The sequence below is a fragment of the Bradyrhizobium sp. LHD-71 genome (assembly GCF_031157255.1).
GTDB lineage: Bacteria > Pseudomonadota > Alphaproteobacteria > Rhizobiales > Xanthobacteraceae > P52-10.
The window spans coordinates 115344-173014 of record NZ_JAVIFX010000005.1; the positions used below are offsets into that span (position 1 = coordinate 115344).

A 57671-nucleotide genomic window follows, 5' to 3' on the forward strand; every position below is an offset into this window, starting at 1 on the left:
CCGTGGGCCTTCTTGTAAGCCGCGACGAATGAAACGTTCTCTGGAATGGTCGCAAACGGCGGCAGGTTCCAGAAGTAGATGTCTGCGGACACTACGCCGTTGTTCGCGTCGCCGGCGATCTTGAACACCGTCGGCAGCATGATGCCGACTGCGCCGACGAACGGCGCCTTGATATCGGCCTGGCGATACTGCTCGATGGTCGCGGGCAGACCGGACGAGTTCGACGCGCTGGTGACGATCACCGCATCGGGATTGGCCGCCTTGATGTTGGTGAGCTGCACGCGAAAATCCGTATCGCGGAACGCAAACTTCTCGGTCAGAACCACCTCACCCGCGAAGTTGAGCTTCTTGAACTCGGCCTCGACGGTGGACTGGAAGCCGTTGCCGTAGGCATCGTTCTGGGTCAGGAACGCAACCTTCTTCGCCTTCAGCGTTTCGGCGACATATTTCGCGATGACAGCGGCGTCGAAGCCGTTCGAGGAGTTGATACGGATCGCCAGCGGGTTGCTCTGGCCGGCGAGGATCAGGTCCGCCTTCGACACCGCGGTGATATCGAGGACGCCGGCGCGCGCCAGGATCGGCTGCATGGCGAGCGTGACCGGCGAATTCCAGCCCTCGATCGCAACGTCCACCTTCTCGGCGATCAGCTCGTTGGCACGGCTGACGCCGACCGCGGGCGTGCTCTCATCATCCTTGGAAATCAGCACGAGCTTGCGGCCGAGCAACCCGCCCGCCTCGTTGATCTGCTCGAGCGCGAGCTTGACGCCGTTGGTGACCGACTGACCGTCGGGGCCTGCCCCGCCGCTCAAGGGAAAGATCGTACCGACCTTGATCGGCGCCCGCTGCGCGAACGCAGGCGCCGACGCCGCCAGAACGGCGGCAAAACCGACGGCCAAAATATTAATCATTGTACTTCCTCCATGTATGATCGTTTGTTCTCACGGCCGTTCGTACGCGTCTTCCGCAGCCAGCGCTGTCGCATGTGGTCGACCAGACCCATGAGCCCAGCCGGCCAGAAGATCAGCACCGCAGCCAGGACGAAACCGAGAATGACCTTGTTCCAGTCGCCGCCCAGCGACAGCAGGTTCTGCTGGATGATCAGAACCGCCGTTCCGAGCAATGGCCCGAGCAGAATCCTGCGGCCGACGAGCACCACGGCCGTTAGCATCATGACGAGAAAGTACGCCTCGAACATGTCAGGGCCGACATAGGCCCGCTGGTAGGCATAAAGCCAACCGGCCAGCGCGGTGATCGGCGCCGAGATCACGAACACCGCCAGGCGGACCCTGCGCTGATCGACGCCGAGACTGGTCGCAAGGGCGGGGTTCATGTGCACCATTAGCGCCGTCGTGCCGAGCCGCGAGCGGCGGAAGCGCGCCACGAAGAACAACGTCAGCAGCAACAGAGCGAAGGCGATCGGCCAGAGCTCTTCCTGTGTTCCACCGACATAGGTGAAAAACCCGAGCGGAAGCTTCAGTGCGGGAATGCCGACCGTGCCATCCGATCCGCCGACCGCGTCCCAGTTGAAGGCGATCTCATGCGTCACGACTGCGGCCGCGTACGTGACAAGCGAAAAGACGAATTCGCGCGTACGCAGCGTTACCAGGCCAAGAAACGTCGCGGCGGCGACCGACAAGCCGATCGTCGCCAACGCCGTCACCCAACCGTTCACGCCGAGGTGCACCGACATCAAGGCCGCAACATAGCCGCCGATCGCCCAGAACACCGTATGTCCAAGGCTGACCTCGCCGAGATAGGATAGTACGACATCGACGCCGTAGCACATGACCGCGAAGAGCGCGATGGTCGTCAGCGTCGAATAGGCGACCGACGAACCGCCGAATAGTTGCGGCAGGAAGAATGCCACGCCGATCAGCGCTGCGACCACAACCGCGCGCAGCATAGACAACGGTCTGTGCGGCAGGGAATCGGTCATTTTGTCGCCAATCCGACAGGGCGAACCACCAGCAGCAGCAACAGCATGCCGAAGGCCGCCGCGGTGGTATAGGCCGGCGCGACGAACGCGCCGAAGAATGCGATAAACATGCCGAGGCCGAGGCCCGCGAGCAGTGCGCCGCCGATCGAGCCGATGCCACCGAGTACGACGACGACGAAGGTCATGATGACCTCGTTGAAGCCCATGCTGGTCAGGATCGGCGCCCGCGGCGCAACCAGCGCCGCCGCAAGCGCAACGGCCGCGCATTCGAAGACAAAGACGCCGAGATACACGAGTTTTGCATTGATACCGAAGAGCTGCGCAAGCCGCGGGTCCTCCGCCACCGCGCGGATGACCGAGCCGAAACGCGTGCGATTCACGAACAGCCAGACTGCGGCGTAGAGAACGAACGTCATGGCGAGGACCAGCACATCCTGCCATGTGAACCACAGGGCGCCGGCGTCGACCTTGGTGCGCGCGAGCACGCTCGACAAGGTCTGCGGGTTGCCGCCGAAGATGAGCGCTCCGCCACCTTGAATGACGTAGCCAAGCCCCAGCGTGACGATCATCAGGCTGGTGAGGTTCTGCTCTATTACGAGGCGCGTCATCGCGAGCTGCATCAGCGCGCCGAGCAGCGAGAGCACGACGATGGCGATGACGATTGCGGCCCAGTACGGCGCCCCTGCCCGCGTCATCGCGTACCACGTGACGAACGCACTCAGCATGTAGAGCTGCCCGTGGGCGAAATTCACCAGCCGCGCCACACCGAGCAGGATGGTCCAGCCAAGCGCGATGCACGCGTAACCGGAGCCGAGCACGAGGCCATTGACGATCTGCTGACTGAGATTCATGCTCTGTCGACCGCGAGGGTGCCAAGATAGGCCTCGACGATGCGTGCGTCCGATTTCATCACCGTCGTCGGTCCTCCAGCGATGATCCTGCCGCGCTCCAGCAGGTAGAGATGATCGACCACCTTCAGCGCGGCCTTCACGTTCTGCTCGACCAAGAGCACCGGGAGCCCGCGATCCACGAGGCTTCTGATCCGCTCGAGCAGATCGAGGATCAGGCGCGGCGCAAGACCCGCGGACGGCTCGTCGAGGATCAGGACACGAGGGGCGGCGAGCAGCGCGCGACCGACGGCCAGCATCTGCCGTTCACCTCCGGAAAGCGAGCCGCCCTTGTAGGTGCGCCGCTCGGTCAGCCGCGGGAACAGGTTGAACACATCAGCGATCGAGAAGACGTGGCGGCCGGCGACATCGCGGGGCGCGCGGACCAGGCCGAGATTTTCGTCGACCGTGAGTTCAGCGAAGATGTTCTTGCCTTCGGGCACCAGCAGCAATCCGTGCTGGGCTCGCGCGTGTGCGGCGAGCGCACTGATGTCCGCGCCGTCAAGCGTGACGCTGCCCGACACAGCCGGACGACCGCGCGACCAGCCAGCCACGGCATTCACCAGCGTCGACTTGCCCGCACCGTTGGCGCCGACCAACCCGATCATCTGTCCGGAGCCGACGCTGAGGCTCACGCCATTCAGCGCAACATTGCCGTCATAGCTGACGGTGAGATGGCTACAGGCTAGCGCGGCGGTCATTCGTCGCGCCCCAGATAGGCTTCGCTCACGGCGGCGTTGCGCTGGATCTCTGCAGGCGTTCCGGTCGCGAGCGTGATGCCCTGATCGATCATGACGATGCGGTTCGCGATCGACATGATCAGATCCATGTGGTGCTCGATCACGACGAGCGCGATGCGACGACGACGCAGATCAACCAGCAGGTCAGCGAGCCGCTGCATGTCGCCACCGCCGATGCCGGCGGCGGGCTCATCGAGCAACAGCACCTTGCAGCCATCGCCATAGGCCAGCGCCACCGCCAACATCCGTTGGATGCCATAGGGAATGTCGCCCGGACGGCGCGAGTGATAGGTCCGCTCGATGCCGAACGAGGTGAGCAGCTGCGCGGCCCGGATCTCCGTAGCCTCGCGGGTCGCGCGTTCACGCCAGGGCAGCAGCAGCGACACCGGCAGGCTGGTGGCGTGCTGGCGCACGATCGCCGCCATGGCGTTCTGCAGAACGGTGAGCTCGCCAAAAAAGGAATTCTGCTGAAACGTACGTCTGAGCCCGCGCGCGGCGAGGTCATGGGTCCTGACTGAGGACACGTCCTCGCCTGCGAGGAAGGTTTGGGCGGAATGCGCGACGGAATTGGTGACAGCAGCGAAGCAACTGCTCTTTCCGGCGCCGTTAGGACCGATGATACCGAGAATCTCGCCGCCGCGGACCGACCAACTCATGTCGCGTAGCGCCACGAGCGATCCATAGCGGACTGTCAGATTCTCGACCCGCAACGCGGCCGAGGCATCCGCCACTTCAAGCCCGTCCGCGCCAGCGAGGCCGACTTCCATCCCTTGCATCTTCAGATTCTTCTTATTGTCGGCGCGATAACAACCCAAACACACCGGAATAACAAGCCCGGCCATGGCGCCACAGCTCGGAGAGCTGATCGACCTTTTTGTGGCGCTGTCGCGGTTGCGTCAGCGCCGCCGAGAGCGAGCGGTGGCCGGTGCACACATCCCCCAACGGCGCCCGCTTGACCGCCCGGCTGTTCTGATGATGTGCTTAGATTCGCTCGTCCGCCGCAGGGGTCTATGCCATGACCGGCAAGCACATATTGATCGCCGGGGCCTCGGGGCTGGTCGGGTACGCTGTACTCAAGCATTTCGCAGGGCAGCCGGGGGTGCGGTTGACGGGCGTTTCGCGCCGCTCGCCGTTCGGGCTCGACGATCTCGGGCTCCGTTTCATCTCCGCCGACCTTCATGACCAAGTGCAGTGCGAAGCCCTGTTCGGCTCCATGCATGATGTAACGCACGTGGTCTACGCCGCTCTGCATGAGCAGCCCGCCCTCGTGGCCGGCTGGCGGGAGGAGGAGCAGATCGCTACCAATGATCGAATGCTGCGACATCTCCTGGGGCCTCTCGCGCGCGCCGCTCGCGGGCTGCGCCACGTGACGCTTCTGCAGGGCACCAAAGCGTATGGCGCGCACGTGCGCCGCTTCGATCTGCCAGCCCGCGAGGGGCGCTCCGAGGCGAGAGATGTGCCGAATTTCTACTGGAACCAGGAAGATTACCTGAAGGAGCGCCAGCGCGGCGCCGACTGGGCCTGGACCATCTTCCGGCCGCAGATCATCTTCGGTCAGTCGTTCGGAAGCGCGATGAACCCGATCCCGGCCATTGGCGTGTATGCCGCCCTGCTGCGCGAACGAAACGAGCCGCTGTATTATCCCGGCGGGCCATCCAATGTGCTTGAAGCGGTGGATGCCGACCTGCTGGCCCGCGCCATTGCGTGGGCGGGAGAGGCTGACGCGGCTCGCAACGAGATCTTCAACGTTACCAACGGCGACGTCTTCCAATGGAGCGGCGTGTGGCCCGCCATCGCCGACGCGCTAGGCATGGAGGTGGGCCCGCCCAGGCCGCGACGACTTGCGCAAACCGTGCCGGCCGAAGCGTCGGATTGGGAGCTCATCCGGCAGCGCTACAGCCTCGTGGCGCCGCCGATGGCCGACTACCTCGGGGCCTCGCTGCAGTACCTCGATTACCTCATGGCCTATGGCGCGAGGACAGGCGAGAAGATCTCTGTCGTCTCCACGGTGAAGATTCGACAGGCGGGCTTCGGCGAGGTCATGGATACCGAAGCCATGTTCCGAAAGTGGTTCAAGCTGTTCGAGGAGCAGAAGCTTCTGCCACCCGGCAGACGTTGACCACGAGGACGTTGGATCGAGTAGATTTCCTCGGCGGGTGTCGATTCAAGATAAGAGCCGAACTCCTTTCTCGCAGACCTAGTGCGTGATGAAATCAGGTTGGCTCAGTCGTAACTGCCGGCGGCGGCCTCGCGAAAGCAGGCACCCATATTCAAGAGCGTCCGAAGGCAAACCGCTGTCGCTTTGGAACTCGCCGTTTTTTGTGCGCTGGCGCGGAGTGGAATTTCAGCAGCGGCAGCGCCTCACGATAGCGGCTCAAGGCTTCGCCGGCTTTGTTCGCTCGTGCTGCTCGGGGGCTCAGCGACCTGAACTCCGCGCAGACGTGGCGTTGGTAGGTGCGATGCCAATCGCCTTGGTGAACGAGTCGTCGCGGCGGAGAAACACCAGGTTCTGAACCAGATCTGACAGTGTTCTGGACGGCAGGCCATCTGAACACACGTCGCTGGTCGGCTTAAAGTTTACCGATCCGAGGTTCCCCAACCACGCTTCGACAGGCTCTCGTCAGGCCGCAGAAGGATGATGGATGGACCCAAAGGGCATCGCCCACGGAGGGGCCAGACATCGTCATTGCGGCAGACTGGGGAGCATCCCATGGTTGACGGCATTAGTGGTTTGAGTTCGACGAACACAATCTCGCTTCCACCAATCGACGTCACTCCCTTCGAGCTTCCTGAGATCGTGGTCACCCCTGACGATCCACTGCCGGGCGACGGCTCTTTCGGCGATCCGATCGCGGGATTCCAGGCCACCAATGCGCAGATAAGCGCTGCCGTGAACGGGCTGTCGCAGCAAATCGATGCGACCGCCGAGCAAATGCGGTCGCAGAGCGAGGCAACGCTGGCACAGGTCGCCTCGACCGGAGCATCCTTGTCGGCTCAGATTGCCGCCGCCAACGCTCCAGCCCCTATAGCACTACCGACACCGGAGATCATCGTCCCACCGGCCGAACCGGCGGCGCCTCCTGCACCGTCGGTACCCTCCGCCGCGTCGACCGTCACGCAGTCCGATCAGATCACAAGCCCGATCGACGAGCGCGGAGAACAGGTTGCCGATACACCCCTCGCGGACGCTGTCAAAACGGCTGCCGCCGGTGCAGTCGGCTATCGCGCGGGAATGTACGGGGAGGTGGGCGTTGGCCGATTCACAGCAAATGTCGCAAACGAGCAGCGATTTGGTCGCTTCACGCAAGGATCGACGCTCGCGAGGCCAAGGTTTACAGGCAACGGGATCGACAGTTTCGCGCGTCGGGACAGCTTAGCGCAAAGGACCTTGATCAGCTCTCAGGCGACCTATGACTATGCGCGCCAGCAGGCTGCTGCACTCGGGATCGAGTCGCGAGACGTCAGGTTTGAAACCCAAAGGCGAGCCCTCAGCCCCGACCGCACTTACGATGTCCAGATCGGTCGCGGCAGCGCTCCTGTGACCGAAGTCAAGGCTGGACGCTCCATCAATCCGGGCCAAGTGACGAAGGACATCGCGGCGGCAAGGAATGGCCTTCGGATCGATTATCGATTTGCCGGCAACCCGCTGACCGGGAACCACGGCCCCAATCCCGCAGCCGCGTCACGCTTGAACGCGGCCGCCGCAGCGACCAACAACAATTTGACCCATGCCACCACGGACGTGGCGCCGAGCCGCGCCGGAATCCGGACCGTCGAGACGACGGCAGAGATCAGCCGGGCTGCACGCGCGCTCGGGCGCGTTGCCGCACCGATCGGGGTGGCAGCGGACGCTTTTGCCATCGGCTCCGGCGTCCGGGCAGACGGCGGAAGATTCGGCCAGAATGCGACAGTTGCCGCGGCCGGTGCGGCGGGCGGTTGGGCCGGCGCTGCAGCGGGTGGCTGGGGAGGTGTCCAAGCTGGTACACTCGTGGGCGGAGCGATCGGTGGTCCGGTCGGCGCGCCCATCGGTGCGGTCGTCGGCGGTCTCATCGGCGCCATTGGTGGTGGTCTGCTCGGCGGATGGGGTGGAGAGCGTGCCGCGCGTGCAGCGACAAATTAAGAGGTAAGCCCACGAGGTGTCATCGCTGACTCGTTTGCTTCACCAAGTCCTGCCGGCTTCACTGGTATCGGGCTTCAAGTACAGTCATATCGCGCGCGAGCAAGGCGCGTATCGGAATGCCTTGCCCGGATACACGCCTTATCTCGGCGCACACGAACCACCGAACCGAACGTTGACGAGCCGTCGTGCACACATCGTCTACGACCTCGTCATGGCGGTGAAGACCACGCGCGTCGCGGACATATCCGCGTTGTTGCGCCGAACGGGGCTGGAGCCCGCCGCCACCCCGGAGGCCTGGGATAAGATCGGCCGCTGGATCGGCGAGACCGTCGAAGGCAGCCGTGAGCCCGGGTCTGATCGATACGGGCCTTATCTTCCTTACTACCCGGGTGTGCCCCCGCGGCAAATCAAGGGCGAAAGCACAAGCGTTCTCCGGCCGTTGTGGCAATCGGTCGTGCTCGATCTCGCATTGCTGCTCGGCGGCCACATGATTGCTCGGGCGCCGAGCGCGCGTTGGAGCTGCGATGGCGAGTGGCGCGAAGGGAGTTGCTCGGGAGAGCCGCTTGTTGCAATTCCGGGGCAGGATATCCCAACGGGCCACCTTCCTACCCTTCATGGCCCGTTCGATGCCATCGAGTCGGTGGCGTGGCAGGGCCTTCATCGCCGCCAGCAGCTGACGGACCCGCCTCCGATCAGCCTGGGAGAAATCCTGCACAATGCGATTGAGCGGCCGCCAAGTTCGCGCGATCCACGTCAGGAGTTAATCAAGAGTCTCGAGGATTATCTCAACGAGCATGGCGACTTGCCGGAAAACGAAGAGATCGTCGATTGGATGATCGACGAGGGCCTGCTTGAAATGCCCGAGCTTCCGAGCCGTTTAGTATCGATCCTCGACGAACGTGACGAGCGTGCCGGTCGCGCCGGCACCAAGGACGCATGGCGCTAAGATAGCAAGCGCTAGAGCGGGATGCGCTTAGCTTGAATCGATTTGGGATTCGTGTCACAGGGCCAACCTTCAGCCCAAAACCACGCAATATCCCGCGGATACTCAATTCCACTTCGATAAATCGCCCAAGAAGCTGCTTGCGCGCAACCAGCAGCGCTCGAATCTCTTGAGCCCCTATCGACTTCGCGTGCACCGAGCTGAACCTCCCATCCCGATCAACTGGGCGATCCCGCGCGCATCCTTGCGATCTGTCTTGACTGTCATCGCAGATAATGTGGCGTCTACATGCCGCGTTTCCAGCAGAACCATTTGGAAGCCCGCTCTTTTTAGCCCCGCATACAGCCATTGTGACAACGGCCCAGCCTCCAGCCCGATCCGCAGGCCTCGCTAAGCTCTGCGGCGCCATCGTCTGCGAACGTTAGAACCAGCGACAGGCCAAGCCTCGTGGAGCGATTTCGGCATTCTCCCACCAATACGGCGGATGCTGTCGCCCTTCCCGACTTGCTCCTGCCCAGACGACGACCGTTTGTAGAGCTCCGCATTTCGGGCGACGATTTGGCCGCTCTGCAGAAGCCGCCTCAAATCGTTCAGGGAGTCAGCACGCTCAGCACGCTCCACCGCCTCATGAAGCAGGATCCACATAGGTTACTGAAGGCCTTTGTTGCTCGATTATGTATCGGATGCGCAACAAGCGAAGCATCATCTTTCGCCCTAGCTCCTCGTCGAGGCGCCCCGCGTCGAAACAAAAAAACGAGGCTTCACGCCAGCCAACCGCCTCTAGTTGGGACGCGCCGCCGTACATTGCTCTTGAGTTCTCGTTTGCACTTCAATCCGTCTCGTTCGCAATTCGACGACCATTGAGCGGAGGGCGCGATCGCAGAAAATCGTAGTTCGGCGTACGAAATCGGAGAGTTGGTAGCGGGGGAGCGCTACCGCCTTTTTCCCACACCACCTGCCGCGGCCTGAGTTGGCGAGTGGCAGGTATAATATTGTCTCGCGTTACCAACCGTCCACACAAGGCCGCCGCTTGCCTTCGCGAACCGGCGAAGGTGGCAGCGAGCGCAACCCGGCGATAATCCAGCGCCGCGTATCCGCCGGATCGATCACCTCGTCCACCTCGAACAGGCTTCCAGCATTCAGGGCTTTGCCGCGCTCATAGAGCTCCCCTACCATTCGTTCGTAGGCGGCAAGCCGTTCGGCTGGATCCGAGATTGCCGCAAGCTCGCGACGACGACCGAGCTTGACCTGCCCTTCCAACCCCATGCCGCCAAACTCGCCGGTCGGCCAAGCGACGGCAAACATGCCCACTCGCATTGACCCGCCGGTCATGGCGAGCTTTCCGAGCCCATACGATTTGCGCGTCATGACGAAGAACGTCGGGATTGAGAGATTGGCGCCGATCAGATAGGTGCGACAGCAATGCCGGACGAGAGCCGTCCTCTCGGCCTCGGGTCCCACCATGTTGCCTGGATTATCGTTTAGCGACAAAAGTGGGATATCATGGGCATCGCAAAGTTGCATGAAGCGCGCAGCCTTGTCAGCCGCATCGGCATCAATGGCGCCGCCAAGATGCATAGGGTTGTTGGCGATAACGCCGAGCGGCCGGCCTTCGATACGGATAAGGGCAGTGATCATACCGTGACCAAATCCGCGACGGATCTCAAGCACTGACCCCTCGTCGGCCAAGGTCTCGATTAAGCGCCGCATGTCATAGCCACGCAAACGATTTTCCGGGACTACGTATCTCAGCTCCCGCTGATCAGGGCACTTCCAGCTGTCGATTCGTCCCTGAAAATAAGACATATACTGTCGCGCAACCTTCACGGCCTCGGCCTCATCCTCAACGAGGATATCGACGACACCGTTCGGGACCTGAACTGACATTGGGCCCACTTCTTCAGGACGGTAGACGCCGAGACCACCGCCTTCGATCATCGCAGGTCCCGCCATGCCAATGGTGGAATTCGCGGTGGCAATGATCAGGTCACAACAGCCGAGCAGCACGGCATTGCCAGCAAAACAGCGGCCCGAAGCGATGCCCACCAACGGCACCAAGCCGGAAAGCCTCGGCAGACGATAAAAAGTATCGCTGAAGCTGACAAGATTGTCGGTATCGCTGCCGCGCCCGCCACCTCCTTCGCAAAAAATGACGACAGGCAACCGCCACCGTTCGGCCATCTCAAACACGCGGTCCTGCTTATGGTGCCCCATGTGACCCTGAGTGCCAGCCATTACTGTGTAGTCATAGGAGACGACCACAGCGCGGCTCTTCTCCTCGGCAAAGCGATCGCCATTGATTTGCGCGAGCCCCATGATTAGGCCGTCCGCCGGCGACTCTTCGATCAGTTGCTCCATCGACACGGTTCGTCGCCTTGCTGAAAGCACTAGCGAGCCGTACTCCACGAAAGTCCCCGGGTCGCAGAGGTCTTCGATGTTCTCGCGAGCAGTCCGCTGTCCGCTTGCTCGTCGCTTGGCAACCGCCTTCGGCCGGGCAGCATCGAGGGTGCTGGCGCGGCGGTCCAGCACCTCCTTCAAATCCGACCGAATGACGTCAAGATCGATCTCCTCTCCCGTGTGGCTGCGGCTGCCGAGTTCAGCACGCTCTTCGACAAACGCCAACGGATGGCTCTCGAAGACGGTGTCTCCGGCGGTCACGGTGAAAGTTCGCACGACGCCGGACACCGCGCTCGTTACGGCATGCTGCATTTTCATGGCTTCCAGCACGAGCACTTCCTGCCCGGCAAGGACGCTTGCGCCCTCGTCGACGCTGAGGGACACGATCGTGCCCTGCATGGGTGAGCGTATTGGTACAGTCCCCTCGGGTCCATCCGCCTCGGCCGCCGCATTGGCCTCCACCGTGACCTTGGCGTCAGACTTTCCGTAGAACACAACCGCCAGCGGATCACTCGTTTCCAGCTTGGCGCCCGGCCGGCGCTGTGCGACAGCGGCTTGCGGCTCAAAATAACGTATCGAATCGGGCTGAGCCGCTATCAGCGCTTCGACATTATCGTCAATGAACCGCGTATGCAGCTCACCCTTGAGGATCGCCGGATCCTTCAGTAACGCCCGCAGGAACGGAATGTTTGATACCACTCCGGAGACTCGAAATTCTGCGAGGACCCGCTCAGTTTTTGCAGCCGCATCATGGAAGCGATCGTTTGTCACATGAACGATGACTTTCGCAAGCAAAGAATCATAACGAGGATTGGTGCGATAGCCGGCGTAGCCGTAACCATCCACTCTCACGCCACGCCCGGACGGTGGTTCATAGACGCCGATCGTTCCGCCAGCCGAACGGACCGATCCGTCTGGCTGCATCGTTTCCAGATTTACCCGCGCTTGGATTGCAAATCCGGACGGAGCAACGATATCTTCCTGCCGCAGCTTCAGATCGGCGAGACGTGCTCCAGCTGCAATTTTCAGCTGCGCTTCTACCAGATCAATCCCAGTCACTTCCTCGGTCACCGTATGCTCGACCTGTAGCCGCACGTTTGCCTCGATAAAGGCGATAGCGGCACCGTCAGTATTGTCGGCCGCATCGACGAGAAACTCGAACGTGCCTGCATTCAGATACTCGCCGGCCGCGGCGAGACGCGTCGCTGCTTGCAACAACCGCGCTCTGACCGCCGGCCGCAGGAACGGCGCCGGTGCGATCTCGAGAACTTTCTGGCGCTCGCGCTGAAGGCTGCATTCACGTTCCCACAGGTGCGCCACCGCACCTGTTCCGTCACCTACGATCTGTACCTCGATATGGCGAGCCCTCGGGAACAGCCGCTCGACGTAGACGTCGCCATTGCCGAAGGATTTCTCCGCTTCGGAGCGGCACCGTTCCATGGCATCGGCGAGCTTCTTCGGATCATTGACTGGCCGCATGCCACGTCCGCCGCCGCCCGCGATTGCCTTCACCATTACGGCTGCACCTGCTTCAAGCGAGGCCATGAAATCCCGGGCTTCATCGAGGGTCGTGGGGCCCGAAGTCCCTCGGATGACCGGCACGCGGTGCGCTGTTGCGAACGCCCGAGCCCTAGTCTTGTCACCGAACAGCGCAAGAGTGTCCGGGCGGGGACCCACAAAAACCAGACCAGCCTCAGCGCACGCCGCGGCGAACGCCGCACTCTCGCTCAGGAAGCCGTAGCCGGGATGGATCGCATCGCAGCCGGCATCCTTCGCGACCGAGATAATCTGAGAAGAATCAAGATAGGCCTTCGGTCCGATACCTTGCAGGGCGCGCGCGTCGTCGCACCGAGTGGCGTGCAGCGATGCAGTGTCGTCCTCGGAAAAGATACCGACGGTGCGAATCTTCTGATCGGCCGCCGCGCGGGCGATACGGATCGCAATCTCGCCACGGTTGGCGATCAACAGGCTCTTCATATGGTTACTCTCTCAACCGTTCAGCACAGCTCGGGTGCCGATTACGCCCTGCTCGCTCAGCTTGCTTAGATCCTGGGGGGAAAGGCCGAGATCGCCGCCAAGCACCGCGTCGTTATGCTCACCAAGGGTCGGTGATGGGTTACGCAGAGGCGGCCGTTGGCCATCTAATCGATAAGGCGCGTGCGGCACCACGTGGTGGCCGATGAACCGTCGCTCGGCCCGACGCCAGAATCCATCATGAATGAGTTGCGGATCGTCGAGTAGATCGATCGCAGCATAGACCTGTCCGGCGGGCACGTTTTTGGCTTGCATTGTCGCAACAAGCTCTGCGGCACTCCCGACAGAGAAGAAGGCGGCCACCGCACGCTCCATCTCTGCTTCGCGCGTTTTCATGACCGTCAGTTTGGCCGCGCTATCCACAGCCAGATCGGGGCGATTAATTATTGTCGCCACTGCGTTCCACTGTGGCGTCGTCTCGATCGAGATCGCAACCCAGCGATCGGGAACATTTGAGGCAACGACCGTGCGCAGTGCCGATGCCGGATGGCGACTGCCCTCCCGCTTGAGCGTCGTTTCCTGGACCGACTGCGCGATGATGGCGTCTGCACAAAGCTGGAAGAGGCATTCCACCTGCCCAAGATCGATGACCGATCCGGTGTTCTGCTTGTTCCGCTCGTACAGGGCGATCAGACAGGCGATCGCGCCATAAATGCCAGCGATCGGATCGCCGTAGGCGACATGCTGCATGGTTGGCGGATCGTCGGCCTTGCCATTGACGAACGGCAGGCCGGAAGCTTGTTCGACCGTTGAGCCATAGGCGCGAAAGCTGCGCCAAGCCCCCTTTGCGCCAAACGCGCCCATCGCCAGGAAGATTAGGTCCGCCTTCTCCTTGATGAGTGAGTTTGCGCCGAGACCGAGCTTGTCCAATACGCCCGGAGCAAAGTTCTCGATCACGAGATCCGATCCTGCCGCAAGTCGCCGCGTCAACGCTTTGCCCGCCTCCGACTTCAGATCGAGTGTCACGCCGTGCTTGTTGCGGTTCACCATCAAAAAGGAGGGCCGAGTCTCGTACGGCGGCGGATCACCTTCCATCGATCCATCAAATCCGCGCCACCAATCGAAGTGCGAGCACGATTCGACCTTCACCACGTCGGCGCCGAGATCGGCGAAATGCCGTGCTGCGAGCGGACCGGCCCAGCCCATTGACAGATCAAGCACGCGCAGACCGGACAGCGGCAAAGCGGGCACCTGCTTCGGCTTTCGGCGCTGCGCGGCTGTTGACGGCAGCGGCGTCGAATGAAAAGGCATCGACGGAGCCACAGCACCTTTCAATCCGGGTATGGATTCAAAGCTGCCGCGTTCTCGCCAGTGCGGCGTCTTCGGAAGATCCTTGAGATCGGGCACTGGCGCCATCGGAATACGCAGACGCTGGCCCTCATGCAACCAGAAGCTTGCCTGCTTCGTCTTGAAGGCCGCGATCAAGTGCTTGTCGAGTTCGTCTGCGTCAGTCATGCGCTGAAGCGACACGAGATGGTTCGGATTCTTCGCAAGATCAGGCTTCCCGATCAGGTCACACAACGAGCGCCACTGTGGTGGCGTCAGCGCCGTCACACCGATCCAGCCATCCCTCGCTTGATAAATGCCGCCCGGGAATGTCGGTGAGAAACGGTTGATCCCGCGGCGGACCGTGCGATCACCGGTCAGCGCGGCGCTTGCCGTGCCGCTTTCCGATAGACAGAGATTGGCTTCGAGAATGTTGACGTCGATCTTGCGGCCCGCCCAACCGTTCTGCTTGCCGAGAATCGCAGCCAAGCCCGCAATGAACGCTGTCGCCCCACCGATGATCTGCGGTGCGTGACCGCGCGGCAGCATCGGCGCGCCGTCCTTTGGACCGGTCGCGTAAGCTACCGCACTCATGGCCTGGATGATCGCGTCGCTGCCGGTCCAGGCCCGATATGGTCCTCCGCGCGCGAACCATGTCAATCCCAGGCGAGTGACATCGCTCAGGTTGGTCGAGTCGAGGGTGCCGTCCATGACCGCTACCGCGGCGGCATCCTGTCCTGCGATGACCAGGTCGGCACCCCTTCCAAACTTGCGCAGTGAGTTTTGGAGATCGTCATCGATGCATATCTTGCCGGCATCGAGCCAGCTCGCAAAGGCTTCACTGCCGGCACTGCCATAACCTACGCAAGACTTGTCGTGAGACCTGCCAAACTGATGGACTGTAGCGCCGTGCGCCACGAAGAGATGACCGCAATAGCGCGTCGCCACGCCACCGTGAACTTCAAGGATCCTCAGACCGGAAAGTGCGCTGCTCATCGTACAGTTTTTGCCTCTCACATTTGCGCGGCGTGGGGGCCGGTCAGCAAATGGCACGCGGCCTCGCGCCCGTCGGGGAGCTTTAGCAGCGGGGGATTGTCAATTTTGCAGACCGCCATCGCATATGGGCAGCGCGGATGGAACTTGCAGCCGCTTGGTGGCTCAAGCGCGCTGCCAGTGTCGTCAAATCCATCGGCGGCCTTCGGCACGTAATCGGGGTCAGGACGGGGCACTGCATTCAGTAGTGCTTGCGTATAGGGATGCTGAGGTGCAGAAAAAATCTGCTCGCTCGGACCGCACTCGACGACGCTACCGAGATAGATCACCGCCACCCGCGTCGACAGATGCTCGACGAGCGCTAGATCGTGCGCAATCAGGAGATAAGTGAGACCAAACTTCTCCTGGATGTCCATCAGCAGGTTCAGCACTTGCGCGCGGATCGATACATCCAGCGCGGAAATCGGCTCATCCAGAATGATGATCTTCGGATTTAGTGCGAGAGCCCGCGCAATGGCGATACGCTGGCGCTGTCCGCCGGAGAATTCGTGCGGATAAAGATCCGCCGCAGCCGCCGGCAGCCCAACGATCTCCAGAAGCTCTGCGACGCGTGCATTCAGTGTGACCCGGTCGGGGCTGTAGTGCGCCAGGATCGGCTCGGTGATGATCCGCCGCACAGTCAATCGTGGATTGAGGGACGCATATGGATCCTGAAACACCGCCTGAACCTGCCGGCGATAATCCTTGATCTCCGATCGCGACATCTCGCCGAGGCTCTTGCCGTCGAAGTTCACAGCGCCTGAGGACGGCTGTTCCAGCATCAGTGCCAGCTTCGCGATGGTGGTCTTGCCGCAGCCCGACTCGCCGACGAGTGCGACGGTCTGCCCCGCGGGGATCTCGAGATTGACGCCCTCTACGGCGCGGACGGTCGCCTTGCCTTGGTCGGTGCGAACGCTGAAGTGTTTGGAGAGATTACGAAGTTCGAGGCCCATGTGTCAGGTTACTGCTTTGCCGCGAGCCAGCAATTGACGGTATGGCCGCCGCCAACGTCGGTCGCAGGTGGATACTCGTCACACACCGCCATTCGCCTTGGACAGCGCGGCGCAAAACGGCAACCGTTCGGCAGATCCATCAGATTCGGCGGTTGGCCGGGAATCGCCGCAAGGCGACGCCGCTTCCGGCCAAGATGCGGAATCGCGTCGAGCAAGGCCTGCGTATAGGGATGCTGCGCATTGCGGTAGATGTCACGTACCTTGCCCGTTTCGATGATACGGCCGGCATACATCACGGCGATGCGATGGCAGAGGCCGGCGACGATCGACAGATCGTGTGTGATCAAGATGATGCCGACTTTCGAGTCATTCTGGATGCTGCGCAGCAGGCTCATGATCTGCACTTGGATCGTCACATCCAGCGCGGTGGTCGGCTCATCCGCGATCAACAACCGCGGCGAACAGGCGATCGCCATCGCTGTGACCACACGCTGACGCATACCGCCGGAGAACTGGTGCGGATAGCTTTTCAATCTCCGCTCGGGCGACGGGATGCGCACCCGCCGCAGACCAGCCGCGGCTGCGACCATTGCGTCGCGAACGGTCTTGACGAGCTTATGATACAGGAATGGCCTGGACACTTGGTCGCCGACGGTGAACACCGGATTGAGCGAAGTCATCGGGTCTTGCGAAATCATCGCCACCTTCGGTCCGCGGACCCGTCTTGCCATCTCTTCTTCGCCAAGCTGCAGGAGTTCTTCGCCGTCGAGCCTGACGCTACCGGCAATCTTTCCGCCTCCATGAATAGGCAATAGTTGCAAGATCGATAGACAGGTCATCGTCTTGCCTGAGCCGGATTCCCCCACGATGCCCAGCGTCTCGCCTTCGTTTACTTCAAAAGAAATTCCGTCGACCGCCTTCACCACGCCGCGGCGCAGATGCAGATGCGTTTGCAGGTTCTCGACTTGCAGAAGAGGCGTTGCACTCAAAGCTGCCTCCGCTTCGGGTCGAGCAAATCGCGCAGCCAGTCGCCGACCAGATTCGAGGACAGGCAGGTGAGCATGATGGCGATGCCCGGCATCGTGATGCCCCACCAGGCATAGGTGATGTACTGCCGCGCGTCGGAGAGCATTAGGCCCCAGGACGTGTCCGGCGCCTGGATACCGAGGCCAAGGAACGATAGCGAAGCCTCGAAGATGATCACCTGCCCAACCTGCAACGTCATCAGCACCAGAAGGGTGTTGAAGATGTTCGGCAACAGGTGCCTGAAAAAGATCGTGATCGATCCACAGCCGGCAACCTTGGCGAACGAGACGTAGTCGCGCTCGCGTAACGACAGGACCTCGCTGCGGATGATACGACAATACCAGGTCCAATACGTGAGCACGATGACGATGACGACTGTGGACAGGCCAGGATCCATGGTTGCGGAGAAGATCAACGCCAGAGCGAGACCGGGAATCGCCATTTTGATCTCTGCAATGCGGATGATGGTTGTGTCGATGATGCCTCCGAAGTAGCCGGCGATGATGCCGAGCATCGTGCCGATCGCACCCGAAAACGCGATCGCGTACAGCGCTACGATTGCAGACACCCGCGCGCCGGCAATGATGCGGGAAAGAACGTCGCGGCCGAGATTGTCAGTACCGAGCAAATAGTCGTACGTGCCTGCTGCCTGCCAGAACGGAGGCTTGAATGCAGCTCCCAGATTCAATCCGTTTGGATCATGGGGTGTCAAACCCTCGCCCCCGACAGCAGCGATCAACACCAGCACCAGAATGAGGATCGGAATCCACGGAGCGCCCTTCAGACGAAAGCGAACGAAAAACGGCAACGGCGCATCTGCTGCGGTCACTGGGGTCGGCGCCGAGGTCACGCTCATAGCCGGATCCTTGGGTCGATGATGCTGTAGGACAAGTCGACCAGGAAATTCGACAGCACGAACAGGATGGATGTGACAAGGACGCCTGCCTGGACCACCGGATAGTCGCGCGAGAACACCGCCTCCACCACCGTGCGGCCGAGCCCCGGCCAAGCGAATACCGTTTCCACGACGAACGCACCGCTCAGCATGGAGGCGAAGTAGACGCCCATGATGGTGACAAGTGGCAACAGCGCATTGCGGAAGGCGTACTTCCAGACCAACAGACGTTCGGGCGTGCCGACGGAGCGGCCCATGCGAATGTAGTCGCTGTCAAGCACTTCGAGCATACCGGAGCGGATGATGCGCGTCTGCGCCGCTACCGGATACCAGCCGAGTGCAATCGCCGGTAGGATCACATGTTGCACGCCATCCGCGCCAAAGGCCGGAAGCCATTGCAGGCCGACGGCGAATACGAGGATGAGGATGAGACCAACCCAGAATGAAGGAACCGCCTGCCCGAGCATGGCGATGATCCGTCCGATTTGGTCGATCCATGAGCCACGATACACCGCCGAAAGCACGCCAAGTGGAATGGCGAGCACTAGGCTGAAGGCAAATGCAGCCGTCGCCAAATAGATGGTCGCCGGCAACCTTTCGAATACCAGTGCAAGCGCCGGCATTTGCCAGCGATAGGATTGGCCGAAGTCACCCTGGAGAGCCTTCCAGAGGAAAATGAAATATTGCTCCCAGAGCGGGCGATCGAGACCGAGTTCTTGCTTCAGCGCATCGATGGCCGACTGCGGTGCTTCCATCGGAAGCATGAGCGAAACCGGATCGCCCGAAAGGCGCGAGATCACGAAGATGATTAAGCTCGCGCCGAGAATGCTGATCGCCGCATTGAGCAAGCCCTTGGCGAAAATCGCTTTCACAATCGTCTCATCTGCTAGGCCGTCCGTTCCGGACTTACTTCTTGAAGCTGACTTCCTGGAACGCGCGCCACGATCCGGGCGATGGCCACGCACGGAAGTCGATACTGTCCCGCCAAGCGAGTGTCACGACTGGACGATAGGTCGGCACGCCGCCGAGCACATTCTCGTGCTTGTAGCGCGCGATCTTCTGGATCAGTCCGACCCGTTTCTCTGGGTCCATGGTGCCCTTCAACTCCTCGACCATAGAATCGGCCTTTTCGTCATTGGTGTAGGAGTAACTACCGAAGCCTTTGCCTTGAACGAAACTATGCAACATGCCGCCCCACGACGTTGCCGGATCGCCCGGCAGGCCGTGGCCCCACATCCACATCAGAACGCCGTCCATCTCCGGCGGTCCGCTGCGGCCACGACGACCCAGATTGATCCAGGCTGAATACTCAAGTCCCTGCACTTTGCAGCGGATACCGACCGTGCCCAGATAGGCAAACACGGCTTCGCCCATTTCCTTCACATTCGGTTCGCGCGGCGTGATCAGGTTGTAGCAGGGTGTCTCGAAGCCATTCGGATACCCGGCCTCGGTGAGCAACTGCTTCGCCTTGCGCATATCGTACGCGTAGGGCTTGAGGGTTGGATCGTAGCCGGTCGAGCCACGACCGACCTGCGTGTACCGTTCGCCCTGTCCGAACAGTACGTTCTTGATGATCGCATCGACATCGACGGCGTGGGCCACCGCCTGACGTACCTTCAGCTTGCTGAATGGCGAGTCCGATTTGTAGGCGGGAAAATCGATATACATGTTGTTCGGCGCCATGGCCGTGAAGGTCTTCACGCCCGGCATCTTCTTGATTTCTTCGACGGCCGAGAGCGGCACCGCGTCGACCCAGTCGACAGCGCCGGACTTGAATGCGGCAACGCGTGTGAGATCTTCCGGAATGATCTTCAACACGAGATTCTTGATCTTCGGACGTGCGTCCTTGTTCCAATAATCCTCGAAGGCCTCTAGCTTCAGGTCTTCCTTTATCGAACGCGAAACGAACTTCCATGGTCCGGTACCGATCGGGGCCTTCGCGAAACCATCCTCACCCGCTTTCTCGTAATACTTCTTTGGCATCGCCCAGAGTTGCAGCGAGCCGACGATGTAATCACCGTCCGGCGCCTTGAAATGTAGCTTGAAATGATGGTCGTCGATGATTTCGAACTTTTCGACGTTGGCCTGCAGATGCGTCCAACGCGAAATCTTCGGATCCTTCAAGCGCTCGTAGGAGAACTCAAAATCCGCCGATGTCAGCGGATCGCCATTATGGAATTTCACGCCTTTGCGAATCTGAACATCGATAATTGGCTTGTCCGAGGTCCCCTCAATCTTCCAGGACTCCGCGAGCCAATTGACGGGCTTCAGGTCCGGATCGAACCGCACCAGCTGTTCGAACATTTGGCCGATGAAGTACTGGTCGACTCCGGCCGAATAGCGCGCGGGATCGAGCACCGTCCCCTCGGCCGCAAGCGCAGCGACTAATGTATCCTTCGTTTGCGCCGCAACGGCCGAATTCAATGCCAGCAGGCCCAGCACTGTGGCAACAAGGCGCCCTGCAAACATGTCGTTTCCTCCCGGCTTTTCTTAGCGGGTTAATTCTCCGGAGTATCAGCCGCAGCTGGCGGCACTGTCAATTGTCAATTATTTATAATTGACGCGGGAGGTTGTTATTGCAATTCACGAACGGACGTTTGCGCGGAGAGTCTGATCGTCCAAAGCGTCGCCGGCACAGAAATGATCATGCTCCGCAGAAGGGATTTGGAGAGACCATCGATGGCTGGGAATCCAGCTTTAAAGCTGAAGATGCCGACCTTGCGCATGGCCAACGCAAAGCGACGCACGTTACTCGCGCGGACGATCCCTGAACAGATCGCTGACCATCTGGCCATCGCCATTATCAAGGGCGAATTCCGCGACGGCGAGCATTTGCCGGAGCAGAAGGTCGCGGCGCTGTTCAATGTCAGCCACGGCCCAGTGCGCGAAGCGATCCGTACGCTATCAAAGCGAGGTCTTGTGGAATTCCAGCCGCGGCGCGGCGCGTTCGTCATCGGCGTTACACTTGATGCCATCGCCGACATCTTCAACATCCGCGCCGTGCTGCTAGGTCTTTCGGCGCACAGCCTTGCGAGACTGCCGTCAAAGCAGCGACCGATGGCCGCGCTGAACGAACGCGCCGCCCACATCCGTGCACTCGCAGGCAGCCGAGGAACGGATCCGGAGACCTTCGCGCATGCGCTCGGCCGTCTTGGCGCCCTTATCTTCCGCAGCTGCAGCAACGCGCACTTGACACGAATCCTGCGCGAGGAAGCCGCGGGCTCGCTCTGGGGCGATCTGTGGCGCGAGCACACGTTGGACTTTCTGACACAGAAGCGGCGCAACATCGCCGCCGCAGATTGGGTCGCCGTGGTCGACGCCATCGCGGCCGGCGATGGCGCCCGCGCATCACGGATCACGCGTAAGGCCCTTTTCGATTCCCGCGACTCGGCGATCGAGACGCTGCAGCGGCTGCGCGGCGAAACCGTTTCACCGTCGCGCTTCGTGCGGGAGTAATACGTTACTTGAACCCAATCTCCTGCATTCCGCGCCAATAGGAGGGCATGGCCCACGGCACGAAACGAACGTTGTCGCGCCACGCAATCGTAATTAACGGACGGTAGGTGGTGATGCCGGCAAGCACTTGGTCGTGTTTGATCTCGGCAATCTTCCGAATCATGACAATGCGCTTCTCCGGATCCATCTCGCGTTTCTGCTCCTCGATCAGCCGATCGAGCTCGGGCAGGCTGGTGTTTGACGAACTGCCGTAGCCGCGCGCGGGGTCGAAAGTGTGCAATGTCGCCGCCCACGCATTGCTGACATCGTTGCCCCCGTGGCCGTACATGCTGCTGGCGGCGCCATCCATCATCTTTTGGTTTGAACCTTCAGGCCAGCGCCGGATCAGATTGAGCCAGGCGTTGTATTCAACTCCCTGCAGTGGCTTGCAACGAATGCCGACGGCACCGAAATAAGCGAAGATTGCCTCCCCCACTTCCTTCAAGTTTGGTTCGCGCTGGGTGGTGAAGTTGTAGCACGGCGTGTCGAAGCCGCGCGCAAGGCCGGCCTCGGCGAGCAGCTGCCGGGACTTCTTTGGATCGTAGACGTAGGGTTTTTGCGCTGGGTCGTAGCCGAAATCATCCGGGCTGAGCTGGGCATAGCGCTCGCCCTGCCCGAATAGAACGCTCTTAATGATTGCATCCATGTCGATCGCATGGGCCGCCGCACGTCGCACCCGCACGTCCTGCCAGGGGGAGCCATTGATGTGAGTCGCGAGCTGGATGTAGAGGTTGTTGGTGGTGTTCAGCGTCGCCGTTTTGATGCCGACCGTTTTGCGCAGCTCTTCGACTGAGGCAACAGGCACGGACTCAATCAGGTCGACCGCCCCAGTCTTTAGCGCCGCCACCCGCGTAAGATCCTCCGGAATGATCTTGATGTGCAGATGTCTTACAGTGGGTCTGTGTTCCTTGTTCCAGTAGTCGTCAAACAGGTCGAACTTGATGTCAGTCTTGATGTTGCGCGAGGCGAATTTCCACGGTCCCGTGCCGACGGGACGCGCGACAAACCCATCCTCGCCGACCTTAAGAAAGTAACTTTTTGGCAGCGCCCATAGTCGCAGGCTGTCGGTATCGTAGGTAGCATCGCCTTCTCTGAAGTGTAGGCGAAAGTGGTAGGGGTTCACGATCTCGAAGCGTTCGACCGCGGCCTGCAAGTGTGCAATGCGGCTGACCTTCGGATCGCGCTGGCGATTGAAGGCAAACTCGAAATCCTCCGCCGTCAGCGGATCGCCATTGTGAAATTTCACGCCTTTACGCAGGTGCACGTCAATGATCGGCTTGTCGTTGTTCCGATCCACCGAGTAAGATTCCGCCAACCAGTTTACGCGTTTTCCATCCGGGCCGCGCCGCACAAGCTGCTCAAACATCTGCCCGATAAAATAATAATCCGCCCCAGCGGCGGCCCGGCTTGGGTCAAGGGTGGTGGATTCCGTGGAAGCCGACGGTGATGGTATCCTTCGGGTTTTCCTGCGGCCGTGCGGATGACGCACCCAAAAGCGTCAGTGTAAGTGCGTACATGAGCCAGGTTTTCATTGTTGCTCCTCCCGCGCTCTGCTTTTGCTTTCTTCTGGGTCAGCCTGGCGACCGAGGGCAGCTTATGCGGGCCAGCAGATGCTTGGCGAGTTCAAGGTGTGATGCGTATTTGGAAGGAAGTTGGTTGCAACGCACGCCCGCTTATTCGAGCGAGCGTCGCTCACAGGTGGCGCGCAACTGCAAAATCAAACAACGAATGCGGCCGATGACTGTTTAATCGGGCTTGTATGCGATATGTTGCACTCGATCGACAGCAACGACATCGCGACCGGGGCCCTTGAGTTTGGCGGCCATAATGGGTCCCGAACATGCCTTAGTGGTGTCGGTGGAGGCTATAGCGCGAAGATCGCATTGGTCCGGCAATTTCGGACCTTATCGACTCGCTCTCCATCCCAATGGTAGTCGAAGTGATCTGCCTGGACCGGAATATTCATGAGATCCGGCCAGAAGATAGCGACACATTCACCGCCTGCGCAACGCACGCTGCGATAGATGATTCCGTTCGCACCGCCGTCCCGGAGTCGTCGCCCCAAGGCCTGTGAAGCCTGGTAATCATCCGGGTCATGACAATGGTCGAGCGGCCTTGCATCATGCAGATCAAGATCGAGCCGGTTGACGAGCACGCGGAACTGCGAGGTCCACCCCGGATCCTCAGCGCTATTCGCCATCGTCACTCCGTGGTGATAGGCCGCCTCTCGAATGGCAACCTCCTCGCGATCACCGGCACTGTAGACACCATAGGTCCCATCGGTGAAGCGTCCCGGTCGGTCGGTGCTGACGTGGACAAACGGGGCCATGAGGTAGCTGGCACCGGGTCCGCTGGCGCGCCGCTCCGGCGGGACCAAATCGAGCTTGCCGATGTGATCCCAGATGCGTGGATTGGTCTTCGACTCCGCGGACGCCAGCGCTTCCCAGTCCTGCGGGTCCGCAATATCCTCGAAAAGGTCGATGGGGGGATGGATGGAGCGAATGATCCGGTAAGCCTTAGGCCAACGCACCCGAACGAGCGGAATGGCGTCGTTCACCAGCCGCTACGCTCCGCATCGAGATATGAACGCACGCGCGCCAACGAGAAGATATCACCCTGGGCCATGATCTCGACCGGGGTGCGTCCCTCAAAGGCTCGGTTCGACTTCTTCACCCAGGCGTATCCTCGCTCAGAATCGGAAAAGAGATAGCGCAGGCCTTTGTGAATCCCCATGAGCAGCGAAAGACGCGTCGCGAGGTCGCGGTCGATGCGCCCGAGTTCGCCGGCCTTCCATCGCGCATAGGTGCGTGCGGCGAGCCCCCCAAGGATTTCGCGCGCCTCGGCATCGGATATCTGCCACTTCTCAAAGAGGCGGGTCACGGCGCGCGCCATTGCCTCCGCCTCGCTGGCAGTGATCTGCGGCACGTCCGGAAGAGCGTGTGTGCGCGGAATTTCCTGTAGCACGGCGAACCTCCTTACGGCATAAATTAGGGACAAATACGCCATTTGGCAAGAGCTTTTGCTAGGCTTATAGTCATAAGCACCGCCTTTCTGCTGGACTTGAACAGACCGCCGATTTTAGCCAAAGCGGGTCCGCTTGCTGCGCGAGGGCTGAAAAGCCTGCTTGCGCGCAACCCGCCTCGCTCGTTCCGACAGGAATTCATACTGAGTCGAGTGTGTCGGTGCCGAGCGCAGAGGCCCGACGCAACAGTAGTGGCCGATCCGCCGAGGCACCTCCGGGCGTATAGTTGAGACGAAGCGGGTTGTGGCGTCGGCCAGCAGAGCTGGCTTTCGCAATTTGTACAACGCTACTGAATTTCTGAAACCAAATTGCCGGCTAGGCGAGGCTCAATATGCGTCGCGCGCGAGCAGCGTGCGGAGCATCGATCATCACGCCGTCAACGACAACCACACTCGTTCCCGCGCTGGAGAACGCAGCAAGCACCCTCTCGGCCCAAGCAATCTCTTCCGCGGACGGGCGAAAGACCTCGTTGATGACCGCGACCTGAGATGGATGGATCGCCGCCTTGGCGTCGAAGCCGTCGCGGCGCGCCTGAGCGGCCTCCGCCCACAAGCCGTCCGGATCACGAAAATCGGTGTACACTGCATCGATCGCGACAAGCCCCACGCGCTTCGCCGCCATCAGACACAGGTCGCGGGCGAGACGGAACGGACTACTGTATTCGCCAGATAGCAGACGATTGCCGGTCGATCCGAGGTCTGCCGCAAGATCCTCACTGCCCCAGAGCATGGCCTTCAGTCGCGGGTGACGCCAAGCATCCTGGGTAAGTGACAACGTTCCCGCCACTGTCTCTGTGGCAACGGTCATGACGCCGATCGAAGTTTGCCTGGATTCAAGCGGCGACAGCAGTGTGTCGAGCTGTTGCAGGTCCTCTGGGCCTTGTACCTTCGGCAACATCACGTAGTCAGGACACGCAGTCGCCGCAACGGCAATGTCATCCCTGCACCACTTCGTCCGCAAGCCGTTTATGCGGATAGCCGTCGCCGATTTGCCACGCTCTTGCCCGGCTAGATGCGCTGCCAGCATGGCGCGCGCCTCCGCTTTTGCCGACGGCGCCACCGCATCTTCGAGGTCGTAGATAATGACGTCAGCCTCGCTCGACCTCGCGTTTTCCAGCATGCGCGGCCGGTCAGCGGGCACGGACAGCAGCGAGCGCATGTCAAGCCGCGGCTGCCTTCGGACGCAGGCGCATGAGCGCCTGACGATCGCACACGCCGCACATCACACCGTCTTGATTGAACGCTTCATGGCGCAGCGTTACGATTCCTTCGCAGGGACGCGATTTGCTTTCGCGCTTGTCCAGCACCGTGGTGCGTATCTTGACCGTATCGCCCTCGAACAGCGGGTGCGGAAATTTTACGTCTGTCATGCCGAGGTTCGCGACCGTCGTTCCGAGCGTGGTGTCGTTGACCGACATACCGACCATGAGACCGAGCGTGAACAGGCTGTTGACCAGCGGACGCTTCCAGATGCTGCGCGCCGCCGCGGCATTATCGATGTGCACAGGCTGCGGGTTCATGGTGATGAGCGAGAACCACTTGTTGTCGGCCTCGGTAATGGTGCGTGTCCATTCGTGGTCAAATACCTGCCCTTTTTCGAATTCCTCAAACCACAAGCCAGCCATGTTTCACTCCTGTTCCAGGGGCACGATTTCGATAAGAGCCGCGCCGGCGGACACGGTGTCGCCGACTGCAACGTGAATTCGCCCGATCCGCCCATCGATCGAAGCCTTCAGGGTGTGCACGAGCTTCATAGCCTCGATCTGGGCGAGGCTGTCGCCCTTAGCGACGCTCGCGCCGGCATCGGCTAGTAGCGCGGCAATGATCCCGGGCAACGGCGCGATCAGGATGTTGTCGGACGCCGCCTCGACAGCGCTCGATCCGGCTTCATCCGTTGCAAAGCCGACGTGAGCATCCAGCGTCAGTCCGTTCAACGCAACGACGATTCGGTCTTCCTGCACACTGCTGGCAGCCCGCTCATGCCATACGACGTCGTTGCCATCGGCGAACATGGCGCGATATCCCCTGGCATCGACGCCGATGACGACCGCCGTCTCGCTACCGTCGTCGCGGACGAGCAGCTCGGCCTGCGCGGAACGGCGTTCACCCGTCACGCGAAACCCGCTTCGCCTGAGCCAGGGGCTTGCATCGCCACCCACGTTGCAGCGCGCCCAGTGGATCGCGGCAAGACCGCGAAGCTCGCGTAGACTGGTCGCGCCGGGAGACCATCCCCCTGGAAACTCGGCCTCCAGGAAATCCGTCGTCATCCCCCCGCGAACGAAGGCCGGACGCGCGACGACATCTCTCAGCATGCCGATATTCGTCGCAACCCCAAGCACCGCGGTCTCGGCTAGCGCCTTGCCGAGATTCGCGACCGCAGTTGCCCGATCTTCGCCATGAACGATCAGCTTGGCCACCATGCTGTCGTAGTGCAGGCTTATCTCCGAACCTTCGTCCACGCCGGTGTCGAAGCGCGCGCCCCGCGGCGTCTTCAACCCAACGATCCGGCCCGTCGCAGGCTGGAACGCTCGATCCGGCCGCTCGGTCGCGATGCGCGCCTCGATCGCATGACCGCGTGCGCGAATGTCTGCTTGCGAAGCCGGAAGCGCGAGCCCGGCCGCGACCCTGATCTGCCACTCGATCAGATCGATGCCGGTAACTTCTTCGGTGACCGGGTGTTCGACCTGCAGGCGCGTGTTCATCTCCAGAAACAGCGGCTCGTCGCTACCCGCTTCCATGACGAACTCGACCGTTCCCGCGGACGTGTAGCCAATCGCACGGCCGAGACGGATCGCGCGGTCGTAGAGCTTCGTACGCGCGACGTCCGACAGGTGCGGCGCCGGCGATTCCTCGAACACCTTCTGATTCTTGCGCTGAATGGAGCAGTCGCGCTCGAACAGATGAAGCAGCGTTCCCTTGCCGTCGCCGATGAGCTGCACCTCGATGTGGCGCGGATGCGGAACCAGCTTCTCTAGCAGGACCTTGTCGTCGCCGAACGCGGAGCGCGCTTCGGCTCTGGCCGACTGCAGTGCCTCCGCGAATTGCTCCATGCAGTCGACGCGCCGCATCCCTCGCCCGCCGCCGCCAGCGGACGCTTTGATGAGCAGCGGAAACCCGATGCGCTTCGCTTCGTTGGCCAGTCTTTCGACGGTCTGATCGGCGCCCAGATATCCAGCCACGGTCGGCACGCCCGCTGCGTCCGCGAGCTTCTTGGCCTCGATCTTCGATCCCATCGCCGCGATGACGTCGGCCGAGGGACCAATGAAGACCAACCCGGCTTCTTCGCAGGCGCGCGCGAACGCGGCATTTTCGGACAGGAAGCCGTACCCGGGATGAACCGCGTCGGCGCCACTCTCGCGCGCGGCGCCAATCATCGCCGCCACGTTCAGGTAACTCGCGCCGACCGCCGGCGGACCAATTCGTAGAGCCGCATCGGCCTGTCGCACATGCAGGGCATTTGCGTCGGCATCGGAATACACGGCGACGTTGCTGACACCGAGACGACGGCAGGTTCGCATGATGCGACAAGCTATCTCGCCGCGATTGGCGACGAGAATCCTGCGGATCGGTCGTGGAGCGGTGGCGAACGTCGTCATGATCACATCCGGTAGACCGCCCGATGCTCCTGCCTGAGCGGTTGCATCGCGCCGGTTGCAAGACACAGCGAAAGGACCGAGCGCGTGTCCGCTGGCGCAATGATTCCGTCGTCCCAGACGCGAGCGGTGCAGAAGTAAGGATCGGATTTTTCCGCGAACTGCCGCCGCAAATCGGCTTCGTAAGTGGCGAGTTCGTCCTCAGTTGCGGGGTTGCGCGAGATACTGGCGCGCCGCAGGTCCATGAGCACGGACGACCCGATGTCCGGGTTCATGCCGCCAAGCCGTGCATTCGGCCACATGAACATGAAGCGCGGTCTGAAGCCGCGCCCGCTCATACCGTAATTGCCGGCGCCATAGGAGCTGCCAGTCACCAGCGTATAGCGCGGTACGCGTGCGTTCGACACGGCGTAAACGAGCTTGGCCGAGTGCTTTGCGATCCCGCCACGCTCGGCGTCGGAGCCGACCATGAAGCCCGTGGTATTCTGCAGAAAGAGCAATGGAACATTACGCTGGTCGCTCAGCGCGATGAAATGAACGCCCTTGACTGTGCTGTGTGAGAACAGCACGCCGTTGTTCGCAATGATGCCAACGGGAAATCCATCGATGTGGGCAAAACCGCAGACCAGCGTTTCGCCGTACTGCGGCTTGAATTCGTGGAACTCGCTGCCGTCAGCAATGCGCGCGATGATCTCCCGCGGGTCGACGGGACGCGACAGATCGGCCCCGACGATTCCGCCGAGATCGGCTGGATCGTAAAGAGGCTCGCGGGGAGCGATACGCCCGGAGATCGGCTGCCGATAATTCAGTGCGCTGACGATGTCGCGAAGCTTGGCGATCGCTGCGCGCTCGTCGGCGGCGTAGTGATCGGATACACCTGACACGGTAGTGTGCATCAGCGCGCCACCGAGCGCATCGCGATCCACCACCTCGCTGATAGCGGCGCGCACGATCTGCGGGCCGCCGAGGTGAATGGAGGAGTTCGAGCCGACCATCACGAATTCGTCCGACAGCACGGGTATGTAGGCGCCGCCGGCCGTCGATTCTCCGAATACCGCGGCGACTTGCGGAATTCCCTCGGCGGACATCCGGCACTGGCGGTAGAACGTGCCGCCGAAGTGTTCTTGATCTGGAAAAACGTCCTCGAGGTTCTGCAGGTTGGCGCCACCGCAATCCACCAGATAGATGACGGGCAACCGGTTCTCGTGCGCAATGTCCTGCGCGCGAATGTGCTTGCGAACAGTCTCCTTGAAGAAGGATCCGCCCTTCACCGTCGCATCGTTGGCGATGATCATGCAGGTCGTGCCGCGAACGGTGCCGATCCCGGTGACGATGCCGGCCGACGGCAGCGAATTGTCGTAGATGCCCCAGCTCGCGAGCGGTGATAGCTCAAGGAATGGCGTCAACGGATCGACCAGCAGATCGATACGCTCGCGCACCGGGATCTTGTTGCGCTGGCGATGACGGGCAAGCATCTTCGCGCCGCCGCCGCCCAGCGCCCAGTCATATTTTGCGAGTAAGTCGGCGAGCAATCCTGCATAGGCCTGCGCATTGGCCCGAAATACTGGGTCACTCGGATCGCAGTTGCTCTTCAGCTTCGCCATTTCAGGGTACTCTTCGGATCGTTTGCTCGAGCATCATGTGCGTTAGTTGGAGCGGTCCTCGGCGATGGCAGTCGGATGGCCGAAGTCGCCGGCTTGCGCGATCGTGACCAAGCGATCGGCGCGTAGGCGCGTCAGAGTTTGAAAGCATTCTGCTACCTGGTCGGAGGAAAACGCCGCGCCTGCGGTGGGTAACAGTTCGAGAGTGATCGTCTCACGGTGCCCGATCTTGCCGATCCGTAGCCTCGCTTCGGCAAGGCCATCGACGCGATCGACCAGCAAGCGCAGGTGATCGGGATACACGAATATCTCGCGAATTTTTCGGGCGGCGCCCACGCGACCCTCGAGTGGTGCGAGGCGGTCGACACCGCCGTCTGGCGACAGGCTTTGCGCCCGGCCGAGATCGCCTGTGCCGAAGCGGATCAATGGCCAGCCCGGCGTCAGCGTCGTGACGACAACTTCGCCAATTTCGCCGACCGGCACCGGCGCGCCGGTGACCGGATCGCATATCTGGACGTAGCGGTCTTCGTGGATTCGGTAGCTGGCGTCGTCACCTGTCTCGTAGCCGATCAGTCCGAAGTCCGCGGTGCCGTAGCAGGACCAAGTCTTGAGGGCGAATTCGCTTTCGATCGCACGCCGCTTGGCCGACCAGTCTCCGAACTCGCCGCCGAGGAAGGCATGTCGAAGCCCCCAATCGCGCGGCAGGACATGTCCGCTCTTTCTAAGCTGTTCGACCAACGTTGCGAAGAAAGCCGTGCTGCCGAGGAAGACCGTCGGTTTCAACCTCACCAAAAGCTCGGCCTGTAGTTCGGTATTTCCGGTCCCACCCGGAATGACCGTGACGCCGGCGGCGCGCAATCCGCGATCGAACAGAAGGCCGGCCGGCACGAGGTGATAGGCCCACGTGTTCAGAGCGACATCGCCTGCCCTGACTCCGGCGGCACGGACCATCATGTCCATGCCGTGGCCGCCGCTATCGGCGGCAGGAGACGGCTCGCAGATGGGTCCCGGCGAGACATAGATATGACCGAGTTCGGCAACATCGCAGGCAAGGAAGCCGCCGAACGGCGGGTCCTGCGCCTGCATCGCCAGCAACGTTTCCTTCTTCAGCACGGCAAGGCGGTTGAGCGCGTCGGCGGAGGTGAAATCGGCCGCGCTCAGCCCGGCCTCGGCAAAACGCCGCGCCAGCGCCGGCGCCTTCCTCTCCGCGTCGGCGTAGACAGTGCGCAGGCGCGCGAAACGGTCGCGATCGTTACTCATCCAAGCCACCGTTTGCGGCGCCGGTAGTGCTTGATGTTCTCGAAGCGGTTTCGCCCGTCGGCTCCCGCATAGCCGAGGTAGAACTCCTGAACATCCTGATTGTTTTCGAGTTGTGCGCGCGTTCCGTGCAGGACGACGCGCCCGCCATCCATCACATAGCCGTAGTCGCATTGGCCGATCGCCGCGCGTGCGTTTTGTTCGACGAGGAGAATCGTCAGACCCTCTTCGCGCTTGATGCGCCCGATAATCTCGAACAGTTGCTCGACCAGGATCGGCGCAAGGCCCATCGAAGGTTCGTCGAGCATCAACAATTTGGGCCGCGCAAGCAGCGCTCGCCCGATCAGCAGCATCTGCATCTCCCCGCCGGACAAATAACCAGCAGTTCGTTTCAGGAGCGCGGGCAGCCGTGGAAAATACCCGAAGACCCGTTGGAGATCGTCCTTTACCGCTTTCTGGTCGGAGCGACGGTGCGCACCGACCAGCAGATTCTGTTCGACGGTCAGATGCTCAAGCACCTTTCTCCCCTCCATCACCTGAACAATGCCCCGGCCGAAGATGTCGGTCGGAGCGCCGTTGGTAATGTCCGCTCCGTCGAAGTGAACCCTGCCGGCAGTGACCTTGCCGAGATCGCTGCGCAGCAGGCCGGAGATCGCCTTGAGCGTGGTCGTCTTGCCCGCGCCATTCGAGCCCAGCAAAACGGCCATCTTGCCGTCGGGCACCTCCAGGTTCGCAGAACGCAGAACATGGATGACCCCGCCGTAGACGACGTCGACGTTGGAGAGGACCAGGCTCATGGGCGCCTCAGGCTTCCGCTACCACTTCGCCAAGGCAGGAACCGTCATCCAGCCGTTGCCGAAGGCTTCAATCTTTCCGCTCTTCACGACCTCGGCGCTGGCCTTGATCTCGCCGATGGGGAACGGGGCGGATGCGTCGAAGTCAAGGGTCGGCAGAGAACCGAGCAATTCCTCTTCAGTGAACTTGTTGTCGAGGAGCGCATTGCGCATCGCCTCACCCGTCACCTTGTCGGCACCGACCTTGGCAATCGCCTTCTCCAGCACGCGGAACGCGAGCAGCGCCTGCGCGGCGGACTGCGCCGTGATCAAGCCCCACTTTCCTTCCTTCTTATACGCATCGTAGGCCTTTTCGATCGGCAGGCCGGGACGCTCGGGCGGAGCGAAGGAAAAGGCAGAGAACGAGCCTTCGATGCTCGCAAGATCGATGCCCTTGGCCACCTCGGTCAGGCCGTTGTGGGTCGATGCGACGATCGGGATCTTGACCCCAAGTTCGCCCATCGCCTTGGCGGCGGCGACGACCTGGACTGTCGTGCCGCCGATCAGCAGCACGTCCGGATTGCCCGCGGCAAGCGTGCGGACGTTAGCCGCTAGCGACACCGGTGAGGTTTCGACCCACTGCGTCTCCAGCACCTCGAAGCGGTCGGGGTAGGTGGCCGCGAGCTTTCGGACACCATTCACCTGATCGACGAAGCCAGCTTGGTTCTGGGTGCTAATCGGGCCGATCACCAGCTTCTTTTTCTTCTGCTCTTGCAACGTCGAAAACAGCCCTGCAAACTCATGGCTATAGGTTGGGCGGATCGAATAGTGCCATCCGTCCGGAACCCAAACGACGCCGACCATTGCAGTCCCGATCAGCATCGGCACCTTGTCGCTCGGCAGGCGCTTCATCAGCGTTACGAGATCGGGCGATCCGAATCCAAGATGCATAATCGGCTTATCGCTCGCCAGGATCGCAGGCCAAGTCTTCGCGATCTGCGCCGAGTCGTAGCGCATGTCGTAGATCTTGATCTTCACGTTGACGCCGAGCTTCTGGCCGACTTCCTTATTCCACCAATCCGCCATAGCGTTGATTCCCGACATCGCGTTGGGCATCACGTCGGCAAACGGACCGGAATAGTCGGCGCTGGCACTGAAAACGTATTCCGCCGCTGACGCGGAGACGCTGGAGACAGCCATCATGGCCGCAGCGATGAAACTCGTCTTAAGTTTCATGTCACTCCTCCCTAGTTTTTATCAATCTGAGTTGCAGTCACGGCACTTCAATTGCGTGGAAACGGCCAAAGCTGGAACGTGGTCCGCAGCACCGCCCAGCGGTGCGCTAGCCCGCGCGGTTCGAAGATAAGAGCGATCAGAATGCAGCCACCGAGGACGATCGACGTGAGCGCAAACAGGAGCCCACCACTCGCGCCGGATTGCATCAGCGTATTGGCGACGTCGTGCAGCGTCTCTTGCAAGAGCGTGATGAACACGACACCGAGGATCGCGCCGAGCGGACTGTGGGCGCCGCCGACGATGAGCATGCCGAGATACCAGACAGAGGCAAACAACGTGAAGCTCGACACCGTCACGAACTGGAGAAAATAGGCAGTGCAGGCGCCGGCGACGCCGGCGAACAGCGAGCCGACGAAGAACGACATCACCTTGATGCGGAACACGGGCACGCCCATAACCTCCGCAACCACGTCGTTGTCGCGTACCGCCAACATTGCCCGTCCAAAGCGCGAACGGCCAAGATTGAACGCCGCAACCGTCAGCAGTGCGGCAAGCGCCAGGGTGAAGTAGTAGAAATGGATCGGCGCGCCGAGCGTCAACGTTCCGAAGCGGATCGGCTCCACCGGCATGCCGACCAGGCCGCCGAGCCATTCCATCGGCAGCGCAAGGATTATGATCGGAAAGACAACCTGCGCGGCGAGCGTTGTTAGCGCGAGATAGAACCCCTTTACGCGCGCGGCGGGGAGCGCGAACAGGATCGACGTCAGACCGGCCATCAGAGCGGCGAGCGGAATCACGATGAAGAACGGAAGGCCGTAGCCAGACAGCTTCGCCGCAGCAAATGCGCCGACACCCACGAAGGCCGATTGCGCGACGTTGATCTGCCCGGCCATACCGACGGTGACGTAGAGCCCGTAGACGGCCATCAGCGTGATGAACATGTGCGAGAAGACGCCGAGCATGTAAGGGCCGGCGACGGCCGGATAGCCAACCAGCGCACAGGCGAGGACGACGAGCCAGGCGCGGGATCGCGTGGTCCGCAGAACCGCGGATTCCTGAGTGTACTTCAGCGATTGAACCCCGGTCGGCAGCATGGTCGTCAAAGTCTCTCGATCTTTTTCCAGCCGAACAGGCCTTGCGGGCGGATGAGCAGAACGACGATCATCACCAGGTAGGGCAGTACGCCGGACGCGGCGCCATTAGTGAGCGGATCCAGGTACGCCATGGCGAGAACCTCGCCGAGGCCGATCAGGATGCCGGCGAGGGGCGCGCCGCGGATGGATTCGAGGCCGCCGAGCAAAGCGACCGGCAGCGCCTTGAAGCCGATCTGCGCTACGTCCAGCGAAACAATCCGCCCCGAAAGCAACACCACCGCGGCGCAGGTTGCGACCACAGTGCCGAGGATCCAGGCGACCGCAATCGCCCAGCGCACCGACACGCCGAGCGAGAGTGCAATGTCGTGGCTCTCGGCGACGGCGGCGAGGCGCAGCCCCTGGCGCGTGCGCGTGAAGAACGCATGCAGACCGAAGGCCACCACCAGCGTGAACGCGCCACCGATAAACAGGCGCGTATTGATCAGGAAGGGACCAACCATGAAACCGCCCTCGGGCAGGATCACTGGGAACGGCCGCGTTGCGGCTGTCCAGCCGAGTTGCGCGAGGCCGCGCAAAAGGATCAGTAGCGCAATGCTGGCCATAAAGATCGCGAACGCCGGTTGACTGATGAGCGGACGGAATACGAGCCGTTCCAGCGCAAGGCCAAACAGCACGCAGAACGCCAAAGTCGCGACGAGGCTTGCCAGCAACGGCAGCCCGTAGCCGAACTGCGTCAACCCCAGCGTGAAAGTCCACAAAACCAGCGCGCCGAAGACCAGCACCTCGCCCTGCGCGAGGTTGACGATCCGTGACGCGCGATAGATGACGACGAACGATATGGCGACAAGTCCGTAGACGAGCCCCACCATCACCCCTTCAATCAGCAGCTGAACAAGCGCGGTCACGGCAGCGCCTCCAGGGTGTTGAGAGCGACATCCGCGCGCAGCCTGCTCGTCGATCCATCCTGATAGCGCACCTCAATCTCGGTAGGCAGCGTGGGACTGCCGCGATAGAGCCCTTCGATCATCGCAGCATAGCGCCGATGTATCTGCTCTCGACGAAGCTTGCGCGAACGGGTGAGTTCCGCCTCGTCAGCGTCCAGTTCCTTCGGCAGGTTGGCGAAAGCCGCCACGCGCGCCGGCGCGTCGACCAGCCGGTTGACGTCGCGGATCGTGCGGGCGACTTCCTCGCGAATGGCCGGCAGCTGGCTGAGTTCGGGAAACGTCCCGAACGCCAGGCCGTGCAGTTCGGCGAACCTTCCCGCAATCTCGGCGTCGATGTTGACGAGCGCCACCACGCGGTCCCTGCTCTCATCGCCAATGACGATCGCGTCGCGGATCATCGAGGAAGCTCGCAGCCGGTTCTCGATGAACTGCGGCGGATAGGCGTGACCGCCCTTCAGCTTGCGCAGGTCCTTCAGCCTATCGAGGAACAGAAGTTCGCCGCTTTCGTCGAGGCGAACAGCGTCGCCGGTGTGATAGCCCTCATCCCACGCACCAACACCGGATGTCGCCTCGGCATCGTTCAGATAGCCGTCGAACGCCAGCACCTTCAGGCGAAGTTGCCCCTGCTCGTCGATCCAACCCTCGATGGGTTCGGCGATCGTCGGATCGGATGGCATCAGCGAACCCATCGTATGCGGGCTCTTGCTGCCCGGGCGATGGGTCGAGATCAGTCCGAGCTCGGTGGATCCGTAGAGATTGCCGAGCGGGATGCCAAAGGCACGGAAGCGTTCGAATAGCTCTCCGGAGAGGCCCGAACCGCCGGACAGCACCGCGCGGGCTCGCGTGAGCCCCAGCAATTCACGGATGCCACTGAGAATGAGCAGGTCGGCCAGGGGATGCAGCGCGATTCTCTCGAACCAGCCGTCCTCGCGACGCACGCGTTTCAGGCCCTGCCCTAGGCCCCATTGATAGAGCCGGCGGCGCATCGGGCCGGCGTCCATCATACGCGCCTCGATGTTGGAAGCCTGCATCTCCCACTGGCGCGGCGTGAACATCAGGAACTCGGGGCCGACCTCGCGTAGGTCGCGTTGGACGGTCTCGGGCTTCTCCGCGAAATGCACGACCAGCGGGGCAAGTAGCGGTAGCGCGACGCCGAAGAACTGCTCCGCAGCCCACGCCGGCGAGATGTAGGAGAGGTAGTTGCCGCCTGGTTTGACGTCGAGCGCACCGAGCAGGCGGTGCGCGTTGTCGAGGATGAAGGCGTGCGACAGCATGGCCGCCTTCGGCCGTCCGGTCGTACCCGACGTGTAGCAATAGACGGCAATGTTGCGCGCCGCTCCTGCGGCGATCTCGCCGCTCACCCAGGCGTCGTCGCGATGACCGTTGCCGGCATCGAGCAGCGTCTTGATCGCGACGAGCTTCGGCTCGGCGTAGTTCCACAGGCCGCGTCCGTCGAAGTAGATGATGCGCCGGACGTGCGTGGCGGCTGTCATGCAGCCTAGGATCTTGTCGACCTGTTCCTGATCCTCGCCGACGACCATCGCCGCGCGGGCATGAGTGAGGGCATATCCGAGCTCATCTGCCGTCGCATCGGGATAAACGCTGACGGTGATCGCACCGATTGCGTGCGCAGCCAGTTCCAGCAGGTACTGCTCCTCGACGTTCTCCGAGATGATGGCCAGAACCTCGCCACGCTGAAGGCCGAGAGCAGCAAGGCCTCGCGCCGAACACTTCACCCGGTCGTAGACCCACTCCCAGGACCGCGTGTGCCAGATGCCCGCACGCTTCGACTTCAGCGCTGTCCGCTCACCGAACTCGTTGGCGTTGTCCCGCAAGATCTGCGGCAGCGTCCTGCCCTGCGACTGGCGCTCGGTCGCGACATGTTCCGCCTTTAGCGCAGCTAGGCTCATGACTTCGCTCCGCCGAGGTAGGCTGCAATCACACGCGGATTGTCCGAAACTTCGGCCGGAGTTCCACTGGCGATGACCTCTCCGAAGTCGACGACGGTCACCCGATCCGAGATCGCCATCACCACTTCCATGTCGTGCTCGACCAGAACGACGGGAATCTTCAATCCTTCGCGGATATCGAGAATGAAGCGAGCCAGATCGCCTTTCTCCTCGGTGCTCATGCCGGCCATCGGTTCGTCCATGATCAAGACCTTCGGCTCGAGCGCAAGCGCGCGGCCAAGATCCACGCGCTTGCGGATGCCGTAAGGCATGTCGCCGACGACGGCGTGACGCATCTCTTCGAGTTCGAGGAAGCCTATGATCGCTTCCGCCTTCGCGGTGAACGTTTCCTCCTCGTGCCGGACCGCGCCCCAGTAGCAGAGGCCGCCGATGAAGCCCGTACGCATGCGCGCGTGAAACCCCGACAGGATGTTCTCGCGCGCCGTCATCGAAGAGTAGGTCTGGATGCCTTGGAACGTTCGGCCAATGCCGAGCGCGGCTCGCCTGTGCGGCTTGAGACCTGAGATATCCTTACTGCAGAACCGCACGGAGCCGGCTTGCGGGCGATAAAATCCGGATAGGCAATTGAGCAGGCTAGACTTGCCGGCGCCGTTCGGGCCGATTACCGCGTGGATCTGTCCTTCGTCGACGCGCAACGATACCGAGCGGAGCGCATGAATTGCGCCGAATCGCAGGCTCAGGCTGTCTGCCTCTAGCACCGTTCGCTCGTGCGCAACGCCGCTCATGCAACACTCCCGATCGCGCCGCGACCACGTCGCGCGCGCTACATGTTCATGTCGTGAAGTCCCGAACGGACACCGGCCTCCGAACCGGCGCCCGCGGTTCGGCAGCTAAAATGTAACGTCCAGTCCGCACTCACGCGCGATCAAGAGCGTCTGGATCTGCGACGAGCCGTCGCCGATCGTGCAGACCCTGTTGTCGCGCAGGTAGCGCGAAACGGGACAATCATCCATGAACCCCCAACCGCCATGAACCTGGATCGCCATGTTGGCGACCTCAGAGCCGGTCTCGGTTGCGTGAAGCTTGGCCATCGACAGCGCCTTCAAATCCTCGCGGCCCACATCGACAAGCCACGCAGCGCGGTAGGTGACGAGGCGAGCGCTGTCGACCTTGAGCGCCATCTTCGCGACCATTTCTTGCACGAGCTGCAGCCGTCCGATGCTTCCGCCAAACGCCTGCCGCGATTTTGCATAGGCGATCGAATGATCGAGACTTGCTTGCGCCAGACCGAGCGAGCACGCGGCAAGAAAAAGGCGTGCGGCCTGATAGCCTTTGTGCAACACCCAGCGGCCACCATGCACTTTGCCGACGATTGCCGTCTCAGGCAGCCGGCAATCGTCGAGATACAGCGGACGCGTATCGGAAGACCGCCAACCCATCTTTCGATACTTTTTTCCGCGCGTGTATCCCTTTGTGTCGCTTGGCACCAGAAACAGCGTGTACTGCTTCTTCGCCTCACTTTTTGGGCTCGACACACACAGGATGAGCGCAAAGGACGAAATGTCGGTCCCGGGATTGGTGATGTAGGCTTTCTCGCCGCCGAGCGACCATATGCCGCCGCCGAGATCTGTCGCACGCGTCTTAAATCCCGCCGTATCGCTACCCGCATCGGGCTCGGTCCCAGCGATCGAACAGATCTTGCGACCGGCAATGATGTCCGGCAGCCAAGTCTTCTTTTGCTCATCTGTTCCGAAGCGGGCAACGGTCAGCCCGGTTGCGATCGAGACCATCGTCGACACGGCAATCGATTGATCCGCGCGGGCTAGCTCTTCGATTGCTAGCACCGCTTCGAATACGCCGAGACCGAGCCCCCCGAGATCCTGCGGGAACGGAATCGACATTACGCCCAGGTCGCCAATCTTACGGAACAGATCGGTCGGAAAAACTCCGTCGTGGTCAAGCTGCTCCGCGCGTGGCGCAATTTCCGCCTGCGCGAACTCCCGAACGCGCTCTTGGAGCGCTTGCTGGTCCGGTGTCAGATCGAAATGCACTACAACCTCCCCTGTCGAACGCGCCTCTTCGGGACGCTTTACGCTGTCATTTGTGGATGTTGGCCGTGAGCTCCTTACTGGGCTTCGCCGCAAGCCCTCTCGTCGCCATTTCGATCAAGGCATTCGCAACCTCGTCGGCCGACCACGCGCCCTCCGGCGAATACCACTTCGTCACCCAATGAACGGCGCCGAGCAGCATGAACATCGCCAGCTTCGGGTTCAGCGGCAGAATGCTGCCGTCGGCGATTCCCTCGCGAACAAGGCGACGCATTCGCTCCTCAAAATCGTCACGCAGAGCAATGATATGCTTAGCCTGTTTCCCCGTTAGCGCATTCTCTTCGAGAATAAGCACAGGCACGCCCATGGCGCCGATCATCTCCCGTAGATAGCCGGCCATGCCTATCTGGATTTTCTCTAGGCCGTTGCGCCCTTCAGCCTCGCCTCTGTCCATGCTCTCGCGGGCTATTTCCATGGCCTCTTCATGACATGCATACAGCAGGTCCTGCTTGCTCTGGACGTAACGGTAGAGCGCGGCTTTGGTCACGCCGAGCCGTTCCGCGACGTCATCGAGTGTCGCTCCGTGGCTGCCCCGCCGGTTGAAAACCTTGGCGGCCTCTCGAACGATCGCCTTGCGCTTCGTTTCGAGCAGTTCTTCGCGGTCTGGAAGGGCATTCGCCCAGCGGGGCATCGTCGTTCCTTTCAGCGGCTGCGTCGGTGAAACGTACTGGTTACTTATGTCACTGTCAATTTGTTTAAGTAACGTTGCGGTAACGTGTGTAAAGATGGCGAAGGCTCACTGGATGCAGTGATATTGACCAAAATGGCGGAGCGAGAAATATGGGCGGTCCCCTGGAAAGACTACGCGTCGTCGAGATGCCGGCGATCGGTCGGAATGCTGCTCGCGGAATTGGCGCGGCGCGCTTGAGAGATGTTATCAGTCGACAACACCTCACGACCTGAACCTGCGGCAGGCTTTCGAACGTATCTGAGGTGGAGCCCCGCAAACGAGGCACTCCAGCGTCTTGGCAAGATCGCTTCAGTCATGACCTTCCGGCAATCAACGTTTGATACGGTCGGCGTAGCTACGGCTGCCAACTTACGTCTCGATGCCCCAAAAGAATTGACGTGGGACTGGCTGCTCATCATGGCATTCTTCACGCCGTAAGCACCCGGTAGAGGCCGCCTGGCGGAGGTGAGCGCGGGCTGGAAGTCATAGGACTATTTCTAGGGATAGTCCTATGACGAACGGGCCGGTCGAGGTGATCACGTCGGTTCAGCGGCGGCGGCGCTGGTCTTCGGAGGAGAAGCGACGGATTGTAGCTGCGGCGATCGAACCCGGAGCCGTCGCATCCGAGGTGGCACGGGCGGACATGATTCATGTGAGCTAATTGTTTCGCTGGTGGCAAGAACTGTGCGGGCCTGCGCGCGAGACGCCTGAGTTTGCGCCGGTGGCAGTCGTGCCGGACGCCGCGGCTTCGAGCATGATCGAGATCGAGTTCGCGAGCGGAGCCCGCATGCGGATCGCAGGCGCGGCCGATCCGGCAAGGCATCGAGCTCAGAGGCGATCGGCAAGAAGAAGAATGTCAACGTGTTCAGCTCTAAGTGCCCTCAGCGCGCGAGAAAAATCGGCCTTGAGCACCTGCCGGTTGGCGGGTGCAGTACCATCGAATCGCTGCCTGGCCGTGGCGACCCGCAAGAAAGCACATCGAGATGCTCCTGTTTCGCTGCATTCGCGGAAGTTACCGTTCGATCACATTTAGTAATGTGATCGAACGCTCATATTTATCCTTGTGAGCGATCGATAACATTGCGATAATGTGATCGAATGGTAACTTGAAAGGGTGCCCATCATGCAGGTCCGCACAGCAAAGGACATCGGCGCTTTCATACGGGATCGCCGGAAGAAGCAGAAACTCGATCAGGCCGAGCTTGCCGAGAAAGTGGGCGTCAATCGGCGATGGGTTCTGGAGGTCGAGCGCGGCAAGCCGCGAGCGGAGATCGGTCTTGTTCTTAAAACACTCAACGCACTGGGGCTGACCCTCAGCATCGAGACCGACGCCATAAAGGATCACGCTGTCGGTCAAGAGGTCGAGATGATCGATATTGACGACGTGGTCGCTCGAGCCAAAAGGCCGAAGTCATGAGCGAGCTCACCGTCATCCTCGCCAACCAAGTGGTCGGCATTGTCCGGCAGGACAAGCGCGGGCGCTTGAAGTTCATCTATGACGACACATGGCGCAGCGCTCGTGGCGCTTACCCGCTCTCTCTTTCCATGCCGCTGGCGGCGAGCGAGCACCCGCACGATGTGATCGAATCCTTCATCTGGGGGTTGTTGCCCGATAACGAGCTCGTGCTCGGCAGGTGGGCGAAGAAGTTCCAGGTCTCGCCGCGAAGCGCTTTCGGGCTGATCTCTCAGGTCGGCGAGGACTGTGCGGGCGCCGTCCAGTTCGTCCGGCCGGATCGCCTCGATGTCATCCTGGCGGATGACGGAGGGGAGATTGCCTGGCTCGATGAGCAGGATATTGCCGCGCGGCTGAAATTGCTGCGGGAAGATCACTCGGCGTGGCGCCGCCCCGGCGATACCGGCCAGTTCAGTCTCGCCGGCGCCCAGCCCAAGACCGCGCTCCTGCTCCAAGACGATAAATGGGGTCTGCCCTCGGGGCCGATTCCGACGACGCATATTCTGAAGCCGCCGACCGGCAATTTCGACGGCCATGCCGAGAACGAGCATTTCTGCCTGGCGCTGGCGCGCGCGGTCGGGTTGCCGGCTGCCACCTCCACCGTCGCGCGCTTCGGCGAGGAGGTCGCTTTCGTCGTCGAACGGTACGACCGGCGCATGACCGCACGGGGTATCCAGCGCATCCATCAGGAAGATATCTGCCAGGCGCTCGGCATTCCGCCGACAAAGAAGTACGAGAATGAGGGCGGTCCGAGCGTCGCCGATATTGTCAATCTCCTGAAGGAGAACTCCGGCGCGGCACAGGAAGACGTGAAGGCCTTCCTTGGCGCTATCGCGTTCAATTGGCTTGTGGCCGGAACCGACGCGCACGCAAAGAACTACTCGATCCTGATCGGCACCGGTGGTCGTATCCGTCTGGCGCCGCTCTATGATGTGGCCAGCATCCTGCCCTATGATGACTATGATGCGATGAAGATACGTCTCGCGATGAAGGTGGGAGGTAAGTACCGGATTCGCGATATTACCGGACGCAGTTGGATCAAACTGTCCGAAGAGCTTCGCCTCGACAGGGACGGGGTCATCGATCAGGTTCGCCAGATGGCGGCTCGATTGCCGAAAGAGATCGAAATTATCGGCACGGAACTGGTTGCAACGGGGATCAAACATCCGCTGATTGAGCGTCTAACAGAGCGCATCGCCAAGCGTGCCAGGAGTTGCGAGCGGCTGATAGAAGCCGCAATAAGTGCCTCAGACGCCGCCGCCGGCACGGGCTAGGTGTTCTGGTGCGTTGAGACCGCTCCTCACATGTAATTGCGTGGGCTTCACGCGACTGCAAGCGCATCACCCCGCATCCCATTGCCTCAGATTCTGCCGGCCTTCATCTTGGGACGCTACCGCACCCTGATGGACTGCTGGCAGACGCAATGGATGGCTCCGGGACAACCATGGATGACACGAGCAGAACGCCGCAGGCAGGCGACGAGCTTTGGGACCTCAAAGTCGTCGCTGGCAAAACGGGGCTGTCGCGCTCGACCATCTATGCCTACGTCGCTGGCGGGATCTTTCCGGCGCAGCGACGACCGGGACCGCGACGCGTCGCCTAGCTTGCCTGATGAGCACGAAGTGGCCGGATACGCCGAGGCGATGGACCTCGTGTTCGAGGCCTACGCCGACATGCGCCCCACCGAAAACCATATCCGCCAACTACACCAGACCTTGCTATGTCACAGCGACAAGGTGCGCGCCATCGCGACTCCCATAAGACGCTCTCTAACAATGTCGTGGCGCTCGACGCGGACGGGCGGGAGATCGGCATCGTATTCGAGACGACCGCGCCGTTCGACACACCGCGCGAAATGGAGGCCCTCGTCGCTAAGGCGCTGCATCCGTTCCTCACCGTTGCCGTCTTCATCGTGGTATTGCTGGCGATCCATCCTTTTCAAGATGCAAACGGGCGGCTCTCACGCGTGGTCACCACGCTCTTCGTGTTGGGTTGCTGTTCTCCAAACAGCTTAGCGGGCAGCCACACTCTGTTCACCTTGCCTTAGTGACACCAAAGATCGTCAGCTTCAACGGGTTCACTTCTGTTAAGAAGACGATGCCCTGCAGGGAGATCATCCATTCTCTTTGCCTTCGCCCGAGCGACGGGCTCTATCTAAACTCAGAACGAGCCACTTGCCTTCGCCGCAATACCCACTTCTACGATGAGGGTGTAACTGACCTGCCCGAGTACCTCCTCGGTATTATTGGGATGAAAGCCTGCCCTCCACGCAGGACAGTCCCGGCAAATCTTGTAGGTCGAATCTCCTAGCAGTAGGAACGGAAAGTCTGAGGCGGCGAACTCCTCATGGGCTCCCGGCCGGGCCGGTGATGGATTGGACCATGGCGCTGAAAGACACCTCAACACGAAGTGCGGACCTGCTGAAGCGATCACGGGTGTTGTGGCTGGCACCATCGCAGAGTTCTACGCACGCCGCTGCCAAGAACTTGCGGTGGGTCAGTTTCTTCTGCGAGACGATCTTAACTTGGCAGCCTTGCGATTTGTCAGTCCAGCTCGTGCGAGCAAGCATTCAGATCGGCGATTGTCAGACTTGCGAGCGCCGGCGGCCTCAGGCAAGCCAGCGCTTGCGTCGTCGATAGTGCTTCACAGCGCGGTAATCGATACTGTGACCGCCGCCGAGATAGGCCGCCTCGACATCCGGATTGCCTTTCACAACCTCGGCGCTGCCGCTCATCACAACCCGGCCGTTCTCGACCAGGTAGGCTCGCTCCGCGACTTCGAGCGCTGCCGCAGCGTTCTGCTCGACCAGCAGGACGGCCACTCCTGCTTCCTTGTTGATGCGTCTGATGATGTCGAAGATCTCGTCAACCAGAAACGGCGCAAGCCCGAGGCTTGGCTCGTCCAGAAGCAGCAGTTTCGGTTCGGTCATCAGCGCACGTCCGATCGCGAGCATCTGCTGCTCGCCGCCCGAGAGATAGCCGGACTTGGTGCGGGCGCGTTCGGTGAGGCGCGGGAACCACGCGAACACGCGCTCCTTCAGTTGCCTGACGTGCGCAGCACTGCGATGCATCGAGGCAGCCGCAAGCAGATTTTCCTCCGGTGTGAGCTGGCCGAACACGCGCCGCCCCTCAAGCACATGCACGATACCAGCACGCACGCGCTCGGGCGGGTCGAGATCCAGAAGATCATGCCCCTGGAAGGCAATCGCGCCCCGTGTGACCTCGCCCCGCTCGGGCTTCAGCAATCCGCTGATCGATTTGAGCGTCGTGCTCTTGCCGGCGCCATTGGCGCCGAGAAGAGCCACCAGGCCTCCCTCGGGCACGTCGATCGAGATGCTTTTGACCGCGAGAAACACGCGGTCATAGACGACCTCGATATTGTTCAGACTCAAGAGCACGTTACTTGCCCGACTTCTTGAACTCTTCCGAGTATTTCTTGATCTCGGACCAAACCAGATCCTGATTGGCGGTGAACCAGTCGGTTTGAGGCGCGAACTTGGCGCCGTCCCACCGCGCGATGCGGCCTTTGCCGCCGCCTTGATGGTCCTGGCTGGTCACGGTGATCCCGGGCAGCATGCCTTCAGCGGTGAAGTCGCTGATGGAGCGGATGCCAGCGTTCAGCCACGGTCCGGTCACGGGACCATTCGGCGCTTTCTCCGCCGCCTTGCGAACGCCTTCCGCAGCGATCGCCGCCATCATCACACCGATATTGTAGTAGCTTGTGCCGACCTTGGCTTCCTGCCCCGCGCCCTTGCCCTTACCGACGACCTCCGAAAGGATCTGCTGTATCACCTTCGGATCCCGTCCGCCGGCCGCGGCTTCGAACTTGATGACACCTTTGCAGGCGTCCTTGCCGACGACGTCCATGTCGGATTCCGAAAGCCAGACGCTCGAAGAAATGCGGTCCATCTTGAGACCGTTGCGAACAGCCTCGGAAAGCGCCACGGTCTGACCGACACCCGCACCCCAGAAGATAATCCAGTCTGGCTGCGCACGCCGGACCTGCGGCCAGATCGCCGCCTGATCGTTGCCCGGCGGCGCATAAGGGAAGGTCTGGAGTGAATAGCCGAGCTTCCCGGCCAGCGCTTGGAAAATCGGGATCGGCTCCTTGCCGAAAGGCGTATCGATGTGCACGAGCACGATCTTCTTGCCCCTCAAATCCTTGTCCTGCTGACGGAAGTAGTCGATTAGCAGGCCTGCCTGTGTCCAGTAGTTCGGCGAAAGCGGCATCACGTAAGGAAAGGCCTCGCCGTCCGCGGCGTCGCTGCGACCGGAAAGCGTCGTCACCATATTGATCTTGTCCTCCAACGCACGCGGGACCAGCGCCCGGGCGACCGGTGTCGACAGCGGATCGATCAGCACCGCGCCTTCGCGCTTCATGCGCTCATAAGCCTCGATGGCGCGGGGTATATCGTTTCCGTGATCGGTAATGTCCGCCAATATCTTGTAGCCACCCGCGCCGCCGCGATCGTTGATCAGCGTGAGATAGTCACGATGGCCCTGGGCGTATTCGGCGGTCACGAAGGTGTAGACTCGGGTGAAGTCCATCGGCATGCCGATCTTCACGATCCTGTCTTGCGCCCAAGTCGTGACGGTGGTTCCGGTGAGCATCGTTGCCGCGGTGCTAGCTATGAAGGTGCGTCGGTCAACGTTCATCTGCATTTCCTCCATTTTGTTCCGGCTCGAAATCGCGGCCGGTTTGCTTGTCATTTCCTGGCGTAGCGGAACGGCCAAACCAGGAAGTAGTTACGAACGTTGTCGTAGATCTTTGCGAGCCCGAGCGGCTCGAGCACCAGGAAGCCGACGATCAGCGCGCCGTAGAGCATCAGCGGGATATGCGCGCGCAGGTCACTGGAGAGAGAAAGACCGGCACCGGCCGCGATCGATGCCACCAGATTGTTCAACACGATCGGTGTGAACAGTATAAGCGCTGCGCCGAAGAAGCTGCCGAGCACGGAGCCGAGCCCGCCGACGATCACCATCGCCACGATCTGAACTGACAGATCGATGTGGAACTGGTCCGGCGACACGCTGCGCAGATAACAGACGACGAGCACCGCGCCGACCACGCCACCGATAAACGACGACGTCCAGAACGCAAGCAGCTTGTATTTGAACGTGCTTACACCGATGACTTCCGCGGCGTAGTCCTTCTCTCGCACCGCGGCGAGCGCGCGTCCGAAGCCGGTGCGGTGTACGTTCAGCATGAACAACGTGACCACCGTGCAGACCGCCAGCGCGAAGTAATAGGTCGCGATGTCGCCCTCGATACGCAACCCGAGAAAGCGGACGGGGGGAACCTGGATCGTCGCCTGCGTGCCGCCGCTGATCGCCGGCACGTGCGCGATAACAAAATCGACGATGTATTGCATCGCAAGCGTGGACATCGCGAGATAGAGCGTTTTTACCCGAAGAGCTGCGAAACCGAAGATCACACCGATCATCGCGCTCGCAAGACCGCCCGCAATCATCGCGATCTCGAACGGAACGCCGGCGCGCACCAGATGCACAGACGAGTAGGCGCCGATTGCCATCACCGCGCCGTAACCCAAATGAATCTGCCCGGCACCGCCCATCAGCAGGTTGAGGCCGAGCGCCGCCATGGACCAGATCAGCCACGGCAGCAGATAGGCGACGAGGTAAAGGCGGTCGATCAGGAACGGCGCCACTATCAGGAAGGCTGCAATGGTCCCGACGAGATAGCGGTCGAACGGCAGCGGCCACAGCATCCGCTCATGGCGATAGGAGGTATGACGAATGCCTGCGCGACGGTACAGCATCTCAAACGCGCTCGATCTGCTCGCGGCCGAACAGCCCGTAGGGCCGCACCAGGAGCGTCATCAGAATGATCAGGGATGCGACGATGTCGCGGGTGCCGCCGCCGACCAGCGGGTCGACGATGCCGGTTGCGAGGCTCTCGCAGACGCCGACGATGACACCTGCGAGAAGCACGCCCGGAATGCTGTCGAGCCCACCAAGGATGGCGATCGCGAGCGCCTTCATCAGCAGTAGCGACAAGCTCCAGTCGACCCCCTGGGTCGATCCCCATAAAATGCCGGCGGCCGTCGCGGTGCCGGCCGCAAGACCCCAGGCGATAGCGATCGCGCGCTCGACCCGGATGCCAACCGACCACGACGCCCCCTGATCGTCGGACACCGCACGCATTATGATACCGGCGCGCGAATTGAACAACACGATCGTCCCGACGATCAAGACGGCGGACGTGATACCGCCGATCAGGTAGGCGCGATTGATCAGCATCTCGCCGAGGAACATCGGCGCCTGTGGGATCCCGAGATCAAGCCGCTTCACCGCGACGCCGAAGAACCCAGGCATCATCCCGCGCAGAAAAATCTCCATGCCGAAGGTGACCATGATGATCATAATGATCGGCTGGCCGACCATATGCCGCAGCACTGCGCGCTCGATCACGAAGCCGAGCCCGAACATCGTGACGAGCGCGAGGGGTATGGCCACCCACAGCGGCGCCCCCATCAACGTCGCAAACGCCCAGGCAACATAGCTCCCGGTCATCGCGATCGCACCCTGCGCGAAATTGGCAACGCTGGAGGTCTTGTAGACGAGCACAATGCCGACAGCGACGAGCGCATACATCAAGCCCACCAGCGCGCCGGTGATCGCCAGTTCACCGATCAGCCACAGATCCATCAGCCGACCTCCCGGATCGACAGCGTGCGCCGGATCGTTCCGGTTTCGCCGCTCTCGTAGACGATACGTGCGTCCTGCTCGACCGTTCGCGCACCCGAATACAGCGCGTCGATCAGCGACGCGTAGCGCTCCTCGATCACGTTGCGGCGTAGCTTGCGCGTGCGGGTGATCTCGCCGTCATCCGCGTCGAAATCCTTGTGCAGGTTGACGAAGCGCCGGACGCGCAGATGTTGCGGCAGCAGCTCGTTGACATGCCGGAGCACCGAGGCGGTAAGATCGTAAACCTGCGGACGCTGTGAAAGCTCCGCATACGACGCGAACGAAATCCCCTCGTCCTCGGCCCAGTGCCCCACCGCCTCGTGGTCAATGCAGGCGATCGCACACAGACCGGCGCGACCGGCACCCAGCACCGCGACGTTGCGGATGTAGGGCGAGAACTTGATACGGTTCTCGATGTAGTTCGGGATATAGCGTTCGCCGGCGGCCGTATGCACGACCTCACTCACGCGGCCGAGCACGACCAGATCGCCGCCATTCTCGAAGTAGCCGGCGTCTCCCGTGTGCAGCCAGCCGTCGGCGAGCGCCTTCCCGCTCGCCTCCGGATCATCGAAATACCCGTCGATCACCGAACTCGACTTGATGAGGATCTCGCCTTTGTCGTCGATGCGAACCTCGACGCCCGGCAGCGGGTTGCCGATCGCATGGAGCGTCACGGCACCGTCGGCCTGCGCCGCCGTGAGGGCGCAGCTTTCGGTCTGCCCGTAGATCTGCCTGAGATTGACCCCGAGCGCGCGAAAGAACAGGAAGGTGTCTTCGCCAATCGCCTCGCCGCCCGTGAAGGCATGGCGGACGAGCGACACACCGAGATAGTCCTTCACGGGACCGAATACCAATATCTCTCCTGCAAACATCAGCAGGCGCTCAACGACACTCGGAGGCGTTCCGGCGAGGCGGCGACGTTCGATTTCGATGGCTCGCGGCACGAAGTATTTGAAGAGCGCGCGCTTTGCCCTGGTGGAATCCTCGATGCCGACCTGGACGCGCGTCAGCATGTTGTCCCAGGCGCGCGGGGCCGCCAGATACCAGGTCGGCGCGGCTTCGCGCAGGTCGCGCAGCACCGTCTCCTGTCGCTCCGGTATGTTGACGGTGAAGCGCAGCAGCACCGCGGCCGCAAGGCTGAACATGAAGTCCCCGACCCATGCGGCCGGCAGATAGGCGTAGTAGTCCTCGTGCTCGTCGATGACGCCGCCGGCGCGCGCGTTCAACACCCCGCCAATCACGTTGCGATGGCGCAGCGGCACACCTTTCGGCGCGCCCGTCGTTCCGGAGGAATGCATCAGCACCGCGATGTCTTCGGCGGTGGCGTGCGAGACCAGATCGGTCGCCAATGCCGGCTTGGCGGCCAGCAGCGCCCGCCCGCGCAAGAGCATCTCGTCATACGAGACGATGACATCGTCGGGGTAACCGGACAGGCCGCGCGGATCGTCGTAGACGATCCTGTGCGGGCGCCCCGTACGTTCGCGGAGCTCGAGCAGCTTGTCGACCTGCTCCTGATCCTCGGCGACCGCGATGCGAGGCTCGCCGTAGCGGGTATAGTGGGTCAGCTCCTCGGGCGGCACGTCCGGGAACACCGGCGAAGGGAACGCCCGCAGCGCAGTTGCGGCGATCATCGAAAGATAAAGACGCATGCGGTTATCGCCGATGACCGTCAGCGCCTGCCCCGGCCCGAGCCCGATCGATTGGAACGCGGCGGCGAGCGCCAGCGTCTCGGCAAAGACTTCACGCCAGGTGCGCTCCTGCCAGATGCCGTAATCACGCTCGCGAAAGGCCACGCGATCGGCGCTCTCGTGCGCGTTGCGTGCGAGAGCGGCAATCAGCGTCGCCGGCACGCCGTCCGGCCGCGTCGGCCAGGACGTGACAAACCGGACCGGCGGAACATGAGCATTCATGCGGCGGCTCCGACGTGGCGTTTGGCGGCGCGTTCGCCAAGGTAGGCCTGGATCACGCGCGGTTCGGAGATCGCCTCGAGCGGCTTGCCCTGCGCGATATTCTCGCCGTAACTCAGCACCATCACGCGATCGCAGATCGAGGTCACCACGTCCATGTGGTGCTCGATCATCAGCACGGTCGTGTTGCGCTCCTCGCGCGCATCGAGGATGAAACGGGCGATGTATTCCTTCTCTTCCTTGTTCATCCCGGCCATCGGCTCATCCAGGATGAGCAGACGCGGATCGGCCGCTAGCGCGCGCGCAAGCTCCACGCGCTTCTGAAGGCCGAGAGGAATGACCTCGACCGGCTCGTCGCGGATATCCTGAAGCTGCATGAAGTCGATCAGTTCCTCGACCGCGCGGCGATGCGCTACTTCGTGCCGCGCCGCCCAGACCCAGTAGAACAGCGTTGCGAGCGCGCCTGAGCCAACACCCATATGGACGTGACGGCCGAGCAGGATGTTGTCGAGCACGGTCATGCCGCGGAACAAGGCCAGATTCTGGAACGTGCGCGCCACACCATGCGCCGCGATGCGATGCGGCCGCATGCGGGTGGTATCGGCGCCGAAGATGGCGACACTGCCTCTCTGCGGGCGATAGAAGCCGGTCACGACATTGACGAGGCTGGTCTTGCCACTTCCATTCGGACCGACCAGCCCGAAGATCTCGCCCGGCATGATGTCGAAGCTCAGGCCTTTGAGGGCGCGCAGCCCACCGAACGACAATTCGATGTCGCGGCATTCGAGCACGGCGCTGGCTGAGCCTTCTGTCATCGCGTCACATCCGGAACACGCCGTAGTGGGGTCGATCGATCGGTGCGTTCAGCGCCGCCGAAATCGCGATGCCTAGCGCGTTGCGCGTATCGACCGGGTCCAGGATACCGTCATCCCACATCTCGGACGTCGAATAGTACGCGCTCTGCTGGCGTCTGTATTCCTGAAGAATCGGCTCGCGGATCTCGTCGATTTCATCGTTCGACAACATCCGTCCCTCCCGCGAAAGCTGCCGCACCTTGATATCGGCGAGCACATTTGCCGCCTGCTCGGCGCCCATCACGGAAATCTGGCTCTGCGGCCACATGAACAGAAAGCGCGGGTCGAAAGCCCGGCCGGACATGCCGTAGTTGCCGGCACCGAACGAGCCGTTGCAGATGACGGTGATCTTCGGCACTTCGCTTCCCGATACGGCCATGATCATCTTGGCCCCGTCCTTGGTGATGCCGCGGTGCTCGTAGTCGCGACCAACCATGTAACCGGTGATGTTCTGCAGAAACAGCATCGGGACCTGGTGTTGGTTACAGAGCTGCATGAAATGCGCGCCCTTGAGCGAGGAATCGTTGAACAGCACGCCGTTGTTGGCGAGGATTCCGACCTTGAACCCCCACAGATGCGCGAAGCCGCAGACGAGTGTCGTCCCGTAGGCCGGCTGATATTCATGGAAACGGCTGCCGTCGACAAGGCGCGCAATAATCTCCCGCGCGTCGAATTGCGTCTTGATGTCGCGCGGGATCAGGCCGTAGAGTTCTTCCGGATCGTAATAGGGCGGCTCGGGATTGGTGCGCTGCACGTCAAACTTCGACGGAAGCCCAAACTGGGCGACGATCTCGCGGGCGATCGCGATTGCCTGTTCTTCAGAGACGGCGGGATAATCCGCGGTGCCGGAAATGCGCGTGTGGGTGTCGGCCCCTCCGAGCTCCTCCACGCCGACGATCTCACCGGTGGCGGCCTTCACCAGCGGCGGTCCACCGAGGAAGATCGCGCCGGTGCCGCGCACGATCACGTTGTATTCGGACAGCGCCGGCACGTAAGCGCCGCCGGCCGTGCAGTGTCCGAGAACGAGGGCGACCTGTGGCACGCCCAGCTTCGAAAGGATCGCCTGGTTGCGGAAGATGCGGCCCGCCAAATACCGATCCGCGAACAGGTCCGCCTGCAGCGGCAGGAAACCGCCGGCGCTGTCGCAGAGATGGACCACCGGCAGTCGGTTCTCGATCGCGATGTCGAGCGTGCGCACAATCTTCTTGACCGAATGCGGGTACCACGCTCCGCCCTTCACGCTCGCGTCGTCGGCATGGATGATCACTTCACGGCCGCTGACGATGCCGATGCCGGACACGATGCCCGCTCCCGGCACCTCGCCGTCGTAGGACTGGTTCGCCGCCAGCGTCGACAGCTCGAGGAACGGCGTGCCGGGATCGAGCAGCATCTCGATGCGGTCGCGAACGAACATCTTGTTCTGCCGCTTCAGCCGTTCGATATCACGCGCAGGACGCTCGCGACGCGCCGCGCTCTGACGCGCCTTGAGGTTTGCGGCGAGCTTGCGGTTGTGGGCGCTGTTGGCCCCAAACTCTTCCGAACCGGTATCAAGGCGGCTTTCGATGCGGCGCATGTTACGCCTCCACCGTGGCGAGCGTGGCTAGCGTGGCGAGCGGCGCGGAGCGATCGAAAGACTGGCCCATCGCGACGTGCACGGTGTCGATCCGGCCATCGCGTGGCGCCTTTACGGAGGTCTCGAGCTTCATGCTCTCGATCACCAGCAATGTGTCGCCGCGCGCGACGGCCTCGCCCGCTTTCACCATCACCGTGACGACGGTGCCGGGCATCGGCGCCAAGATGGTGTCATCGGTCGAGCCGTCGGCATGGCTGCCGTAGTAGGCAACCGGCTCGTGATAGCGGAACGTCTGCGCCTCACCGTCGAGCCAGACATGGATCGTATCGCCGTCGACCGCGACGATCGCGTCGTGATCATTCGTGATGCGGTAGCTGCAGTCGTCAACATGGACTCGGTAGGCGTCGGCCTCGCGCTGCGCGAAAACGCGATATTCCGTACCGTCGATCGAAAAAATGGCGCGCATCAGTTTCGCCAGCCTCCCATCGCGTTGTGCGGCTGCGGGCCATCATCGGCGGCATCGCGGACGGGACGGACCGAGAGTGCGCCGATCGCGAGCATCCGCCGCAGCGTCGCGGCAGAAACCGGCTCGGAGGCGATCTCGGGATGAGCATCAAGAAAACCGGTGTGGATATCGCCCTCGCGAAACGCCGGATGCGCAACCAGGCGATGCAGGAAACTGACGTTGGTTTCGCAGCCGAGCAGCACGAACTGCTGAAGCGCCGACAACGCTCGCTGGCGTGCCTCTTCGCGATCCTTACCATGCACGATCAGCTTCGCGAGCATCGGATCAAAGGCGGTCGTGATCGCCTGGCCCTCGGTCACTCCAATATCGAGCCGCAGACCAGGGCCACGGCCATCATGGATTTTCAACGCGCGGCCGGTGGTCGGCGCGAAACCCCGCGCCGGGCTTTCCGCATAGATGCGGCATTCGATGGCGTGACCCTGCGTCGCAATATCGGCCTGCGTGAAACCAAGCGGCTCATTTGCCGCAACCCGAAGCTGCTCCCGCACGAGATCGATGCCGGTAACCATCTCGGTGACCGGATGCTCGACTTGCAGCCGTGTGTTCATTTCGAGAAAATAGAACTCGCCGGCCCCATAGATGAACTCAACCGTACCGGCATTGCGATAGCCTGCCGCGCGCGCGATGCCTGCAGCCGTCTCGCAGATACGAGCACGCTCCGATGCCGACATTGCCGGCGACGGCGTTTCCTCGATGATCTTCTGAAAGCGCCGTTGCACAGAGCACTCACGCTCGAACAGATGCACGACATTGCCGTGGGCATCGCCCAACACCTGCACCTCGATATGACGCGGGTTTTCGATGTAGCGCTCGACATAGAGCCGGCCGTCACCGAAATAGCGCTGCCCTTCGCTTCGTGCGCGGACAATCTCTTCCGCAAGCACTGAGGCATCGCGCACGATGTGCATGCCCTTGCCGCCTCCGCCGGCAGACGGCTTGATCAACAGCGGAAAGCCGACCGCCCTGGCGCGCTCGGTGAATGTCATCGGATCATCGTCCTCGATCGCCGACGGGGCAACCGGGAAGCCGTGCTTCTGCACAAACGCGCGCGCGCGCACCTTGTCACCCATCAGTTCGATCACTTCCGGTGTCGGACCGATGAAGGTGAGACCCGCGTCCGCGACCGCACGCGCAAATGCAGCGTTCTCCGAGAGAAAACCGTAGCCGGGATGGATGACGCCGGCGCCTGCTGCCCGCGCCGCGGCAATGATCTGCGGGCCATCGAGATAGGCCGCCACCGGTGTCGCGCCCTTGATTTCGATCGCCTTGCTTGCGGCGCGTACCGCCGGCGCGTCGGAATCGACCGCGTGATGGATCACGACCGCCTTCAGATCCAGCGCCTCCACCGTCTTCAGGATGCGCAGCGCGATCTCGCCGCGGTTTGCGATCAGCACAGTATCGAACGGCCAGCCCGCAGCCGATATATGGCGTTGCGGCGCCGTCATGTGCGCTTCCGACGGCCGCGCAAGGCGAGCCCGTTCACCAGCACGTCCGTCATTGCGCGTGCCACACGCGGCACGTCGACCGGCTTGCTGCCGTTGATGTGACGCCACGAGGTATGCTCGATCGCACCGAAGAGCATGTCGCGGACGAGCCGTGGGTCCATGCCGGCGACGACCTCGCCGTCCGCAATCCCCTGATCCACGATCTTCAGCAGGATCGAGGTGTAGCGCCGATTGAGCTGCTGAATCGCCGAGCCGCGGTAATCGCTTGCGGTACGGACTTCGGAGATGAACAGGCGGCACAGATCGCGATCGGCGATGAACACATGCAGATGCTCGCTGATGAGAACGTAGAGTCGGTCGGCGAATGTCCGGCCTTTTGCGATCTTCGGCTCGAGATCGGCAATGATGCGCTCATAGAAGCGCTCGAGCACTGTCTCGAGCAGATCCCGCTTGTTCTCGAAATACTTGTAGATCAGCCCGTCGGAGATGTCGGCGGCGCGGGCGATGTCGGTGATCGAAGCGGTGGAGTAGCCGTTTTCGGCGAACACCCGCGTGGCCGCGGCGAGGATCGCGTCATAGCGGTCGCGCATGCGCTGCGGGCTGATCGCAGGCATCAGGCGACTTCGAATTCACGACGGCGAAATGCCCACGCGACCATAAGCTGGTGTTCCCTCCATGATCGGGGTGGGATTCGATCCTCCCCCTCTTGATTAGCCATAATGAATACGCTTCATTTTGGTTTGTCAACGCGATGGCCGCTTGAAGCAGCCGCGAGACCACAGGGAGGACGTCGATGATGGTTGATCAACTGCAGCTGAACTCATTGGCCTCGCACGGTTTTCGCCTATCCGCCGCCCAGCAAGAGATTCTCGACACGGCAGACCGGTTCGCCGCGGGCGAGCTTTACCCGCTGCAGAAAAGAATGGACGACGAAGAGTGGTGGCCGCCGCAGACGATGCCGGCGCTGGCGCGCATGGGCTTTCTCGGGGTCACGGTTCCGACCGAGCTCGGCGGCCTGGACGCCGACTTCTTCACGTCGGGTCTAATCACACAAGGACTTGCACGCTGGAATCCGGCGGTCGCGCTGAGCTACGTGGCCCACGAGAACCTGTGCCTAAACAACATCGCACGTAACGGTTCGGATGCGGTGCGCCGGCGCTATCTGCCAAAGCTCTGCAGCGGCAAGGCAATCGGCGCGCTCGGTTTGACCGAACCGGGCGCCGGCTCCGATGCGCTCGGCTCAATGGCAACCACCGCGCGGCGGGACGGCGATGACTACGTGCTCAACGGCCGCAAGCTCTTCATCACCAACGGACCGGTGGCCGACGTCCTGCTCGTCTACGCCAAGACCGACAAGCAGAAAGGCCCAAAAGGCATCTCGGCTTTTGTGATCGAGAAGGGTTTTCCCGGATTCCAGATCGCTCAGAAGCTCGACAAGATGGGCTTTCGCGGCAGCACGACGGCCGAACTCGTGTTCGATGATTGCCGCGTGCCCGCCGACAACCGCGTCGGCGAGGAGAACGCGGGCGTCGCCGTCGTGATGAGCGGGCTCGACCTCGAACGCGCTATCGTCGCGATGATCAATCTCGGCATGGCCGAACGTGCGTTCGCACTTGCCCTCGACTATGCAAAGGCGCGCAAGCAATTCGGCAAGCTCATCGGCGAGTTTCAGCTCGTCCAGGCCAAGCTTGCCGACATGTATACGACGATCGAGACGATGCGCACCTATTGCTATCGCACCCTCGCCGAAGCAAACGACCTCGAGATCGGCAGCGGAGGTCGCGGCAACATTCACATGCTCACCGCATCCTGCATACTTTATGCGGCGGAAGGTTGCACGCGCGTGATCGGCGATGCCGTGCAGATTTTCGGCGGCGCCGGATATATGCGCGAGTCCGAGATCAACCGGCTCTACCGCGCGACAAAGCTTCTGGAAATCGGCGCCGGAACGACGGAGATTCGCAAACTGATCATCGGCGGTGAATTGATGCGTGATTGATCATTCGGAGAACCAGGTGGGCCGCGGAATGGTCCACTGGTCGCCCCAGACCTGATTGCCGCCGTCAACCGTCACGACCTCGCCCGTCATGAAGGCACCGGAGGGGCCTGCGAGATAGCAGACCGCGTTTGCGATGTCGCAGACGTCGCCAAAGCGCTTCATGAGGTTCGTCCTCGGCATGTCGCGGCGGGCCTCTTCAGGATAGACCTCCATTCCCTCGGTCGAGATGATGCCCGGCGCCACGCAGTTGACCCGGATGCCGAGCGGCGCCCATTCGATGGCGACCGTCTTTGACCCATAGATGACGCCGGCGCGTGCCGCACAAGTGTGCGCGACGCCTGGCATGCCGCGACTGACGACGGCGACGATATTCACGATCGCGCCTCCACGCTTCGCGTCACGCCAGCGGCGCGCCGCCTGTTGCATCATGTACCAGGTGCCGTTCAAGTTGGTGTCGATGACCGCATTCCAGCCTTTCGGCGAGAAGTCGATCGCGGCTTGCGGGAACTGCCCGCCGGCGTTGTTCACGACGACATCCAGCGTGCCGAAAGTCTCCCATACGGTATCATAAAGTCGTGCCACCGCGTCCGGATCGCGGATCGACATCGGCCGGACAAGCACATCGGCGCCCAACGCGCGCAGCTTGCCGGCAGTCTCGTTCAGCCGTCCTTCATCTCGACCGCACAGTGCGACCTTCGCACCGAGGCGCGCGAAGTGAAACGCGATCGCCTTGCCGATGCCACGTCCGGCACCGGAAACGAGGGCGACCTGCCCCTCGAACAAGCCATCGCGAAACGTCAGAGGCATCGTGGCAAGTTCATCGTCACTGCGGCCAAACTGAGTCATGTCCGTCCTTTCGTCCGCACAAGCACGTTTGCGACGCCGGTCTGCACATTCTCGTCGCGCTGGTTGCGGACGTCGAGCTGCAGCGTGACGACACCTCGGTCGGGCCTTCTGGTCGGCCTCTTCTCCAGCACGGTCACCAGCGCCGCTATGGTATCGCCCGGCCGCACCGGCTTCATGAACTTCCAGGAAATGTCGAGCAGACCAAGCACCGTGCCATCCATCAGACCCGCGCGCGAGGCGAGGCCAAACGTCATTCCGACGACCATCGGCCCATGGGTGATGCGGCCACCGAAATCGCTCTCCTGCGCGAATACTTCATCCATATGCAGCGGGTTGAAATCGGCCGTGAGCCCGGCGAACGTGGAGATATCTGCGTCGACGACAGTGCGACGCGGCGTGTCGAAGTGCTGCCCGACCTCGAACTCCTCGT

General features: G+C 61.8%; 50 protein-coding genes and 1 pseudogene (2 of these 51 cut by a window edge). 10 read left to right on the forward strand and 41 right to left on the reverse strand.

Annotated features, from left to right (window positions below; genetic code table 11):
• The 5 genes in view from RCO31_RS06910 to RCO31_RS06930 are tightly spaced (each overlapping or abutting the next) and all read right to left on the reverse strand, a layout consistent with a single transcriptional unit that may run on beyond the window.
• Positions 1-908 carry the 5' portion of an ABC transporter substrate-binding protein gene (locus tag RCO31_RS06910; protein WP_308967507.1) on the reverse strand. The gene continues 238 nt to the left of window position 1, outside the view, so 908 of the gene's 1146 nt are visible here — the first part of the coding sequence; its start codon is at positions 906-908; its stop codon lies beyond the left edge, outside the window.
• Positions 905-1936 carry a branched-chain amino acid ABC transporter permease gene (locus tag RCO31_RS06915; RefSeq protein ID WP_308967508.1) on the reverse strand — a complete coding sequence of 344 codons (1032 nt, stop codon included), beginning with the start codon at positions 1934-1936 and terminating at the stop codon, positions 905-907. Before RCO31_RS06915 ends, RCO31_RS06910 begins: the two co-directional genes overlap by 4 nt.
• A complete protein-coding gene (locus RCO31_RS06920; RefSeq protein WP_308967509.1) occupies positions 1933-2787 on the reverse strand; it encodes a branched-chain amino acid ABC transporter permease in 855 nt (284 codons plus the stop codon). Before RCO31_RS06920 ends, RCO31_RS06915 begins: the two co-directional genes overlap by 4 nt.
• Positions 2784-3524: an ABC transporter ATP-binding protein gene (locus RCO31_RS06925; RefSeq protein ID WP_308967510.1), complete on the reverse strand. Its 741-nt coding sequence runs from the start codon at positions 3522-3524 to the stop codon at positions 2784-2786. Before RCO31_RS06925 ends, RCO31_RS06920 begins: the two co-directional genes overlap by 4 nt.
• Positions 3521-4339, reverse strand: coding sequence for an ATP-binding cassette domain-containing protein (locus RCO31_RS06930; RefSeq protein ID WP_308967511.1), 819 nt, complete (start codon positions 4337-4339; stop codon positions 3521-3523). The genes RCO31_RS06925 and RCO31_RS06930 overlap by 4 nt, the downstream gene beginning before the upstream one ends.
• 239 nt (positions 4340-4578) lie before the next feature.
• Here RCO31_RS06930 and RCO31_RS06935 point away from each other — a divergent pair, with 239 nt between their 5' ends.
• The 3 genes from RCO31_RS06935 (at position 4579) to RCO31_RS06945 (ending at position 8629) form a co-directional block, all read left to right on the forward strand.
• On the forward strand, positions 4579-5682 hold the full coding sequence (locus tag RCO31_RS06935; RefSeq protein ID WP_308967512.1) for an SDR family oxidoreductase: 1104 nt from the start codon (positions 4579-4581) through the stop codon (positions 5680-5682).
• A 591-nt stretch (positions 5683-6273) separates the two neighbouring features.
• Positions 6274-7683 (forward strand): hypothetical protein, encoded by a 1410-nt coding sequence (locus RCO31_RS06940; protein ID WP_308967513.1) that lies wholly within the window; start codon positions 6274-6276, stop codon positions 7681-7683.
• Positions 7684-7894: 211 nt separating this feature from the next.
• A complete protein-coding gene (locus RCO31_RS06945; RefSeq protein WP_308967514.1) occupies positions 7895-8629 on the forward strand; it encodes a hypothetical protein in 735 nt (244 codons plus the stop codon).
• 49 nt (positions 8630-8678) lie between these two features.
• Here RCO31_RS06945 and RCO31_RS06950 read toward each other — a convergent pair.
• The 8 genes and pseudogenes from RCO31_RS06950 to RCO31_RS06985 all read right to left on the reverse strand — a co-directional run.
• A pseudogene (locus RCO31_RS06950) lies at positions 8679-9007 on the reverse strand (transposase); the annotation flags it as partial.
• 621 nt (positions 9008-9628) lie between these two features.
• The gene (locus tag RCO31_RS06955) at positions 9629-13000 is read right to left on the reverse strand and encodes a carboxyl transferase domain-containing protein (protein WP_308967515.1); all 3372 of its coding nucleotides are present in this window, start codon (positions 12998-13000) and stop codon (positions 9629-9631) included.
• Between the two features lie 12 nt (positions 13001-13012).
• Positions 13013-15319, reverse strand: a complete 2307-nt coding sequence (locus RCO31_RS06960; protein ID WP_308967516.1) for a CoA transferase — start codon at positions 15317-15319, stop codon at positions 13013-13015.
• A 17-nt stretch (positions 15320-15336) separates the two neighbouring features.
• Positions 15337-16308, reverse strand: a complete 972-nt coding sequence (locus tag RCO31_RS06965; protein WP_308967517.1) for an oligopeptide/dipeptide ABC transporter ATP-binding protein — start codon at positions 16306-16308, stop codon at positions 15337-15339.
• Positions 16309-16316: 8 nt separating this feature from the next.
• Positions 16317-17297: an ABC transporter ATP-binding protein gene (locus RCO31_RS06970; protein WP_308967518.1), complete on the reverse strand. Its 981-nt coding sequence runs from the start codon at positions 17295-17297 to the stop codon at positions 16317-16319.
• Positions 17294-18190: an ABC transporter permease gene (locus RCO31_RS06975; protein ID WP_308967519.1), complete on the reverse strand. Its 897-nt coding sequence runs from the start codon at positions 18188-18190 to the stop codon at positions 17294-17296. The genes RCO31_RS06970 and RCO31_RS06975 overlap by 4 nt, the downstream gene beginning before the upstream one ends.
• Positions 18187-19101 carry an ABC transporter permease gene (locus RCO31_RS06980; RefSeq protein ID WP_308967520.1) on the reverse strand — a complete coding sequence of 305 codons (915 nt, stop codon included), beginning with the start codon at positions 19099-19101 and terminating at the stop codon, positions 18187-18189. Before RCO31_RS06980 ends, RCO31_RS06975 begins: the two co-directional genes overlap by 4 nt.
• 34 nt (positions 19102-19135) lie before the next feature.
• Positions 19136-20698 carry an ABC transporter substrate-binding protein gene (locus RCO31_RS06985; RefSeq protein ID WP_308967521.1) on the reverse strand — a complete coding sequence of 521 codons (1563 nt, stop codon included), beginning with the start codon at positions 20696-20698 and terminating at the stop codon, positions 19136-19138.
• Positions 20699-20908: 210 nt separating this feature from the next.
• Here RCO31_RS06985 and RCO31_RS06990 point away from each other — a divergent pair, with 210 nt between their 5' ends.
• On the forward strand, positions 20909-21685 hold the full coding sequence (locus RCO31_RS06990) for a GntR family transcriptional regulator (protein WP_308967522.1): 777 nt from the start codon (positions 20909-20911) through the stop codon (positions 21683-21685).
• 4 nt (positions 21686-21689) lie between these two features.
• Here RCO31_RS06990 and RCO31_RS06995 read toward each other — a convergent pair whose 3' ends face one another.
• From RCO31_RS06995 to RCO31_RS07070, 16 genes are all read right to left on the reverse strand, one after another.
• On the reverse strand, positions 21690-23090 hold the full coding sequence (locus tag RCO31_RS06995; RefSeq protein WP_308967523.1) for an ABC transporter substrate-binding protein: 1401 nt from the start codon (positions 23088-23090) through the stop codon (positions 21690-21692).
• Positions 23091-23588: 498 nt separating this feature from the next.
• Positions 23589-24284 (reverse strand): RES family NAD+ phosphorylase, encoded by a 696-nt coding sequence (locus tag RCO31_RS07000; protein ID WP_374991444.1) that lies wholly within the window; start codon positions 24282-24284, stop codon positions 23589-23591.
• The gene (locus RCO31_RS07005; RefSeq protein ID WP_308967525.1) at positions 24278-24688 is read right to left on the reverse strand and encodes an MbcA/ParS/Xre antitoxin family protein; all 411 of its coding nucleotides are present in this window, start codon (positions 24686-24688) and stop codon (positions 24278-24280) included. Before RCO31_RS07005 ends, RCO31_RS07000 begins: the two co-directional genes overlap by 7 nt.
• Before the next feature lie 373 nt (positions 24689-25061).
• Positions 25062-25904, reverse strand: coding sequence for a CoA ester lyase (locus RCO31_RS07010; protein WP_308967526.1), 843 nt, complete (start codon positions 25902-25904; stop codon positions 25062-25064).
• 1 nt (position 25905) lies between these two features.
• On the reverse strand, positions 25906-26370 hold the full coding sequence (locus RCO31_RS07015; protein WP_308967527.1) for a MaoC family dehydratase: 465 nt from the start codon (positions 26368-26370) through the stop codon (positions 25906-25908).
• A 3-nt stretch (positions 26371-26373) separates the two neighbouring features.
• Positions 26374-28341, reverse strand: a complete 1968-nt coding sequence (locus RCO31_RS07020) for a biotin carboxylase N-terminal domain-containing protein (RefSeq protein ID WP_308967528.1) — start codon at positions 28339-28341, stop codon at positions 26374-26376.
• 2 nt (positions 28342-28343) lie between these two features.
• Positions 28344-29942, reverse strand: coding sequence for a carboxyl transferase domain-containing protein (locus RCO31_RS07025; protein ID WP_308967529.1), 1599 nt, complete (start codon positions 29940-29942; stop codon positions 28344-28346).
• A gap of 42 nt (positions 29943-29984) precedes the next feature.
• A complete protein-coding gene (locus RCO31_RS07030) occupies positions 29985-31199 on the reverse strand; it encodes a hypothetical protein (RefSeq protein ID WP_308967530.1) in 1215 nt (404 codons plus the stop codon).
• Positions 31196-31993, reverse strand: a complete 798-nt coding sequence (locus tag RCO31_RS07035) for an ABC transporter ATP-binding protein (protein ID WP_308967531.1) — start codon at positions 31991-31993, stop codon at positions 31196-31198. Before RCO31_RS07035 ends, RCO31_RS07030 begins: the two co-directional genes overlap by 4 nt.
• An 18-nt stretch (positions 31994-32011) precedes the next feature.
• Positions 32012-33205, reverse strand: a complete 1194-nt coding sequence (locus RCO31_RS07040) for an ABC transporter substrate-binding protein (protein ID WP_308967532.1) — start codon at positions 33203-33205, stop codon at positions 32012-32014.
• Between the two features lie 47 nt (positions 33206-33252).
• Entirely contained in the window at positions 33253-34299 is a 1047-nt protein-coding gene (locus tag RCO31_RS07045; RefSeq protein ID WP_308967533.1) for a branched-chain amino acid ABC transporter permease, read from the reverse strand.
• Between the two features lie 5 nt (positions 34300-34304).
• Complete coding sequence (locus RCO31_RS07050) at positions 34305-35204, reverse strand: branched-chain amino acid ABC transporter permease (RefSeq protein WP_308967534.1); 900 nt, start codon at positions 35202-35204, stop codon at positions 34305-34307.
• Positions 35201-37153, reverse strand: a complete 1953-nt coding sequence (locus RCO31_RS07055) for an AMP-binding protein (RefSeq protein ID WP_308967535.1) — start codon at positions 37151-37153, stop codon at positions 35201-35203. Before RCO31_RS07055 ends, RCO31_RS07050 begins: the two co-directional genes overlap by 4 nt.
• Positions 37150-37938, reverse strand: a complete 789-nt coding sequence (locus RCO31_RS07060; protein WP_308967536.1) for an ABC transporter ATP-binding protein — start codon at positions 37936-37938, stop codon at positions 37150-37152. The genes RCO31_RS07055 and RCO31_RS07060 overlap by 4 nt, the downstream gene beginning before the upstream one ends.
• A gap of 105 nt (positions 37939-38043) precedes the next feature.
• On the reverse strand, positions 38044-39204 hold the full coding sequence (locus RCO31_RS07065) for an acyl-CoA dehydrogenase family protein (RefSeq protein ID WP_308967537.1): 1161 nt from the start codon (positions 39202-39204) through the stop codon (positions 38044-38046).
• Between the two features lie 46 nt (positions 39205-39250).
• Positions 39251-39892, reverse strand: coding sequence for a TetR/AcrR family transcriptional regulator (locus tag RCO31_RS07070; protein ID WP_308967538.1), 642 nt, complete (start codon positions 39890-39892; stop codon positions 39251-39253).
• 550 nt (positions 39893-40442) lie between these two features.
• Here RCO31_RS07070 and RCO31_RS34680 point away from each other — a divergent pair.
• The 5 genes from RCO31_RS34680 to RCO31_RS07090 all read left to right on the forward strand — a co-directional run bounded on the left by RCO31_RS34680 (position 40443) and on the right by RCO31_RS07090 (position 43431).
• Positions 40443-40592: a transposase gene (locus RCO31_RS34680; RefSeq protein ID WP_374991438.1), complete on the forward strand. Its 150-nt coding sequence runs from the start codon at positions 40443-40445 to the stop codon at positions 40590-40592.
• A 462-nt stretch (positions 40593-41054) separates the two neighbouring features.
• Positions 41055-41348 (forward strand): helix-turn-helix transcriptional regulator, encoded by a 294-nt coding sequence (locus RCO31_RS07075; protein WP_308967539.1) that lies wholly within the window; start codon positions 41055-41057, stop codon positions 41346-41348.
• Entirely contained in the window at positions 41345-42658 is a 1314-nt protein-coding gene (locus tag RCO31_RS07080; RefSeq protein WP_308967540.1) for a type II toxin-antitoxin system HipA family toxin, read from the forward strand. Before RCO31_RS07075 ends, RCO31_RS07080 begins: the two co-directional genes overlap by 4 nt.
• A gap of 170 nt (positions 42659-42828) precedes the next feature.
• The gene (locus RCO31_RS07085) at positions 42829-42987 is read left to right on the forward strand and encodes an AlpA family phage regulatory protein (protein WP_308967542.1); all 159 of its coding nucleotides are present in this window, start codon (positions 42829-42831) and stop codon (positions 42985-42987) included.
• Between the two features lie 117 nt (positions 42988-43104).
• The gene (locus RCO31_RS07090) at positions 43105-43431 is read left to right on the forward strand and encodes a Fic family protein (protein ID WP_308967543.1); all 327 of its coding nucleotides are present in this window, start codon (positions 43105-43107) and stop codon (positions 43429-43431) included.
• 561 nt (positions 43432-43992) lie between these two features.
• On the opposite strand, the gene RCO31_RS07095 is transcribed toward RCO31_RS07090, so the two are convergent.
• From RCO31_RS07095 to RCO31_RS07140, 10 genes are read right to left on the reverse strand one after another with little or no spacing between them, the layout of a single operon-like run.
• The gene (locus RCO31_RS07095; protein WP_308967544.1) at positions 43993-44781 is read right to left on the reverse strand and encodes an ABC transporter ATP-binding protein; all 789 of its coding nucleotides are present in this window, start codon (positions 44779-44781) and stop codon (positions 43993-43995) included.
• Between the two features lies 1 nt (position 44782).
• A complete protein-coding gene (locus RCO31_RS07100; protein ID WP_308967545.1) occupies positions 44783-46039 on the reverse strand; it encodes an ABC transporter substrate-binding protein in 1257 nt (418 codons plus the stop codon).
• A gap of 50 nt (positions 46040-46089) precedes the next feature.
• Complete coding sequence (locus RCO31_RS07105) at positions 46090-47163, reverse strand: branched-chain amino acid ABC transporter permease (RefSeq protein WP_308967546.1); 1074 nt, start codon at positions 47161-47163, stop codon at positions 46090-46092.
• Position 47164: 1 nt separating this feature from the next.
• Complete coding sequence (locus tag RCO31_RS07110; protein WP_308967547.1) at positions 47165-48052, reverse strand: branched-chain amino acid ABC transporter permease; 888 nt, start codon at positions 48050-48052, stop codon at positions 47165-47167.
• A complete protein-coding gene (locus RCO31_RS07115; protein WP_308967548.1) occupies positions 48052-50001 on the reverse strand; it encodes an AMP-binding protein in 1950 nt (649 codons plus the stop codon). The genes RCO31_RS07110 and RCO31_RS07115 overlap by 1 nt, the downstream gene beginning before the upstream one ends.
• Entirely contained in the window at positions 49998-50813 is an 816-nt protein-coding gene (locus RCO31_RS07120) for an ABC transporter ATP-binding protein (protein ID WP_308967549.1), read from the reverse strand. Before RCO31_RS07120 ends, RCO31_RS07115 begins: the two co-directional genes overlap by 4 nt.
• Positions 50814-50817: 4 nt before the next feature.
• The gene (locus tag RCO31_RS07125; protein ID WP_308967550.1) at positions 50818-52425 is read right to left on the reverse strand and encodes a carboxyl transferase domain-containing protein; all 1608 of its coding nucleotides are present in this window, start codon (positions 52423-52425) and stop codon (positions 50818-50820) included.
• Position 52426: 1 nt separating this feature from the next.
• The gene (locus tag RCO31_RS07130; protein ID WP_308967551.1) at positions 52427-52891 is read right to left on the reverse strand and encodes an acetyl-CoA carboxylase biotin carboxyl carrier protein subunit; all 465 of its coding nucleotides are present in this window, start codon (positions 52889-52891) and stop codon (positions 52427-52429) included.
• Positions 52891-54396 (reverse strand): biotin carboxylase N-terminal domain-containing protein, encoded by a 1506-nt coding sequence (locus RCO31_RS07135; RefSeq protein WP_308967552.1) that lies wholly within the window; start codon positions 54394-54396, stop codon positions 52891-52893. Before RCO31_RS07135 ends, RCO31_RS07130 begins: the two co-directional genes overlap by 1 nt.
• On the reverse strand, positions 54393-55010 hold the full coding sequence (locus RCO31_RS07140) for a TetR/AcrR family transcriptional regulator (protein ID WP_308967553.1): 618 nt from the start codon (positions 55008-55010) through the stop codon (positions 54393-54395). Before RCO31_RS07140 ends, RCO31_RS07135 begins: the two co-directional genes overlap by 4 nt.
• A gap of 179 nt (positions 55011-55189) precedes the next feature.
• Between RCO31_RS07140 and RCO31_RS07145 the strand changes: the two genes are divergently transcribed.
• On the forward strand, positions 55190-56395 hold the full coding sequence (locus tag RCO31_RS07145; protein ID WP_308967554.1) for an acyl-CoA dehydrogenase family protein: 1206 nt from the start codon (positions 55190-55192) through the stop codon (positions 56393-56395).
• Here the strand turns inward: RCO31_RS07145 and RCO31_RS07150 are convergent, their stop codons facing one another.
• Both RCO31_RS07150 and RCO31_RS07155 read right to left on the reverse strand, forming a co-directional pair.
• Positions 56396-57241, reverse strand: a complete 846-nt coding sequence (locus tag RCO31_RS07150) for an SDR family oxidoreductase (RefSeq protein ID WP_308967555.1) — start codon at positions 57239-57241, stop codon at positions 56396-56398.
• Positions 57238-57671: the 3' portion of a MaoC/PaaZ C-terminal domain-containing protein gene (locus RCO31_RS07155; protein WP_308967557.1), read on the reverse strand. 13 nt of this gene lie beyond the right edge of the window; 434 of the gene's 447 nt are visible here — the last part of the coding sequence; its start codon lies beyond the right edge, outside the window; the stop codon is at positions 57238-57240. The genes RCO31_RS07150 and RCO31_RS07155 overlap by 4 nt, the downstream gene beginning before the upstream one ends.

Excerpts from the sequence above, each read along its gene's own strand:
- RCO31_RS07120 (WP_308967549.1), bottom strand. The coding sequence starts at position 50,813 with ATGACAGAAGGCTCAGCCAGCGCCGTGCTCGAATGCCGCGACATCGAA.
- RCO31_RS06955 (WP_308967515.1), bottom strand. The coding sequence starts at position 13,000 with ATGAAGAGCCTGTTGATCGCCAACCGTGGCGAGATTGCGATCCGTATC.
- RCO31_RS07100 (WP_308967545.1), bottom strand. The coding sequence starts at position 46,039 with ATGAACGTTGACCGACGCACCTTCATAGCTAGCACCGCGGCAACGATG.
- RCO31_RS07085 (WP_308967542.1), top strand. The coding sequence starts at position 42,829 with ATGGATGACACGAGCAGAACGCCGCAGGCAGGCGACGAGCTTTGGGAC.
- RCO31_RS06920 (WP_308967509.1), bottom strand. The coding sequence starts at position 2,787 with ATGAATCTCAGTCAGCAGATCGTCAATGGCCTCGTGCTCGGCTCCGGT.
- RCO31_RS07010 (WP_308967526.1), bottom strand. The coding sequence starts at position 25,904 with ATGCGCTCGCTGCTGTCCGTGCCCGCTGACCGGCCGCGCATGCTGGAA.
- RCO31_RS07090 (WP_308967543.1), top strand. The coding sequence starts at position 43,105 with ATGTCACAGCGACAAGGTGCGCGCCATCGCGACTCCCATAAGACGCTC.
- RCO31_RS06940 (WP_308967513.1), top strand. The coding sequence starts at position 6,274 with ATGGTTGACGGCATTAGTGGTTTGAGTTCGACGAACACAATCTCGCTT.
- RCO31_RS07150 (WP_308967555.1), bottom strand. The coding sequence starts at position 57,241 with ATGACTCAGTTTGGCCGCAGTGACGATGAACTTGCCACGATGCCTCTG.
- RCO31_RS07125 (WP_308967550.1), bottom strand. The coding sequence starts at position 52,425 with ATGCGCCGCATCGAAAGCCGCCTTGATACCGGTTCGGAAGAGTTTGGG.
- RCO31_RS07105 (WP_308967546.1), bottom strand. The coding sequence starts at position 47,163 with ATGCTGTACCGTCGCGCAGGCATTCGTCATACCTCCTATCGCCATGAG.
- RCO31_RS07035 (WP_308967531.1), bottom strand. The coding sequence starts at position 31,993 with ATGAGCCTGGTCCTCTCCAACGTCGACGTCGTCTACGGCGGGGTCATC.
- RCO31_RS07070 (WP_308967538.1), bottom strand. The coding sequence starts at position 39,892 with ATGCCCCGCTGGGCGAATGCCCTTCCAGACCGCGAAGAACTGCTCGAA.
- RCO31_RS07040 (WP_308967532.1), bottom strand. The coding sequence starts at position 33,205 with ATGAAACTTAAGACGAGTTTCATCGCTGCGGCCATGATGGCTGTCTCC.
- RCO31_RS06930 (WP_308967511.1), bottom strand. The coding sequence starts at position 4,339 with ATGCAAGGGATGGAAGTCGGCCTCGCTGGCGCGGACGGGCTTGAAGTG.
- RCO31_RS07140 (WP_308967553.1), bottom strand. The coding sequence starts at position 55,010 with ATGCCTGCGATCAGCCCGCAGCGCATGCGCGACCGCTATGACGCGATC.
- RCO31_RS07045 (WP_308967533.1), bottom strand. The coding sequence starts at position 34,299 with ATGCTGCCGACCGGGGTTCAATCGCTGAAGTACACTCAGGAATCCGCG.
- RCO31_RS06995 (WP_308967523.1), bottom strand. The coding sequence starts at position 23,090 with ATGTTTGAGCAGCTTGTGCGGCGCGGCCCGGATGGAAAACGCGTAAAC.
- RCO31_RS06985 (WP_308967521.1), bottom strand. The coding sequence starts at position 20,698 with ATGTTTGCAGGGCGCCTTGTTGCCACAGTGCTGGGCCTGCTGGCATTG.
- RCO31_RS06960 (WP_308967516.1), bottom strand. The coding sequence starts at position 15,319 with ATGAGCAGCGCACTTTCCGGTCTGAGGATCCTTGAAGTTCACGGTGGC.
- RCO31_RS06990 (WP_308967522.1), top strand. The coding sequence starts at position 20,909 with ATGGCTGGGAATCCAGCTTTAAAGCTGAAGATGCCGACCTTGCGCATG.
- RCO31_RS06975 (WP_308967519.1), bottom strand. The coding sequence starts at position 18,190 with ATGAGCGTGACCTCGGCGCCGACCCCAGTGACCGCAGCAGATGCGCCG.
- RCO31_RS06945 (WP_308967514.1), top strand. The coding sequence starts at position 7,895 with ATGGCGGTGAAGACCACGCGCGTCGCGGACATATCCGCGTTGTTGCGC.
- RCO31_RS06925 (WP_308967510.1), bottom strand. The coding sequence starts at position 3,524 with ATGACCGCCGCGCTAGCCTGTAGCCATCTCACCGTCAGCTATGACGGC.
- RCO31_RS07030 (WP_308967530.1), bottom strand. The coding sequence starts at position 31,199 with ATGAGTAACGATCGCGACCGTTTCGCGCGCCTGCGCACTGTCTACGCC.
- RCO31_RS07130 (WP_308967551.1), bottom strand. The coding sequence starts at position 52,891 with ATGCGCGCCATTTTTTCGATCGACGGTACGGAATATCGCGTTTTCGCG.
- RCO31_RS07135 (WP_308967552.1), bottom strand. The coding sequence starts at position 54,396 with ATGACGGCGCCGCAACGCCATATATCGGCTGCGGGCTGGCCGTTCGAT.
- RCO31_RS07020 (WP_308967528.1), bottom strand. The coding sequence starts at position 28,341 with ATGACGACGTTCGCCACCGCTCCACGACCGATCCGCAGGATTCTCGTC.
- RCO31_RS07075 (WP_308967539.1), top strand. The coding sequence starts at position 41,055 with ATGCAGGTCCGCACAGCAAAGGACATCGGCGCTTTCATACGGGATCGC.
- RCO31_RS06915 (WP_308967508.1), bottom strand. The coding sequence starts at position 1,936 with ATGACCGATTCCCTGCCGCACAGACCGTTGTCTATGCTGCGCGCGGTT.
- RCO31_RS07060 (WP_308967536.1), bottom strand. The coding sequence starts at position 37,938 with ATGAGCGGCGTTGCGCACGAGCGAACGGTGCTAGAGGCAGACAGCCTG.
- RCO31_RS07025 (WP_308967529.1), bottom strand. The coding sequence starts at position 29,942 with ATGGCGAAGCTGAAGAGCAACTGCGATCCGAGTGACCCAGTATTTCGG.
- RCO31_RS07055 (WP_308967535.1), bottom strand. The coding sequence starts at position 37,153 with ATGAGCCTAGCTGCGCTAAAGGCGGAACATGTCGCGACCGAGCGCCAG.
- RCO31_RS06935 (WP_308967512.1), top strand. The coding sequence starts at position 4,579 with ATGACCGGCAAGCACATATTGATCGCCGGGGCCTCGGGGCTGGTCGGG.
- RCO31_RS07145 (WP_308967554.1), top strand. The coding sequence starts at position 55,190 with ATGATGGTTGATCAACTGCAGCTGAACTCATTGGCCTCGCACGGTTTT.
- RCO31_RS07015 (WP_308967527.1), bottom strand. The coding sequence starts at position 26,370 with ATGGCTGGCTTGTGGTTTGAGGAATTCGAAAAAGGGCAGGTATTTGAC.
- RCO31_RS34680 (WP_374991438.1), top strand. The coding sequence starts at position 40,443 with ATGACGAACGGGCCGGTCGAGGTGATCACGTCGGTTCAGCGGCGGCGG.
- RCO31_RS07080 (WP_308967540.1), top strand. The coding sequence starts at position 41,345 with ATGAGCGAGCTCACCGTCATCCTCGCCAACCAAGTGGTCGGCATTGTC.
- RCO31_RS07115 (WP_308967548.1), bottom strand. The coding sequence starts at position 50,001 with ATGAATGCTCATGTTCCGCCGGTCCGGTTTGTCACGTCCTGGCCGACG.
- RCO31_RS07110 (WP_308967547.1), bottom strand. The coding sequence starts at position 48,052 with ATGGATCTGTGGCTGATCGGTGAACTGGCGATCACCGGCGCGCTGGTG.
- RCO31_RS06965 (WP_308967517.1), bottom strand. The coding sequence starts at position 16,308 with ATGGGCCTCGAACTTCGTAATCTCTCCAAACACTTCAGCGTTCGCACC.